At 64.5% G+C, this 54,542-nt stretch carries 57 protein-coding genes, 1 tRNA gene, 1 other RNA gene, 1 pseudogene and 1 riboswitch (1 of these 61 only partly in view); of the genes and pseudogenes, 39 read left to right on the top strand and 21 right to left on the bottom strand.

The annotated features are described in order from the left end of the window. The 9 genes from B0G57_RS09090 to B0G57_RS09050 all read left to right on the top strand — a co-directional run. Positions 1–1,355, top strand: the 3' portion of a protein-coding gene (locus B0G57_RS09090; protein WP_051090114.1) for an enolase C-terminal domain-like protein. Its footprint begins 34 nt before the window's first position; 1,355 of the gene's 1,389 nt are visible here — the last part of the coding sequence; the start codon falls outside the window, past its left edge; the stop codon is at positions 1,353–1,355. A gap of 75 nt (positions 1,356–1,430) precedes the next feature. After that, positions 1,431–2,774: a glucarate dehydratase gene (gene gudD, locus B0G57_RS09085; RefSeq protein ID WP_020566485.1), complete on the top strand. Its 1,344-nt coding sequence runs from the start codon at positions 1,431–1,433 to the stop codon at positions 2,772–2,774. A gap of 19 nt (positions 2,775–2,793) precedes the next feature. Continuing rightward, positions 2,794–4,392, top strand: a complete 1,599-nt coding sequence (gene garD / locus B0G57_RS09080; protein ID WP_018443162.1) for a galactarate dehydratase — start codon at positions 2,794–2,796, stop codon at positions 4,390–4,392. A 1-nt stretch (position 4,393) separates the two neighbouring features. Beyond that, on the top strand, positions 4,394–5,257 hold the full coding sequence (locus tag B0G57_RS09075; protein WP_018443161.1) for an NAD-dependent epimerase/dehydratase family protein: 864 nt from the start codon (positions 4,394–4,396) through the stop codon (positions 5,255–5,257). 6 nt (positions 5,258–5,263) lie between these two features. Beyond that, the gene (locus tag B0G57_RS09070) at positions 5,264–6,160 is read left to right on the top strand and encodes an SMP-30/gluconolactonase/LRE family protein (protein ID WP_018443160.1); all 897 of its coding nucleotides are present in this window, start codon (positions 5,264–5,266) and stop codon (positions 6,158–6,160) included. A 92-nt stretch (positions 6,161–6,252) separates the two neighbouring features. Further along, a complete protein-coding gene (locus tag B0G57_RS09065; RefSeq protein ID WP_018443159.1) occupies positions 6,253–7,416 on the top strand; it encodes an ABC transporter substrate-binding protein in 1,164 nt (387 codons plus the stop codon). 78 nt (positions 7,417–7,494) lie between these two features. Continuing rightward, positions 7,495–8,577 carry an ABC transporter ATP-binding protein gene (locus B0G57_RS09060; RefSeq protein ID WP_018443158.1) on the top strand — a complete coding sequence of 361 codons (1,083 nt, stop codon included), beginning with the start codon at positions 7,495–7,497 and terminating at the stop codon, positions 8,575–8,577. After that, the gene (locus B0G57_RS09055) at positions 8,574–9,443 is read left to right on the top strand and encodes an ABC transporter permease (RefSeq protein ID WP_018443157.1); all 870 of its coding nucleotides are present in this window, start codon (positions 8,574–8,576) and stop codon (positions 9,441–9,443) included. The genes B0G57_RS09060 and B0G57_RS09055 overlap by 4 nt, the downstream gene beginning before the upstream one ends. After that, the gene (locus B0G57_RS09050; RefSeq protein WP_018443156.1) at positions 9,443–10,360 is read left to right on the top strand and encodes an ABC transporter permease; all 918 of its coding nucleotides are present in this window, start codon (positions 9,443–9,445) and stop codon (positions 10,358–10,360) included. The genes B0G57_RS09055 and B0G57_RS09050 overlap by 1 nt, the downstream gene beginning before the upstream one ends. Positions 10,361–10,427: 67 nt before the next feature. Here the strand turns inward: B0G57_RS09050 and B0G57_RS09045 are convergent, their stop codons facing one another. Then, positions 10,428–10,850, bottom strand: coding sequence for a tautomerase family protein (locus B0G57_RS09045; protein WP_018443155.1), 423 nt, complete (start codon positions 10,848–10,850; stop codon positions 10,428–10,430). Between the two features lie 130 nt (positions 10,851–10,980). Between B0G57_RS09045 and B0G57_RS09040 the strand changes: the two genes are divergently transcribed. From B0G57_RS09040 to B0G57_RS09030, 3 genes are all read left to right on the top strand, one after another. Then, entirely contained in the window at positions 10,981–11,571 is a 591-nt protein-coding gene (locus tag B0G57_RS09040; RefSeq protein ID WP_018443154.1) for a TetR/AcrR family transcriptional regulator, read from the top strand. A 142-nt stretch (positions 11,572–11,713) separates the two neighbouring features. Beyond that, a complete protein-coding gene (locus tag B0G57_RS09035) occupies positions 11,714–12,913 on the top strand; it encodes an AAA family ATPase (RefSeq protein WP_026230127.1) in 1,200 nt (399 codons plus the stop codon). Further along, on the top strand, positions 12,910–13,500 hold the full coding sequence (locus tag B0G57_RS09030) for a DUF4276 family protein (protein WP_018443152.1): 591 nt from the start codon (positions 12,910–12,912) through the stop codon (positions 13,498–13,500). Before B0G57_RS09035 ends, B0G57_RS09030 begins: the two co-directional genes overlap by 4 nt. Positions 13,501–13,523: 23 nt before the next feature. Here B0G57_RS09030 and B0G57_RS09025 read toward each other — a convergent pair whose 3' ends face one another. Continuing rightward, positions 13,524–14,414 carry a PTS sugar transporter subunit IIA gene (locus B0G57_RS09025; protein WP_233215971.1) on the bottom strand — a complete coding sequence of 297 codons (891 nt, stop codon included), beginning with the start codon at positions 14,412–14,414 and terminating at the stop codon, positions 13,524–13,526. Positions 14,415–14,619: 205 nt separating this feature from the next. Here B0G57_RS09025 and B0G57_RS09020 point away from each other — a divergent pair, with 205 nt between their 5' ends. Both B0G57_RS09020 and B0G57_RS09015 read left to right on the top strand, forming a co-directional pair. Next, positions 14,620–14,901 (top strand): DUF3303 domain-containing protein, encoded by a 282-nt coding sequence (locus B0G57_RS09020; RefSeq protein ID WP_026230126.1) that lies wholly within the window; start codon positions 14,620–14,622, stop codon positions 14,899–14,901. Between the two features lie 38 nt (positions 14,902–14,939). Next, entirely contained in the window at positions 14,940–15,668 is a 729-nt protein-coding gene (locus B0G57_RS09015) for a hypothetical protein (protein WP_018443149.1), read from the top strand. Between the two features lie 44 nt (positions 15,669–15,712). On the opposite strand, the gene B0G57_RS09010 is transcribed toward B0G57_RS09015, so the two are convergent. Further along, positions 15,713–16,525, bottom strand: a complete 813-nt coding sequence (locus B0G57_RS09010; RefSeq protein WP_223258666.1) for an AraC family transcriptional regulator — start codon at positions 16,523–16,525, stop codon at positions 15,713–15,715. A gap of 109 nt (positions 16,526–16,634) precedes the next feature. Here B0G57_RS09010 and B0G57_RS09005 point away from each other — a divergent pair, with 109 nt between their 5' ends. The 6 genes from B0G57_RS09005 to B0G57_RS08980 all read left to right on the top strand — a co-directional run bounded on the left by B0G57_RS09005 (position 16,635) and on the right by B0G57_RS08980 (position 21,150). Beyond that, positions 16,635–17,600: a DMT family transporter gene (locus tag B0G57_RS09005; RefSeq protein ID WP_018443147.1), complete on the top strand. Its 966-nt coding sequence runs from the start codon at positions 16,635–16,637 to the stop codon at positions 17,598–17,600. Positions 17,601–17,791: 191 nt separating this feature from the next. Further along, a complete protein-coding gene (locus tag B0G57_RS09000) occupies positions 17,792–18,187 on the top strand; it encodes a BPSL0067 family protein (RefSeq protein WP_020566482.1) in 396 nt (131 codons plus the stop codon). Beyond that, a complete protein-coding gene (locus B0G57_RS32250) occupies positions 18,141–18,488 on the top strand; it encodes an STY0301 family protein (protein ID WP_317615677.1) in 348 nt (115 codons plus the stop codon). Before B0G57_RS09000 ends, B0G57_RS32250 begins: the two co-directional genes overlap by 47 nt. A 236-nt stretch (positions 18,489–18,724) precedes the next feature. After that, complete coding sequence (locus tag B0G57_RS08990; protein WP_018443144.1) at positions 18,725–20,005, top strand: NYN domain-containing protein; 1,281 nt, start codon at positions 18,725–18,727, stop codon at positions 20,003–20,005. A gap of 501 nt (positions 20,006–20,506) precedes the next feature. Then, positions 20,507–20,836, top strand: a complete 330-nt coding sequence (locus tag B0G57_RS08985; protein ID WP_189595335.1) for a type II toxin-antitoxin system RelE/ParE family toxin — start codon at positions 20,507–20,509, stop codon at positions 20,834–20,836. Next, a complete protein-coding gene (locus B0G57_RS08980; protein WP_026230125.1) occupies positions 20,833–21,150 on the top strand; it encodes a helix-turn-helix domain-containing transcriptional regulator in 318 nt (105 codons plus the stop codon). The genes B0G57_RS08985 and B0G57_RS08980 overlap by 4 nt, the downstream gene beginning before the upstream one ends. A 164-nt stretch (positions 21,151–21,314) precedes the next feature. On the opposite strand, the gene B0G57_RS08975 is transcribed toward B0G57_RS08980, so the two are convergent. From B0G57_RS08975 to B0G57_RS08965, 3 genes are all read right to left on the bottom strand, one after another. Beyond that, positions 21,315–21,399 (bottom strand) — tRNA-Leu (locus tag B0G57_RS08975). A 153-nt stretch (positions 21,400–21,552) separates the two neighbouring features. Beyond that, positions 21,553–22,710: an ABC transporter substrate-binding protein gene (locus B0G57_RS08970; protein WP_018443141.1), complete on the bottom strand. Its 1,158-nt coding sequence runs from the start codon at positions 22,708–22,710 to the stop codon at positions 21,553–21,555. A gap of 67 nt (positions 22,711–22,777) precedes the next feature. After that, positions 22,778–23,719 carry a CysB family HTH-type transcriptional regulator gene (locus B0G57_RS08965; protein WP_018443140.1) on the bottom strand — a complete coding sequence of 314 codons (942 nt, stop codon included), beginning with the start codon at positions 23,717–23,719 and terminating at the stop codon, positions 22,778–22,780. A gap of 210 nt (positions 23,720–23,929) precedes the next feature. On the opposite strand from B0G57_RS08965, the gene B0G57_RS08960 reads away from it, so the two are divergent. The 6 genes from B0G57_RS08960 (at position 23,930) to cobA (ending at position 30,331) form a co-directional block, all read left to right on the top strand. Continuing rightward, a complete protein-coding gene (locus tag B0G57_RS08960) occupies positions 23,930–25,609 on the top strand; it encodes a nitrite/sulfite reductase (RefSeq protein ID WP_018443139.1) in 1,680 nt (559 codons plus the stop codon). 32 nt (positions 25,610–25,641) lie between these two features. Continuing rightward, positions 25,642–26,199: a DUF934 domain-containing protein gene (locus B0G57_RS08955; RefSeq protein ID WP_018443138.1), complete on the top strand. Its 558-nt coding sequence runs from the start codon at positions 25,642–25,644 to the stop codon at positions 26,197–26,199. Further along, a complete protein-coding gene (locus B0G57_RS08950; protein WP_018443137.1) occupies positions 26,196–26,969 on the top strand; it encodes a phosphoadenylyl-sulfate reductase in 774 nt (257 codons plus the stop codon). The genes B0G57_RS08955 and B0G57_RS08950 overlap by 4 nt, the downstream gene beginning before the upstream one ends. A gap of 128 nt (positions 26,970–27,097) precedes the next feature. Further along, entirely contained in the window at positions 27,098–28,060 is a 963-nt protein-coding gene (cysD, locus tag B0G57_RS08945) for a sulfate adenylyltransferase subunit CysD (RefSeq protein ID WP_018443136.1), read from the top strand. A gap of 65 nt (positions 28,061–28,125) precedes the next feature. Further along, entirely contained in the window at positions 28,126–29,451 is a 1,326-nt protein-coding gene (locus B0G57_RS08940; RefSeq protein ID WP_018443135.1) for a sulfate adenylyltransferase subunit 1, read from the top strand. 82 nt (positions 29,452–29,533) lie between these two features. Beyond that, positions 29,534–30,331, top strand: coding sequence for a uroporphyrinogen-III C-methyltransferase (gene cobA / locus B0G57_RS08935; protein WP_018443134.1), 798 nt, complete (start codon positions 29,534–29,536; stop codon positions 30,329–30,331). Here the strand turns inward: cobA and B0G57_RS08930 are convergent. The 3 genes from B0G57_RS08930 to lptF are packed head-to-tail and all read right to left on the bottom strand — an operon-like array spanning position 30,318 to position 32,986. Continuing rightward, on the bottom strand, positions 30,318–30,710 hold the full coding sequence (locus B0G57_RS08930) for a sirohydrochlorin chelatase (RefSeq protein ID WP_018443133.1): 393 nt from the start codon (positions 30,708–30,710) through the stop codon (positions 30,318–30,320). The genes cobA and B0G57_RS08930 overlap by 14 nt on opposite strands. Before the next feature lie 28 nt (positions 30,711–30,738). Continuing rightward, on the bottom strand, positions 30,739–31,887 hold the full coding sequence (gene lptG / locus B0G57_RS08925) for an LPS export ABC transporter permease LptG (RefSeq protein WP_018443132.1): 1,149 nt from the start codon (positions 31,885–31,887) through the stop codon (positions 30,739–30,741). Between the two features lie 4 nt (positions 31,888–31,891). Beyond that, entirely contained in the window at positions 31,892–32,986 is a 1,095-nt protein-coding gene (gene lptF, locus B0G57_RS08920; RefSeq protein WP_018443131.1) for an LPS export ABC transporter permease LptF, read from the bottom strand. 124 nt (positions 32,987–33,110) lie between these two features. Here lptF and B0G57_RS08915 point away from each other — a divergent pair, with 124 nt between their 5' ends. The 3 genes from B0G57_RS08915 to B0G57_RS08905 all read left to right on the top strand — a co-directional run bounded on the left by B0G57_RS08915 (position 33,111) and on the right by B0G57_RS08905 (position 35,897). Next, positions 33,111–34,625: a leucyl aminopeptidase gene (locus B0G57_RS08915; RefSeq protein WP_026230122.1), complete on the top strand. Its 1,515-nt coding sequence runs from the start codon at positions 33,111–33,113 to the stop codon at positions 34,623–34,625. A 22-nt stretch (positions 34,626–34,647) separates the two neighbouring features. Beyond that, positions 34,648–35,064, top strand: coding sequence for a DNA polymerase III subunit chi (locus B0G57_RS08910; RefSeq protein ID WP_018443129.1), 417 nt, complete (start codon positions 34,648–34,650; stop codon positions 35,062–35,064). Between the two features lie 119 nt (positions 35,065–35,183). Then, on the top strand, positions 35,184–35,897 hold the full coding sequence (locus B0G57_RS08905) for a DUF2486 family protein (RefSeq protein ID WP_018443128.1): 714 nt from the start codon (positions 35,184–35,186) through the stop codon (positions 35,895–35,897). A 50-nt stretch (positions 35,898–35,947) separates the two neighbouring features. Here the strand turns inward: B0G57_RS08905 and ilvD are convergent, their stop codons facing one another. Further along, a complete protein-coding gene (gene ilvD, locus B0G57_RS08900) occupies positions 35,948–37,621 on the bottom strand; it encodes a dihydroxy-acid dehydratase (RefSeq protein WP_018443127.1) in 1,674 nt (557 codons plus the stop codon). A 214-nt stretch (positions 37,622–37,835) separates the two neighbouring features. On the opposite strand from ilvD, the gene B0G57_RS08895 reads away from it, so the two are divergent. Both B0G57_RS08895 and lgt read left to right on the top strand, forming a co-directional pair. Then, positions 37,836–38,825: a LysR substrate-binding domain-containing protein gene (locus B0G57_RS08895; protein ID WP_018443126.1), complete on the top strand. Its 990-nt coding sequence runs from the start codon at positions 37,836–37,838 to the stop codon at positions 38,823–38,825. Continuing rightward, positions 38,819–39,724: a prolipoprotein diacylglyceryl transferase gene (gene lgt, locus B0G57_RS08890; protein ID WP_018443125.1), complete on the top strand. Its 906-nt coding sequence runs from the start codon at positions 38,819–38,821 to the stop codon at positions 39,722–39,724. The genes B0G57_RS08895 and lgt overlap by 7 nt, the downstream gene beginning before the upstream one ends. A gap of 17 nt (positions 39,725–39,741) precedes the next feature. Here the strand turns inward: lgt and B0G57_RS08885 are convergent, their stop codons facing one another. From B0G57_RS08885 to B0G57_RS08865, 5 genes are all read right to left on the bottom strand, one after another. Further along, positions 39,742–40,479: an SIMPL domain-containing protein gene (locus B0G57_RS08885; protein ID WP_018443124.1), complete on the bottom strand. Its 738-nt coding sequence runs from the start codon at positions 40,477–40,479 to the stop codon at positions 39,742–39,744. Between the two features lie 82 nt (positions 40,480–40,561). Continuing rightward, the gene (locus tag B0G57_RS08880; protein ID WP_018443123.1) at positions 40,562–41,020 is read right to left on the bottom strand and encodes an EVE domain-containing protein; all 459 of its coding nucleotides are present in this window, start codon (positions 41,018–41,020) and stop codon (positions 40,562–40,564) included. Positions 41,021–41,180: 160 nt separating this feature from the next. Then, positions 41,181–41,362, bottom strand: a non-coding RNA gene (gene ssrS, locus B0G57_RS08875) — 6S RNA. A 67-nt stretch (positions 41,363–41,429) separates the two neighbouring features. Next, positions 41,430–41,744, bottom strand: coding sequence for a cell division protein ZapA (locus B0G57_RS08870; protein ID WP_018443122.1), 315 nt, complete (start codon positions 41,742–41,744; stop codon positions 41,430–41,432). Beyond that, positions 41,741–42,094: a hypothetical protein gene (locus B0G57_RS08865; RefSeq protein WP_018443121.1), complete on the bottom strand. Its 354-nt coding sequence runs from the start codon at positions 42,092–42,094 to the stop codon at positions 41,741–41,743. Before B0G57_RS08865 ends, B0G57_RS08870 begins: the two co-directional genes overlap by 4 nt. A 176-nt stretch (positions 42,095–42,270) precedes the next feature. Continuing rightward, a riboswitch (cobalamin riboswitch) is annotated at positions 42,271–42,509 on the top strand. 107 nt (positions 42,510–42,616) lie between these two features. Here B0G57_RS08865 and B0G57_RS08860 point away from each other — a divergent pair. The 7 genes and pseudogenes from B0G57_RS08860 to B0G57_RS31655 all read left to right on the top strand — a co-directional run bounded on the left by B0G57_RS08860 (position 42,617) and on the right by B0G57_RS31655 (position 49,201). Next, on the top strand, positions 42,617–44,614 hold the full coding sequence (locus B0G57_RS08860) for a TonB-dependent receptor plug domain-containing protein (RefSeq protein WP_026230121.1): 1,998 nt from the start codon (positions 42,617–42,619) through the stop codon (positions 44,612–44,614). Positions 44,615–44,656: 42 nt separating this feature from the next. Further along, on the top strand, positions 44,657–45,658 hold the full coding sequence (locus B0G57_RS08855) for a FecCD family ABC transporter permease (protein WP_018443118.1): 1,002 nt from the start codon (positions 44,657–44,659) through the stop codon (positions 45,656–45,658). Next, a complete protein-coding gene (locus B0G57_RS08850) occupies positions 45,655–46,455 on the top strand; it encodes an ABC transporter ATP-binding protein (RefSeq protein WP_102607134.1) in 801 nt (266 codons plus the stop codon). Before B0G57_RS08855 ends, B0G57_RS08850 begins: the two co-directional genes overlap by 4 nt. 15 nt (positions 46,456–46,470) lie before the next feature. Continuing rightward, complete coding sequence (gene cobT / locus B0G57_RS08845; RefSeq protein ID WP_018443116.1) at positions 46,471–47,607, top strand: nicotinate-nucleotide--dimethylbenzimidazole phosphoribosyltransferase; 1,137 nt, start codon at positions 46,471–46,473, stop codon at positions 47,605–47,607. Next, the gene (locus B0G57_RS08840) at positions 47,604–48,407 is read left to right on the top strand and encodes an adenosylcobinamide-GDP ribazoletransferase (protein ID WP_018443115.1); all 804 of its coding nucleotides are present in this window, start codon (positions 47,604–47,606) and stop codon (positions 48,405–48,407) included. The genes cobT and B0G57_RS08840 overlap by 4 nt, the downstream gene beginning before the upstream one ends. Continuing rightward, positions 48,392–48,775 (top strand): annotated as a pseudogene (locus B0G57_RS31660) (histidine phosphatase family protein); the annotation flags it as partial. The gene B0G57_RS08840 and the pseudogene B0G57_RS31660, both read left to right, overlap by 16 nt. Next, positions 48,770–49,201 carry a histidine phosphatase family protein gene (locus tag B0G57_RS31655; protein WP_223258671.1) on the top strand — a complete coding sequence of 144 codons (432 nt, stop codon included), beginning with the start codon at positions 48,770–48,772 and terminating at the stop codon, positions 49,199–49,201. The pseudogene B0G57_RS31660 and the gene B0G57_RS31655, both read left to right, overlap by 6 nt. 49 nt (positions 49,202–49,250) lie before the next feature. Here B0G57_RS31655 and B0G57_RS08830 read toward each other — a convergent pair whose 3' ends face one another. Both B0G57_RS08830 and cobU read right to left on the bottom strand, forming a co-directional pair. Next, positions 49,251–50,282, bottom strand: a complete 1,032-nt coding sequence (locus B0G57_RS08830) for a cobalamin-binding protein (RefSeq protein WP_018443113.1) — start codon at positions 50,280–50,282, stop codon at positions 49,251–49,253. Next, positions 50,279–50,875, bottom strand: a complete 597-nt coding sequence (gene cobU, locus B0G57_RS08825) for a bifunctional adenosylcobinamide kinase/adenosylcobinamide-phosphate guanylyltransferase (protein ID WP_018443112.1) — start codon at positions 50,873–50,875, stop codon at positions 50,279–50,281. The genes B0G57_RS08830 and cobU overlap by 4 nt, the downstream gene beginning before the upstream one ends. A gap of 404 nt (positions 50,876–51,279) precedes the next feature. Here cobU and B0G57_RS08820 point away from each other — a divergent pair, with 404 nt between their 5' ends. Beyond that, positions 51,280–51,909 (top strand): ParA family protein, encoded by a 630-nt coding sequence (locus tag B0G57_RS08820; protein ID WP_020566479.1) that lies wholly within the window; start codon positions 51,280–51,282, stop codon positions 51,907–51,909. Between the two features lie 32 nt (positions 51,910–51,941). Here B0G57_RS08820 and panD read toward each other — a convergent pair whose 3' ends face one another. From panD to B0G57_RS08800, 4 genes are all read right to left on the bottom strand, one after another. Beyond that, positions 51,942–52,328, bottom strand: coding sequence for an aspartate 1-decarboxylase (gene panD, locus B0G57_RS08815; protein WP_018443110.1), 387 nt, complete (start codon positions 52,326–52,328; stop codon positions 51,942–51,944). Positions 52,329–52,338: 10 nt separating this feature from the next. Beyond that, entirely contained in the window at positions 52,339–53,172 is an 834-nt protein-coding gene (gene panC, locus B0G57_RS08810; protein WP_018443109.1) for a pantoate--beta-alanine ligase, read from the bottom strand. A 143-nt stretch (positions 53,173–53,315) separates the two neighbouring features. Then, positions 53,316–54,185, bottom strand: coding sequence for a segregation and condensation protein A (locus B0G57_RS08805; protein ID WP_018443108.1), 870 nt, complete (start codon positions 54,183–54,185; stop codon positions 53,316–53,318). A 2-nt stretch (positions 54,186–54,187) separates the two neighbouring features. Further along, positions 54,188–54,373, bottom strand: coding sequence for a DUF3460 family protein (locus B0G57_RS08800; RefSeq protein WP_018443107.1), 186 nt, complete (start codon positions 54,371–54,373; stop codon positions 54,188–54,190). Positions 54,374–54,542 lie beyond the last annotated feature (169 nt).

Here is a 54,542-nt window from a genome sequence, read left to right as displayed (position 1 = left end):
TGCTCATGAATCTGTGCGGCGCGCACGGTCCGTTCTTCACGCGCAATCTCGTGCTGCTGACCGATTCGGCCGGACGCACCGGAGTCGGCGAGGTGCCGGGCGGCGAAGGCATTCGCGGCGCGCTCGAGCGCGTGACGCCGCTCGTCCTCGATACGGAAATCGGCCGCGCCAACGCAACGCTCAATGCGATTCGCCGCGCGCTGAGCGGCGGGGCCGATGCGGCTCATCGCGGCACTGTCCATGAGGTGACGAACGAAGCCGAGTCCGCCGTCTTGCGTCAGCCGCACGAGATCAATCTGCGCATGGACAACGTCCTTACGGCCGTCGAGGCGGCGCTGCTCGACCTGCTGGGCCAGCATCTCGGCGTGCCCGTTGCCGAGTTGCTCGCCAACGGCCGGCAGCGCGATCGCGTGCCGATGCTCGCTTATCTCTTCTATGTCGGCGATCGTCGCAAGACCGATCTGCCCTATCTCGACGGCTCCGGCGCGCGCGACGAATGGTTCCGTCTGCGTTGCGAGAGCGCGCTCACGCCGCGCGAAGTCGCGCGCCTCGCGCAAGCGGCCGCCGCGCGCTACGGCTTCACCGACTTCAAGCTCAAGGGCGGCGTGATGGACGGCGACGACGAGCTCGATGCCGTCGCGGCGATCAAGGCGCATTTTCCTCAGGCACGCGTCACGCTCGATCCGAATGGCGCATGGTCGCTCGACGAGGCGATCCGGCTCTGCCGCGGCCAGGGGCATCTGCTCGCCTATGCCGAAGACCCGTGCGGGCCCGAGAACGGCTATTCGGGCCGCGAGACGATGGCGGAGTTCAAGCGTGCAACGGGTATTCCGACGGCGACGAACATGATCGCCACCGATTGGCGTCAGCTCGGCCATGCGGTCGTGCTCGGTGCCGTCGACATTCCGCTCGCCGATCCGCATTTCTGGACGATGCAAGGCTCGGCGCGCGTCGCGCAGCTTTGCGCCGAGTGGGGGCTCACCTGGGGCTCGCATTCGAACAATCATTTCGATGTGTCGCTCGCGATGTTCACCCACGTGGCCGCGGCGGCGCCGGGCCGGATCACCGCGATCGACACGCACTGGATCTGGCAGGAAGGCGAGGAGCGCTTGACGCGCGAGCCGCTCGTCATCGAAGGCGGGACGGTCGCGGTGCCCGAACGCCCGGGCCTCGGCATCGAGATCGACCTGGAACGCGTGATGAAGGCACACGAGCTTTACAAGTCGCTCGGGAACGGCGCGCGCGACGATGCGGTCGCGATGCGATACCTCATGCCGGGCTGGACGTACGATCCGAAGCGGCCGAGCTATGGCCGCGCCGCGCGTGAAGGACGGGCCGTCGCGGCTCGGACTTAGCGAGCGGAGCGCCGCATCGCGGCAATCGCCAGAGACAAGCACGCGAAACACACGAAACACAGGAAACACGAACCGATGAAAGTCGATGCAGCCTCGAAGACCCCTGTCGTCACACGCATGCGCGTCGTCCCCGTTGCCGGGCGCGACAGCATGCTGCTCAACCTGAGCGGCGCCCACGGGCCGTATTTCACGCGCAACATCGTCATCCTCGAGGACAGCAGCGGACACGCGGGCCTTGGCGAAGTGCCGGGCGGCGAGGGGATTCGCCGCACGCTCGAGGACGCGAGCGCGCTCGTCGTCGGCCAGCCGCTCGGTCGCTGGCAGGACGTGCTCAACGCGGTGCGGCAGCGCTTCGGCGACCGCGATGCGGGCGGCCGCGGCACGCAGACGTTCGATCTGCGCATCACCGTTCACGCCGTGACGGCGATCGAAGCGGCGCTGCTCGATCTGCTCGGCCAACATCTCGAAGTGCCCGTGGCAGCGCTCTTGGGCGAAGGCCAACAGCGCACGCACGTGCCGATGCTGGGCTATCTTTTCTATGTCGGCGAACGCGAGCGCACGGCGCTCGACTATCGGAGCGAGCGCGACGCGGACGACGCGTGGTTCCGTCTGCGCAACGAGCCCGCGCTCACGCCCGAAGCGGTCGTCGAGCTTGCCGTTGCCGCGCATGCGCGCTACGGCTTTCACGACTTCAAGCTGAAGGGGGGCGTGCTCGCGGGCGATGAGGAAATCGCCGCGGTGACTGCGCTCGCCGAGCGTTTTCCCGATGCGCGGATCACGCTCGATCCGAACGGCGCCTGGTCGCTCGCGGAAGCGATTCGCCTTTGCCGCGACCAGCACGACGTGCTCGCCTATGCCGAGGACCCGTGCGGCGCCGAAGGCGGATATTCGGGCCGCGAGGTGATGGCCGAATTCCGTCGCGCGACGGGCCTGCCGACGGCGACCAACATGATCGCCACCGATTGGCGTCAGCTCGGCCACGCGGTGACGCTGCAGTCCGTCGACATTCCGCTCGCCGATCCGCACTTCTGGACGATGCGCGGCTCGGTTCGCGTCGCCCAGCTTTGCGCCGAATGGGGGCTCACCTGGGGCTCGCATTCGAACAACCATTTCGATATTTCGCTCGCGATGTTCACGCATGTCGCGGCGGCGGCGCCCGGCCAGATCACGGCGATCGATACGCACTGGATCTGGCAGGACGGCCAGCATCTCACGCGCGAGCCGTTCAAGATCGTCGACGGTCAAGTGGCCGTGCCGGCGCGCGGCGGGCTCGGCATCGAGCTCGACGAGGAAGCGCTCGCGGCCGCGCATGCGCTCTACCTCGAGAAAGGGCTCGGCAGCCGCGACGATGCCGCCGCGATGCAGTACCTGATTCCGGGCTGGACGTTCGACAACAAGCGTCCGTGCCTCGTTCGCTGAAACATTGGAGTCTTCCGCCATGTCTGTCTCTACCACCGAGCTCGAACCGGCCGCCACGGAGCGCGCGCTGACGATTCGCGTCGACGAGCGCGACAACGTCGCGATCGTCGTGAACGCGCGCGGCCTGCCCGCCGGCACCAAGCTCGACGACGGCACCGTGCTCGTGCAAGGTGTGCCGCAAGGGCACAAGGTCGCGCTGGCCGATCTCGCCGAAGGCGATGCGGTCATTCGTTACGGCGAAGTCATCGGCTACGCCGCGAAGCCGCTTGCGCGCGGCAGCTGGATCGACGAGCACGCCGTGCGTCTGCCGCAGCCGCCCGCGCTCGATTCGCTGCCGCTCGCCACGCGCAAGACCTCGGCACAACCGAAACTCGAGGGCTACACGTTCGAGGGCTATCGCAACGCGGACGGCACCGTCGGCACGAAGAACGTGCTCGGCATCATGACGAGCGTGCAGTGCGTGGCCGGAGTGACCGAGTACGTCGTGAACCGGATCAAGCGCGAGTTGCTGCCGCGCTACCCGAACGTCGATGACGTCGTGGCGCTCACGCACACTTACGGCTGTGGCGTGGCGATCAATGCGCCCGCCGCGATCGTGCCGATTCGCACGCTGCAGAACCTCGCCGTGAACCCGAACTTCGGGGGAGAGGTGATGGTGATCGGTCTGGGATGCGAGAAGCTCGTGCCCGAGCGGCTCGTGCCGTCCGAGCGCGTGCCGGGCGGACGCATTCCGATCGAAGTGGCCGGCAAGCCCGAGTCGCCGGTGCTTTCGCTGCAGGACGAGGCGTATCACGGCTTCGGCGAGATGGTGGACGCGATCCTCGCCATGGCGGACGACCGGCTCGCCAAGCTGAATCAGCGGCGGCGCGAGACATGCCCGGCATCGGATCTCGTCATCGGCGTGCAGTGCGGCGGCAGCGACGCGTTCTCGGGCGTGACGGCGAATCCGGCCGTCGGCTTCGCCACCGACCTGATCGTGCGCGCGGGCGGCACGGTGATGTTCTCCGAGGTGACCGAAGTGCGCGACGCGATCCATCTGCTCACGCCGCGCGCGATCGACGAGGAAGTCGGCCGTGCGCTCTTGCGCGAGATGTCCTGGTACGACGACTACTTAAGCGGCGGCCGCGCCGATCGCAGCGCCAATCCGTCGCCGGGCAACAAGCGCGGCGGCTTGTCGAACGTCGTCGAAAAGGCGCTCGGCTCGATCGTCAAGTCGGGCACGAGCCCGATCGTCGACGTGCTCGGCCCCGGCGAGAAAATGCGCCGCAAGGGGCTCATCTTTGCGGCAACGCCGGCGAGCGATTTCGTCTGCGGCACGCTGCAGCTGGCCTCGGGCATCAATTTGCAGGTGTTCACGACGGGGCGCGGCACGCCTTACGGCCTCGCGATGGCGCCCGTCATCAAAGTTTCGACGCGCAAGGCGCTCTCGGAGCGCTGGCACGATCTCATCGATCTCGACGCCGGGCGCATCGCGACAGGAGAAGCAACGATCGCCGATATCGGCTGGGAGCTTTTTCATATGATTCTCGATGTGGCGAGCGGCCGTAAGCAGGTCTGCGCCGACAAGCTTGGCCTGCATAATGACCTCGTTCTCTTCAACCCAGCACCCGTGACCTGAAATGACGAATATCAATCCGGCCGCCGACCTGCCGGGCGGCGATCCGCTCGAAGGCGTGTCCACGCGTTGCGCCCGCATCCTGCTGACGGGCGCGGCCGGCAACCTGGGCCGCGTGCTGCGCGAGCGCTTGAAGCGCTATGCCGATGTCATCCGCGTTTCCGACATCGCCGCGCTCGACCCTGCGCGCGAGGGCGAAGAACTCGCGCCGTGCGACCTATCGGATGCAAAGGCCGTCGATGCGCTCGTGCGTGGCGTCGATGTGATCGTCCATCTCGGCGGCGTGTCGGTGGAGCGTCCGTTCGAAGAAATCCTGCCGGCGAACATTGCAGGTACGTACCACATTTACGAGGCCGCGCGCCGGCACGGCGTGCGGCGCATCGTATTCGCCAGCTCGAACCATGTAACGGGCTTCTATCGGCAGGACGAGGTCATCGATCCGCTCGCGCCGCCGCGCCCCGACGGTTATTACGGCGTCAGTAAGGCATTCGGCGAGCAGCTCGCGCGCTTTTACTTCGACCGCTACGGCGTCGAGACCGTGAGCATTCGGATCGGCTCGTCGTTTCCGCAGCCGAAGGATCGGCGCATGCTCACGACCTGGCTCGGCTATGACGATCTCGAGCAACTCGTGCGCCGTGCGATGTTCGTGCCAGGCGTCGGCTGCCATGTCGTCTATGGCGTGTCGGCCAATCGCGATAGCTGGTGGGACAACGCGGCCGCCGCGCGACGGCTCGGCTATGTGCCCGTCGAATCGAGCGAACGTTGGCGCGAGGCGATCGAGCGCGAGCAAGCGCCGCTTCCGGAAGACGATCCCGTGCGCCGCTATCAAGGCGGCGGGTTCGTGACGGCGGGGCCTTTCGGAGACTGAGCGGCGATGATCGAGACGGTTGCCGTCGATCGGATCGGCGAAATGCGGTGCGAGGTCGGGGAAAGCCCGGTCTGGCACGCGGACGAAAACGCGCTCTACTGGACGGATATCCCGGGCCGCGCGCTCTGGCGCTGGCATGCCTCGACGGGGCGTGCCGAGGCGTGGGCGTTGCCGCAAATGACGGGCTCGATCGCGATCCTCGACGATGGCGATGGCGGCGTCGCGCTCGCGATGGAAACGGGGATTTACCGCGTGCCGCGGCCCGAGGGCGGCGTCGCGTTGCCCGAGCCGACGCTGATAGCGAGCGTCGAGCATCCGCGTTCGGACATGCGCTTCAACGACGGGCGCTGCGACCGGCAAGGGCGTTTTCTCGCCGGCACGATGGTGCTCGACATGTCGCTGGCCGCGCCGCTCGGGCAGCTCTATCGGCTCGATTTCGAGCAGAGCCGCGTCGAGCGTCTTTGCGACTCGCTCATCGTTTCGAACGGCCTCGCGTTCAGCCCCGACGGCCGGACGATGTATCTTTCGGATTCGCATCCGAGCCGGCGCATGATCTGGGCGTTCGACTACGACATCGACGAGGGGGTGCCGCACGGACGCCGCCTCTTCGTCGATATGAACGAACATCCGGGTCGGCCCGACGGCGCGGCCGTCGATGCGGAAGGTTGCTACTGGATCTGCGGCAACGACGCCGGCCTCGTTCATCGCTTTACGCCGGCGGGCCGGCTCGTGAGAAGCATTGAAGTGCCGGTCTCGAAGCCGGCAATGTGCGCATTCGGCGGGGCGAGGCTCGAGACGCTTTTCGTCACGTCGATCCGCAAGGAACGGGAGCCGCTCTCGGGCGCGGTGTTCGCGCTGAACCCGGGCGTGGCGGGATTGCCGGAGCCGCGATTGCGGCGCTGAGCGTAGCGTTTGGGTCAGGAGACGCAAAAAGACCGGGCGCGAGCGACGCATACGGCGGATAGCGACAAGAAGCGTTTTCACCAGGAGGAGACATGAAAGTGAAGGGGATCGTGCATTGCATCGGCGGCGTCGCCGCGGCGCTTTGCTTCTCGTTGACCGCGACATCGGGCTTTGCGGAGTCGGTGTCGCTCAACGTCGTCGACGTCGCGGGCAATCTCGCGTTGACGAAAGCCGGGTTGGAGGCCTTCAAGGCCAAGTATCCGGACCTCGTTTCGAACATCACCTATACGAACTCACCGGCGCCGCAGCTGCCGGGCAAGCTCAAGGCGATGCAGAACGCGGGCCGTTCGGACATCGACCTCGTTCTGACAGGCACTGACGCGCTCGCGGCAGGTATCGAGCAAAACCTTTGGATGAAGCTGCCCGATAGTCAGCTCCAGGCCGCGGACGCCAAGTACGCGCCGGGGCCGGCTGCGATGCAGAAGCTCGCGCAGGGCTACGGTCTCGAAGTCACATTCATGCCGGCCGGTCCGCTCATCGAATACAACCCGGATAAGGTTCCGCCGGCCGAAGTACCGAAGACGCCCGAGCAACTGCTTTCGTGGTGCAAGGCGCATCCGAACAAGCTCATCTACGCACGCCCGGCCAACTCGGGCCCGGGCCGCACGTTCCTGATGGGCCTGCCCTACATCCTGGGCGACAAGGATCCGACGGATCCGATCAACGGTTGGGACAAGACCTGGGCTTTCCTCAAGCAGCTGAACGAGTGCGTTCCTTACTACCCGGGCGGCACCTCGGCCGTGATGAAGGAGCTCGGTGAAGGCACGCGTGACATGACTGTCACGGTGACTGGTTGGGATATCAACCCGCGCGCGCTCGGCATCGTCCCGGCCAACTTCAAGGTGCAGCCGTTCGACAACATGAAGTGGGTCAACGACGCGCACTACATGGTCATTCCGAAGGGCGTGCCGAAGGCGAAGGTCGACGTTCTCCTGAAGCTGATGGACTTCATGCTGGAGCCGGCACAGCAGGCGATGACGTACGACGATGGCTATTTCTACCCGGGACCAGCGGTCAAGGACATCACGATCTCGCAGGCCCCGCAAAAGAGCCAGATAACCATCGAGAAATACGGTCGCGTCGAGTACGGTGGGTGGCTCAAGAAGTACCCCAACGTCCAACCGCTGCCTGCCGCCAAGATGGTCGAGGCGTTCAAGAAGTGGGACAGCGACGTGGGTGCGCAAAAGACGAAGTGAGCGCGTGAAGCGTTGTTAGCGAAGTCGATGCGGCCGGGTCAGCCGGCCGCATCCCCAGATGTCAGCAAGGGAAAGACCATGAAGCACACGTTCGATCAACTGCGCCTCGCCTCGGTGTCGCGCAGCTTTGCCAACGCCGAAGGCGCCCATATCTCCGCGCTGAACGGTCTCGATCTCGAGATCGAGCGCGGCGAATTCATCGCGTTGCTCGGGCCTTCGGGCTGCGGCAAGTCCACCGCGCTCAACTGCATCGCCGGCCTGCAGCCGCTTACGGGCGGAGAAATCTGGCTCGACGACGTGCGCATCGATGTCCTCGCGCCCGAAAAGCGCGGGTTCGGCATGGTCTTTCAGAACTACGCGCTGTTTCCGCATATGACGGTGCTCGAGAACGTCGGCTTCGGCTTGAAGATGCGCGGCGTGGCGAAGGCCGAGGCGGAAAAGCGTGCGCGCGCGGCGCTGCAGCTCGTGCAGCTCGTCGGCCACGAAGGCAAGCTGCCGGGACAGCTCTCGGGCGGCCAGCAGCAGCGCGTCGCGATTGCGCGCGCGATCGTCATCGAGCCGCCCGTCGTGCTGATGGACGAGCCGCTTTCGAACCTCGACACCAAACTGCGTATCGAAATGCGGGCGGAAATCCGCCGTATTCACGGCCAACTCGAGCGCGCGACGATTTACGTGACGCACGATCAGGACGAGGCCCTTTCGATGGCCGACCGCATCGTCGTCATGAAAGAGGGCGTGGTGCAGCAGGTGGCAGCGCCCAAGGAAGTCTATTGCCGTCCGAAGAACCTGCATGTCGCGCGCTTCATGGGTTATCGGAACGTGCTCGCCTGCACGCTCGACGGCACCGCCGGCAACGGCGTGGAGGTGACGGCGAGCGGCGTGCGTTTCGTCGCCACGGCGATGGAGGCCTTCGAGGCGAAGGCGGTCCTGCTCGCCATACGCCCCGACGATCTCGTCCGCGCGCAGCCCGGTACGCCGAACGCGTTCGAGGTCGAAGTGGACGTGGTGGAGTACGGCGGCCGTGACTCGCTGCTTTTCGTGCGCGCGCCTTTCGGCAAGCTCTGGGCGCGCGTAGAGGGCGAGTTTGCGCAAGGCGAACGCGTGACGCTCTCCGTCGCGCCGGAACGCGCGCTGGTCTACAACGAGGAAAAGGCATCATGAGCACGCTCTCGCTCACGGGCCCGCGCGACGCGAAAGGCTGGCTCGTCACGCCGGCGCTCGGGTTCATCGTCGCACTCTTCGTCTATCCGTTTGCCTACGGTCTCGTATTGTCGTTTCAGCCGATGAACGGCGGGAGCGCGCTCGCGAACTATGCGACGTTCTTTTCCGATAGCTCGATGTGGCCGACGGTCATCGTCACATTGAAGCTTGCCGTGCCCGCGACGCTGATCAACGTCGGCCTCTCCGTGCCCGTCGCTTTCGCGCTGCGCCGGAAGTCGCCCTATCAGAAGCTCGTGACGACGTTGCTCGTGATACCGGTGACGCTCGGCACAGTGCTAATCGCCGACGGCATGCTGACTTATTTCTCGCCGCTCGGCTGGTTCACGCAGGCCGTGAATGCGCTGCATCTTTACGGTGGAGAAGTGAGACTGACGCACAATTACTGGGGCGTTCTGATTTCTCTGGTCGTGTCGGGTTTCCCGTTCGCGTTCCTGCTGACGCTCTCGTACGTCACCGGAATCGATCCGACGCTCGCTCGCGCGGCCGCGACGCTCGGTGCAAGCCCCTGGCAGCAATTCAGGCAGATCTATCTGCCGCTCCTCGTGCCGGGACTGACGATGGCGGCATGTCTTTCGTTCGTTCAGGCGTTCTCGGTGTTTCCATCGGCGGTGCTGCTCGGCGCGCCGGCTGGGCCGACGCGCGTCATTTCGATCGCCGCCGCCGAGGCTGCCTTCGAAAGCTACGACTACTCGCTCGCTTCGACGATCGCGATCATCATGGGCTTCGTGCAGTTGATCGTGGTGGCGGCGATGCTCGGCGCGCGCCGGATGTTCTACACCGGTCCGGTGACGGGAGGGAAAGGGTAATGGCCATCGAAAATCAAACCGCGCGCACGCTGCCGATGCGGGGCGACGCGTCGCCGGTCGACGGCGGTGCGCGTTCGAAGGCGCGGCGTACCGAGAGTATCGGCGGGCGCCTTTGGAAGGTGCTCGTGCGCTGCGTCATGGCGTTCTTCCTGCTCAACGTACTGTTGCTGATCGCGACGGTCGCCGTCAATTCGATCGGTACGCGTTGGTTCGGCACGTTGCTGCCGCAAGGCTTCACGCTGCATTGGTATGCGCAGGCGTGGAGCGACTTCCAGCTTTCGAGCGTGCTCACTGTGACGGTCGAAGTGGTGGGCGCCGTCGTGCTGCTGTCGATCGGACTCGGTGTGCCCGCGGCTTATGCGTTCGCGCGGGCGACGTTTCCCGGCAAGCGGCTCGCGATGCTGATCTTCTTGCTGCCGCTGATGGTGCCGCCGGTGACGTACGGCATTCCGATGGCAACCGTCATGTACAAGGTGGGCCTCGCGGGCACGTTGGCGGGCGTGATCCTCGCGAATCTCGTGCCTGCGTTGCCGTTCGTCATTTTGGTCATGACGCCGTTCATCGAGCAGATCGACCCCAACCTCGAAGCAGCCGCGAGGATCTTCGGCGCGAATACGTTCCGCTACTTCCGCTACGTGCTGCTGCCGTTGCTCGTGCCGGGCATGCTGGCGGCCGGGCTGCTCGTGCTCGTCCGCACGATCGGCATGTTTGAGCTGACGTACTTCACGGCCGGGCCGGACACGCAAACGCTCGTCGTGGCCCTTTACTACGCGGTGTTTTCTACAGGCGTCCGCGCGCCGCAATCGATCGACGCGATGGCGATGATCTACATGGGCATTACGCTCGTCTGGGTGTTGATCGCGCTGCAGTTCGTGAGCCCGACACAGCTCGTGTCGCGCGTGAAGGAAGAACGGTAGTGAGGCCGGCGCCGAACCGCCGCTTGGCATGGCGGCGGTCCGGCGCACCCCTCGACTCGATTCTCCTTCAGCCGGCCGCCGCCTGAATCGCGGTGACCAGTGCCGCGTTGCTGTACGCCTTTCCTCCAATGCCCCACGACTCGTCCGCGGCATAGACGATATTGGTCCAGATCTGCTCGCGCCGAATGCGACCTTGCGCGGCCCGTTCCACGGCGTTCGTCGCCGCTTCGATGAACGCCTGTTTCGATTCGGATGTCGCGAGCGCAACCCCCGGCAGCTTCAATTCGATGAATGCGGCGGCGGCGGGCTCTCCGCCCGCGAACACATGACGTCTCGGCAGCACGTTGACCGTACCGACTACATTGGCGGTCATAAAGCTATTGCCATCTAGCCCGGCGACCTTCAGCAGGGCGTGGGTCAGCTCGGCAAACACTTGCGTTTCGACTTCGGGGGGCAGTAGGCCTTCCGGCACCGTAAGCGTAATCGGCATGGCGATTCCTCCAGTCAATGGATGAGTGGTAGTGGTATAAATACAGACTGCTCTCTAAGCATACATACTGATCTCTCTCTATGCAATAGAGAGTGATCTCTCTTTTTAATTTGCAGCACAGGTCACATCTATGCGTTACTCAGCGGAACACAAACAGGAAACGCGCGCGCGCATCCTCGACGCCGCAGGTCGAATTTTTCGCCGTGAGGGTTACGGCGGATCCGGTATCGAAGGCGTGACGAAGGAAGCGGGCGTCACCAACGGTGCGTTCTATGGGCACTTCAAGTCGAAGAGCGAAGCGTTCCGGACGGTCGTGTTGACCGGCCTGGAGCAGCTGCGGCTCGCGATTGCCGACATGAAGGCTGCACGCGGCAAACGCTGGCTCAAGCCGTTTATTGATTTCTACATGGGTGCGAAGCGCACTTGCGACATTGGCGAGAGTTGCGCGTTGCCGAGCTTTTCGCCCGAGGTGGTTCGCGCCGACTTCGAGACGCGCGCGGCGTATGAAGCCGAATTGCGGCGCCTGATTGATGAAGTATCGACGGGACTGGCCGGAGGCTCGGGGAAGGAGCGCGACGATGCGGCGATCGCGCTGCTTGCGATGCTCTCGGGCGGCGTCACGCTGGCGCGTGCGGTGGCGGATCCGGTTTTGTCCGAACGCATCGCGCGGGCTGTCACCAAGTATGCTCAGGGCGTAGCGGCCGATCTCGCTGAGGAGTGACGGCATGTTGGCTTTTATGACCGCTGATGGCTTCCGCCTCTTCGTTGCGAGGAGAGACCGAAGCGCTATTGGCTAGAGACCGCTCCGAGGCACTCGCTAACTGTTACCATCAGCTTTTTGTTCAACCAGTCGGGTCAGGAAAGTGCGGCCATTTATTTCTCGTGTGGTGCTACGCAACTACCGCAGCATAGGCCGATGCGACGTGGCGCTTGGTCCTTTGACATACCTTGTCGGTGCAAACGGCGCAGGCAAAAGTAATTTCGTCGATGCGCTGCATCTGGTGGTCGATGCCCTGACAAGCTCGCTCGATCAGGCGCTCAACGTCCGAGGTGGTTTGGCGGAAGTGCGGCGGCGATCCGCTGGCCATCCGACCCATTTCGGTATCCGACTGGATTTCACGCTAGGTGATCGGACTGGACACTATGCTTTTAGCATCGGATCTCTCAAGAATCGAGGCTTCGAGGTCCAGGCCGAGGAGTGCAGCTTGGGAGGACAGCGCAAAGGACCGTACTATCGGATCGAGCGGGGCCAGATCGTAGCAAGTAGCGCGGCAACGCTGCCGGCGCTAACTGGCGATCGTCTGGCACTCGTTGCGCTGTCGGGCCTGAGCGAATTTCGCCCCGTCTTCGACGCGCTGACAAGCATGGGTTTCTACAACCTCAATCCGAAACTGATGCGTGAGTTGCAGAAGGCCCAGGAGGGCCGCTTGTTGAAACCCGAAGGCGAGAACATCGCTAGTGTCATCGGTCATCTCGAGCGAGTAAACGCACCTGCGCTTCGGACTATTCAAGAATATCTGCAGACCGTCGTGCCGACCGTACATGGTTTCAAGCGCGTTCAAGTGGGACCGATGGAGACGCTGGAATTCATGCAAGACGTGTCCGGCGTCAAAGATCCTTGGCGATTCGCAGCGCAAAACATGTCGGATGGCACGCTGAGGGCAGTCGGTGTGCTTACGGCACTGTTCCAGCACAACGTCGATTTCGCTCCAACGTTGATCGGCATCGAAGAACCGGAGACTGCCTTGCACCCTGCGGCGAGTGCTGCGCTTCGCGAGGCTTTGGAGCGCGCGTCGAACAATACACAAGTCATTGTGACGAGCCACAGCCCGGAGTTGCTCGATGACGTCTCTGTCCGCGATGACCAGATTCTTGCGGTAATTTCGGAGGCTGGCGATACCAAGCTCGGGCAAATCGACCCGGCGTCCCGCGAGGCGATCCGCAAACATCTATTTTCCGCCGGCGAGCTCTTGAAGCTGGGTCAATTGCAGCCGGACCCGGAAGCTATAAAAGACCAGGTGATACATCAAGCCTCACTATTTGACGGGGGGCTCGGTTCGTGAGGGTCGCTTGTATCGTGGAGGGGCATGGTGAGGTCTCGGCACTACCCGTATTACTGCGGAGAATGGCGGAGTGGAGATATGCACAAGGATATATCGATGTTCAAACACCTATACGGGTTCACCGCGATCGCTTTCTTAATCGGGAAGAGGAGTTCGTTCGCCACTTGGAGTTTGCGGGCAATAAGGCTGGCACTGACGGATGGGTTCTAATCCTTCTCGACGCGGACGACCACTGCCCGGCTACGCTTGGTCCGGAGGTCGTGGCCAGGGCGCAGCGGGTGCTGCCGCATCGCGAAGTTTCTGTTGTGCTCGCAAACCGCGAGTTTGAGGCGTGGTTTATCGGCGCGGCAGAGTCGTTGAACGGGTACCGCGGTCTGTCAATTGCTGCGGCCGACCTTGCCATCGACGCGGAGGTACCCAGAGATGCGAAGGGTTGGCTCCGCGAGCGTATGGAAAAGCGCGCTTACGGAGAAACAACGGACCAGCCCGCACTCACGGCGCGGATGGACCTTCAGCAGGCTTACGACCGTTGCCGATCGTTCCGTAAGCTCTGTAACGAGTGGGATAAGCGGTTTCCGCGCGCATGAGTCTGCTCGTCGGCTCTAGATTGCTAACGCCCGAGCACAGGACGATCGTAATCCTGAAAGATGCGGCAGACGGCACGCGCATCGTCACACGCTTGGAGACGCTCGCGAAAGCGGTGATCGCAAAAGCGCTCGGCCACGTCGGCAAGCAAGTGCAGATGCGTCGTGTTCGCCCATTCCGGGACGAACAGCGCGACGACGTCGGTCACCGGTGCGTCGTCGGGAGCCTCGAAAGGGATGGGTTCGCGCGGGCGGACATAGAGCACGATGGGCTCGCGCAGGCCTTCCGCCTGAGCGTGCGGGACGGCGATGCCACGGCCGAGACCCGTCGAGCCGAGCGCTTCTCGCGCATTGAGGCCCGCGGCGACCGTCGCCGCCGGTAAGCCGCCGTATCGTTCAACGAAATGGCCGAGCACCGTGAAGAGCGCGTCTCGGTCGGCTACGTCGAGGCCGAGCAACACGCGTTCATCGGAGATCAATCGCGCGATCGTATCGGTGCCGCTTGCTGCCGCTGCACTTTGAGCATGCGAGTCGTCACGGAGCGACTGCTCGGGGTGCAAAAGATCACGCCAGACGCCTGTCGGCGTTTCCGGGACGTCGAGCAATTGCCCGAGTTCGGCGGTCGGCGCCAGATCGGCCACGCGCCGCATCGCGCCGTTGATCGCCGTCCTCGGGAGATAAAGCGACAACCGTACCCGAGTGGTGCCTGCGAGCGGCGTGACGCGGATAGTCCATGGCTGTCCAAGACAATCGCGAATCAATGCCTTGCGTACGGGGGTGGCATGCTGAGCGTCGAGCGTGACGCGCATCATGACGTTGCGGCTCGTTTCCCCCCGCGCGAGAGGGCGAGGGTGCTCGCGCGGCAGCTTGCCGCCTATGCCGAGCAGGGCGGCCAAGCCAGCCCATCGGTGACGCATTTCATTCTCCGGTCGATTGGTGATTACCGGAAGGATATCCGGATCGACGCAAAGGTGAATAAATGCAACGGCGTGCGATCGGTTGCCTAGAATTGATTCAGGCAGTCGCTCCGCTGGCCATGGGCTATCGATAGGACGATGCATCCGTCGCTCGCGCCCGATGCCGGCATCGTCTCAGATGACGAGCGGAGACATGGAGGCCACCATGAAATTCATGCTGACATTCACCTGGGCCCCCGATACACGGTCCAGGGCGGAAGCCATCGAGCGATTCGAGAAGACGGGCGGGCTTCCGCCAGAAGGCGTCAAGCTGCTGGGCAGATGGACACGAGCCGATCTGGGCGGCGGCTTCGACTTGCTCGAGACAGACGATGTGAAGAAACTGACTGAATTCGCCTACTCGTGGAACGACCTGATGCATCTGGAGATCGCGCCTGTGATCGAAGATGCGGAGTTCGGAGAGGTGCTCGGGCGCGTGCTGAAATAAACTTTCCATCGCGCGTTCGATATCGACGCGATTCCAAAATGAAGCCGTCCGGGCACATCGGCAGTGTTGAGTTACTGCGCCACCCAGCTTCCAAAGCGCGGCCGGCGTATTGGCGACGCACGGTGCTCGCGCTGATTGCGGCGCTGGCATCTTACATCGCCGTCGATCTCTTCTGGCCGCTCGATCGCGACCTCAGCCGCTTCGACCCGATCGCGACAGCGACGCTCGAAGCAAAAATGTGGCGCTCCTATTATGACCGCGAGCACGGCGTGCTTTTTCTGGAGCTGGCGAAGAGCCTGCGCACGCAGTATCACTTTCCTTTGCTGAGGTCGTATGTCGGCGCCTATTACGGCGCATCGGCGGCCTTCACGTTCAAGGAAGGCAAAGAGCGCAGTGACTACCTGAAAGCCTTGCCGGCATTGCAGTCTTACTTCTCAATCGTCCGTCGTACCGGCAACCGCGCTTTCGGGGTCGATCCGGCAGCCTCGCTGGAACTGGAATGGTGGATCGTGCACCGGCAACGCGACCGTTATCCGCCGGGCGCGTTGGCTGATGCATGCGCGGCGGCAGCGGCAGCGCTGTATATGGTGCCCGTCAGCGCGACGTCGGAGTTTGGCCGGCTACGTGCGGAGGCGATGCTCTTTCGCGATGCCCGCGAGGAAGCGGGCAGTGTATCGGAAAGCGATTGGGCGACGATCGAAGCGCTCTTGCGGCGGGGTTATGTGTCGCTCGGACACGCGGTCTCAATGAAGAAGAGCTTGCAGTAGTAGCGGCCCGTGCTAGAGGCCGTGCCGTATAAGAGAGCTGTCAATTATTGGTCTGCGTTTGCCGCTCCCGTCAACTCCGCGGCAAAAAAACGTCTCGGGCTCGATCCCATCAGCCGGCGGAACATAGCGATGAACGCCGACGAAGATGCATACCCCAGATCCAACGCCACAGCTTCCACGCTGCGCCCGCTCCTGAGCATCGGCAGTGCAGTGACGATCCGCACCCGTTGCCGCCATTCAGTCAGCGACATACCCAGCTCGGTCTGACAGCGCCGAATCAGCGTACGTTCGCTCAGGTTGAACGCGGCCGCCAATTCCGCGATGGTTCGATTGTCGGCCGGATCGTCGCGCAGAGGCTGCAATACGGCGTTGAGCTGTGCGTCGTCCGTGTGTGGTATGAAACTGCCCGTCGTGCGGCATGTGGACAACTGATCGACGAGAACACGCAAAAGCCGCTCGCGGGCCGGCTCGGGTTCAGGGGTATTTCCGAGGTCGCGCAAGTGCTCGAGGATGGCACGCACCAGCGGCGTCACCATTACCGCGCAGGAGTAATCGGGCATGCCATTGCACAAGTCCCGGCGAATGTACATCGAGCAATGCACGGCCGCTTGATGGTTGAAGCCAGTGTGCTCCGTCTCCGGTGCGATCCACAGTCCTAGATGCGGTGGTGCAAGGAAGTACTGGTCGCCGGCCGTCACTTCCGTCACGCCGCTGAACGAATAGACGAATTCTCCCCACGCGTGTCGCAGGATCGGGTAGCTCGCATGCGCAGGCATGCGCTCCGTCCGGAAGAACACCGGCACGGGCAATACGTCGGTGAACGGCGGTAGGCGGATGTGCGCGGTGGTCGCTGGCACCTTTGGTTTCATCGGCTGGCGGTCTCGCGGGATCGAATGTCAGTTTCTAACTATATAGTGCGAAACCCTGCGATCGATACTGTCGTCGGGATTCTTTTGGATGCGAGCAATGAGAAAAGCGGTCGATGGCCGAGCCACGCTGATGATGGTCGCACTTTGCCTGACCTGGAGCCTGCAGCAAGTAGCGGTCAAGGCTTCCATGGCGGACGCATCACCGATTCTGCAGCTCGCGTTGCGTTCGGGCGTAGCGGCGCTTTTGGTCTGGTTCTACGCGCGCTTTGTCGCAAGGGACCAGTGGCTGAGGAGGCCGATCCGGCGCGCAGCAGTCACGACCGGCAGCCTCTTCGCACTCGAATTTCTGCTCGTGGCGGAGGGCCTGAACTGGACGAGCGCCTCGCACATGGTGGTGTTCCTCTATACCGCGCCGATGTTTGCTGCCCTCGGCCTGCATCTGTGGCTGCCCGACGAACGACTATCGCGTTTGCAATGGAGTGGGCTCGGTCTTGCCTTCATCGGCATCTCAATCGCCTTTCTTGTGCCGACTTTGGGCACGGGCGGCCTCGCGCGAACGCCGGCATGGATGCTGGGCGACCTCTTGGGTTTGTGCGGCGGCGCGGCTTGGGGCCTGACGACCGTCGCGGTGCGGACGAGTCGGCTCAGCGAGGCGCCGGCCACCCAAACGCTGTTCTATCAGTTGGCCGCCGCATTCGTCATTCTGCTGCCAGCCGCGGCCGTCTTTGGCGAGATGCGTTTCCACAGCACGCCGATGGTCTGGATCAGTCTCGGGTTCCAAACATTTATCGTTTGTTTCGCCAGCTTTCTGATCTGGTTCGCGATGTTGCGACGCTATCTTGCCGCACGCCTCGGCGTGCTGGCGTTCATGACTCCGGTCTTCGGCGTGGGGTGGGGCGTGGTGCTGCTGCATGAGCAACTGACGCCTGCGTTCGTGGTCGGTGCGGTATTCGTATTCGCGGGGCTGATCGTCGTCAACGGTCATTCGTGGCTTCGGACGCTTTTGCCGCATCGGAAGGCGAAGGAGGAGCGCCCGTCGGAGCCTGCATCGTCGGCACCTTGAGCAGCCCGAGGCCGGCGTCAATCAACAAGCCTTGCTGGCGAAGGCCCACCCGCGGCTAGGACGTACGGGTAGGTCCATTCACTTCACGCGTCTCCGATCTCCGTAGCGCTGCCGCTAACATCTGAACATTGGTACGATATCGCCGCGTCTTGAAGCAGCTATAGAGTGCCGCGAATGTTCAGGGAGGACCGATGCCATACGTCGCCAACATGAGCAAGGCCAATGATCTAGTCAAGGGGAATCAACTCGTAGGTAACGGCCAATGCGTCACGTTCGTTCATGCCGTCGTCACAGTCCCGCCTACGTCGCTGTGGCGTAAGGTATCGCTCGTTCAAGGAGACAACGACATTCGGCGCGGTACCGTCATCGCCACCTTTGACGACAACGGACGCTACGGTAATCACACGAACGGTACCAGCCACGCCGCCATCTACCTGTACCAAACGCCAGCCGGCATCGTCGTGCTGGATCAATGGAAAGGGCCGACGGCGCTCCGGGATCATCCCCCGCAGCAGCGGACCATTCAATTTCGGAACGGTCATGGCAAAAAGGTCGACGACGGGACTCAATACTATGTCGTTCAATAAGCGCCTTTTGATGGCGGTCGCGCTCTGCGCATGTACAGCGTGCCATGCCACGGAACGACACCGCTATGCATGCCCGTCGCCTCTGACAGAGGGCAGCGTGAATCACGCGCTCAAGCATGTGGAGCTCTATGACGGCCCACCCAAGAACCTGGTATCGCTTCAAGCGTGGGATTCACTCAAAGACGTCGATCCCTATCTGGTGTGCAGTTACGAGGGCACGGATAAAGTTGTCACAATCCACGCGGCCGGAAGCAAAGCTTGCGACGCGACTGCCAAGCCAAAGGCCGCTTTTTGTGACTGATCGCGGCTGATTGCATGACCGCCGATGAACGGGAACGGCGCTCGTGCAGAGCATTCGATGGAGGCCGTCGCGTAGTGGTGAGTAGCCCACCTTCAACCGGCCGGATGGCCGCGTGCAGTCGCTCCACGTGGCCTCCATGGCCTGGTATCCGCATCGGATTCCGGGCTTGCCTTGCAACGCGGCTATCATGTGCGTCTATCGAATTAACCGCTGCGCCGCATCGGCTGGAGAAACTCATGGCTTTACCTCAAGAGGGCGTCAACATGGCGCTTTTCTGCGACTTCGAAAACGTCGCGCTGGGCGTTCGCGATGCGAAGTACGAGAAATTCGACATAAAGCCGGTTCTCGAGCGGCTGCTGCTCAAAGGAAGCATCGTCGTCAAGAAGGCCTATTGCGATTGGGATCGTTACAAGGGATTCAAGTCGGCGATGCACGAGGCAAGCTTCGAACTCATCGAAATACCGCATGTGCGGCAGTCGGGTAAAAATTCGGCCGACATCCGGCTCGTCGTCGATGCGCTCGATCTTTGCTATACGAAATCGCATGTCGACACCTTCGTCATCATCAGCGGGGATTCCGATTTCTCGCCGCTCGTTTCGAAATTGCGAGAGAACGCGAAGAAGGTGATCGGCATCGGCGTGAAGAATTCGACGTCGGAGTTGCTCGTCGCCAACTGCGACGAGTTCATTTTCTACGACGATCTCGTGCGCGAACAGCAGCGAGCGCTCGCGAAGCGAGAGATGCGCGATTCGGGCTCGCCACCGGCGAAACGCGCGGCCGACGAAGAGAAGCATCCACTCCAGGAGATGGAGGCACGCAAGGCGAAGGCGATTGCGATCGCCGTCGAGACTTTCGAGGCGCTTGCATCCGAGCGCGGCGAGAGCGGCAAGATCTGGGCGTCGGTGCTCAAAAGCGCGATCAAGCGGCGCAAGCCGGACTTCAGCGAGTCCTACTACGGGTTTCGAGCCTTCGGCAATTTGCTCGATGAGGCGCAAGCGCGCGGTTTGCTGGAGGTCGGGCGCGACGATAAATCCGGCGCCTTTGTCTATCGGGCCACACGGACGGGAGTCGTCGACACGCAAAAGCAAGTCGCAGCAGGGCCGGTTCTCCCGGATAGTGGTGCTGAGGTTGAAGCGACGGGCTCCAAAGGGAGGAAAAAGAGCAAAGGTGGCCGCAAGCACGCCCACGAGCCGTTGCCCGCGCCGGCGGCAGCCGAATTGCTGGTAGAGCCTTTGGTGGCAGCGGACCGACCGTCACCGGAGCACGCCATTGAGGCGATGGTCGATTTAGAGGCACAGGAGGCAGAGGCGCAGGAGGCCCCGAAGCCCCGCCGCACAAGGGCACGCAAAGCTTCCGTGAAGAACGCGGATACCGTTGCGGCCGAATCGGCGCACGAGGAGCTTTCCGCGGCACAGCCGCCAGCGGAGCCAGCGGCCAAAGCCAAAGCCCCAAAGGGAGCGCGTAAATCCACGTCGCGATCCAGCCGCTCGCGCAAGACGCCTGCGTCAGGCACCTAGACTATCGAGGCAGCCAATCTTCTAGTTCGCAATCGAAGCGACGTTTGCGTTTATTGGCGGTCGGAGGGCGGCCTCGTCCGGCGAGGCCGCCCCGCGTTAGCCTGCTGTATAAAGCTTGCCCCGTGTGCGATGGGCGGATTTCGTCCCACGTTGACTAGCGCTCACTCGGCCGCGCTGCGGCCGAGGCTCCAATCCGTGCCTCCACGTTGCCAAGTACCGAGAGCATGGCGAGATGCGGTACATCACACACAGGGCTGGCGCGTCCCTATGCCTATCTGGACCGACCTCATGCCGAGAGTTTGGAGCACCCGACTCTGACGCTAGCGATCCGTCTGCAAACGGGTAAATCGGTCTTAATTCAGTAGCGGTTAATTTTTGAAGGCTGCGATCATCGGCATGCTGTGATGCCGCCCCGAATTGTCGTGTCAGTGTCGCGGCAATTCGGGAGTTGGTCGTCGTGCCTTCGTCTTGACTTTAATTCGTCTATAAACGAAAATGACCATGTATCAAATCGAGCACTACCTGACGGCTGATGGGCAGAAGGATCTCTACATTGACTGGCTGAGCCACCTGCGGGATGGCAAGGCCAAGGTGGCGATCATCCGGCGCGTGGCTCGCATCGAGCAAGGGAACTTCGGCGATCACAGGTTCTGTCGTGATGGGGTGTGGGAGCTACGCGTCGACGTGGGGCCAGGCTACCGGGTCTATTACGCCCAGTCAGGGCGGCGGCTGGTGCTGCTGCTCTGCGGCGGCGACAAGCGTGCGCAGGACGCGGACATCGAGCGCGCGGTGGACTACTGGCAGGACTGGCAACGGAGAACCGACGAATGAGAAGCAGAACCCATGATGAGGCGATGGCCGAGCTGTACAGCAGCGACCCGGCGCTCGCGCTCGATGTCATCAATGGCATCCTCGAAGATGGCGACCAGGCCGAGCTGCTGACCGTACTGCGCCAGCTCGCACAGGCGTTCGGCGGCGTGCAGGCGGTGGCCGAGCAGGCGCACCTGAATCCGACGCAGCTCTACCGCACGCTCTCGCCGAAGGGCAACCCTGCCTTGAACAGCCTGACGGCCATTCTCAAGGCGATGGGCCTGCGTCTGGCGGTGCAGCCGCTCGCCTCGACGCCGCAGACGCACGCGGCTTGAGACGTTGATCGATTGGAGACGCCACGATGCGCCAAGACTATCCCCGGCACTGAGGGGCAAGCGATTATCACCACTCTTGAGTGGGCCTAGAAGGCAAAAAACCCCGTAAGACCTTGATCGCACGGGGTTTCTCGGGATTCAGCGGCATTCGCCGGAACAACTTCTGGTGCCCAGGGCCGGACTCGAACCGGCACGCCTTGCGGCGGGGGATTTTGAGTCCCCTGCGTCTACCTGTTTCACCACCTGGGCAGTCTTTGCCGACGCCTGATGCGCCGACGGAAGAGCGCGATTATGGCGCAAAACCGGTGCGCCGGCAAGCTGGTGGCGCCTTTGGCGTAGCGCCGGAGCCGGTCCCGATCGCACCGGACTGCCGAGGACCCCGCACGAGCGCGGGCACCGCGCTCACTGACTCAAATACACGAACTTCCCACCCTTGATGACCCCCATCACACTCGCGCGTCGATCGAGCCCCACGTGATCTTTCGCGCTGGTATTCACGACGCCATTCGGCACAACCACCTCATGCGCTTGCTCCAAAGCCTCGCGCAGCGCGACCCTGAACTGCACCGTCCCCGGCTGCGCCGCCTTCAACGCGCGACCCACCGCATCTTGAAGCCGCGGATAAACGCCGGCCGCGTCGCCGGCAAACTGCGTGACCGTCCCCGCACCGTATTTCGCTTCGTAGGCGTCCACAAACGCCATTGCCGCCTTCTTCGCCGGGTGATCCGCCGGTAGCGTCCGCGCGACGACGACCGGTTGCGTCGGAAAGAGCGTCCCTTCCACGTCCTTCCCGCCGAGCTTGATGAACTCGGGCGTCGCAATCCCGTGCGTCTGATAGATCGGCCCCTTGAATCCGCGCTCGACGAGCGTTCGTTGCGGCAGCACGGCCGGTGTACCGGCGCCGGCAATCAGGACAGCATCGGGCTTCGCGGCCATCAGCCTGAGCACTTGCCCCGTCACGCTAGCGTCGTTGCGATTGAACCGCTCCGTCGCCACCAGGCTGATATGCCGCAGTTCGGCGAACTTCGTGAACTCCTTGAGCCAGCTTTCGCCGTAGCTATCGGCGAACCCGATGAATCCGACCGTCTTCACACCGTGATTCGACATGTATCGCGTCATCACATCGGCCATGGCGGCATCGGTCTGCGCCATCTTGAACGCCCAGATGCGATTCCCCTCTTGCGGTTCGACCACGCTGCCCGAGCCGACGAGCGTGATCATCGGCGTTTGCGCGCGCGCAACGGGATCGAGCGCGGCCAGCGCGGCTGGTGTGATATTCGGCCCGACGATCACGTCGACGTGGTCCTCATCGATGAGCTTGCGGATGTTTGCAACGGCGGCCCCGGGGTCCGTTCCGTCGTTGAGCACAATGTATTGCGCCTTCTGTCCGGCGATCGTCGCCGGCCACATCAGAATGGCGTTCTTGCTCGTGATGCCGATCGCGGCGGCAGGGCCGGTCGAGGAAAGATCGATCCCGACCTTGATATCGGCATGTGCGAGACCCGCGAGCGCGAAGGCGGCGAGCGCGAGCGCGCGGCGCAGTTGGCACGACAACCGCATTCAGTTTCTCCCTTGGCGTGAAAAGCTCGTTACGTTGAAGAGCCCTCGACTCGGAACTCAGTATGAGTCAAAGCTCGTAGTTCTCATGCTCGCCCTTCAACGCTTGCTCGATGAGCTTGCGAGTGAGCGTGGGTGACAGCAGTTCGACGAGCGTATAGACATAGCTACGCAGGTAAGCCCCCTGTTTCAGCGCGATCCGAGTGAGATTCGTGCCGAACAGATGCCCGACCGGCATTCCTCGCAGGTGCTTGTCGCGATCGCCGTTGAACGCGATGTCGGCGAGGATCCCGACGCCGAGCCCGAGCTCGACGTAGGTCTTGATGACGTCGGCATCGATCGCCTCGAGGATGACATCGGGCGTGAGGTTGCGCCGATGGAAAGCCTCGTTGATCTTCGTCCTGCCCGCAAATGCGGCCTCATAAGTAATCAGAGGATATTGCGCAAGGTCCTCGAGCGAGAGCGTCTTGCGTTCGAGCAGCGGGTGGCCTTCGGGCATCACCGCTACGTGATGCCACTGGAAACACGGCAGCGAGACGAGCTCCTTATAGCTACCGATGGCCTCCGTCGCAATACCGATATCGGCCTGATCGTGCATGACCATTTCGGCCACCTGCGTCGGGCTACCTTGCAGAATCGAAAGGTGCACCTTCGGAAAGCGCTTCTTGAACTCGGCGATGGCGCCCGGCAGCGAGTAGCGCGCCTGAGTATGCGTCGCGGCGATGACGAGATTGCCTTGGTCCTGAGCGGCGAAATCCTTGCCGACGCGCTTCAGACTCTCGACTTCCTGCAGGATCCGCTCAACGGACGCGAGGATGATGCGCCCCGGCTCGGTGAGCGATCGCACGCGCTTCCCGTGTCGCGTGAAGATTTCGACGCCCAGTTCGTCCTCGAGCTCAATGATCGCCTTGGACACGCCCGGCTGCGACGTGTAGAGCGCCTTGGCAGCCTCGGTCAGGTTGAAGTTCTGCCGCACGGCTTCGCGCACGAACCGAAATTGGTGCAGGTTCATAATAACCCCATGGCATAAGGACAGAATTTTTTAGTCGTTTGAAATATAAGACGAGTTTATTACGATCTGCGCAGGTTTTTCAATATGCATAGCAGTTTCGGTCATTAGCAAATGAGCGGAGGGTCTTAGGTCCTGCCGCTCTTTGCGCGTCGATAGCGATTCGGGCGTCGCGTAACCAGGGCGCGGCGCAGAACAACCTGGGGTCCCCGAATGTACCAATACGATCAGTACGATCAGACAATCGTCGACGAGCGCGTCGCGCAGTACCGCGACCAAGTCCGCCGCCGCCTGTCGGGCGAATTGAGCGAGGAGGAGTTTCGTCCGCTGCGCTTGCAGAACGGTCTCTACATGCAGCGTCACGCGTACATGCACCGTATCGCGGTTCCGTACGGCAATCTGCGCAGCGATCAGCTGCGCATGCTGGCGCGGATCGCCCGCGAGCACGATCGCGGCTACGGCCACTTCTCGACGCGCACGAACATGCAGTTCAACTGGATCAAGCTCGAGGAGACGCCCGAAATTCTGGCGAAGCTCGCTTCGGTGCAGATGCATGCGATCCAGACGTCGGGCAACTGCATTCGCAACATCACGGCCGATCAGTTCGCGGGCATCGCGCCCGACGAAGTGGTCGATCCGCGCCCGTGGGCGGAGATCCTGCGCCAATGGTCGACGTTCCACCCCGAGTTCGCCTGGCTGCCGCGTAAGTTCAAGATCGCCGTCTCGGCCTCCAAGGAAGATCGCATCGCCGTTCAGATCCACGATCTCGGCGTCTATCTTTCGAAGAACGAGGCGGGCGAAGTCGTCTGCGCGATTCTCGCCGGTGGCGGGCTCGGGCGCACGCCGATCGTCGGTCCGGTCATCCGCGAAAATCTACCCTGGCAGCATCTGCTCACGTACTGCGAAGCGGTCCTGCGGGTCTACAACCGGTTCGGCCGGCGCGACAATCTGTTCAAGGCGCGCATCAAGATTCTCGTGAAAGCGCTCGGCGCGAAAAAGTTCGCCGAGCAGGTCGAGGAGGAGTGGCAGCATCTGAAGGACGGTCCTTCGACGCTCACTCAGGAGGAGTTCGACCGCGTCGCCCAATATTTCCAGCCGCCTGCATACGAGAAGCTTTCGGACACGGATGCTTCATACGAGAAGCATCTGCTCGAGAACCGCGCGTTCGCGCGCTGGGTCGAGCGCAGCGTGCGGCCGCACAAGGTGCCGGGCTACGCCGCCGTGACGCTCTCATTGAAGCCGACGGTCACCGCCCCCGGCGACGTGACGGACGCGCAGATGGAAGCGGCGGCCGATATGGCCGACGAATACTCGTTCGGTGAGCTGCGCGTCTCGCATGAGCAGAACCTCATTCTCGCGAACGTGAAGAAGCGCGATCTGTTCGCCGTCTGGGAGCGCGCGAAGCAGCATGGCTTCGCGACGCCCAACATCGGACTGCTCACCGATATCATCGCCTGCCCCGGCGGCGACTTCTGCTCGCTCGCGAATGCGAAGTCGATTCCGATCGCGCAGGCGATCCAGCATCGTTTCGACGATCTCGACTACGTCTACGATCTCGGCGAGCTCTCGCTCAACATCTCGGGCTGCATGAATTCGTGCGGACACCATCACGTCGGCAACATCGGCGTGCTCGGCGTCGACAAGGACGGTGCGGAGTGGTACCAGGTGTCGCTCGGCGGCGAGCAGGGCACGGGCCAGAACGGCGCGCGGCTCGGCCGCGTCATCGGTCCTTCGTTCTCGGCCGAGGAAATGCCCGATGTGGTGTCGAAGGTCATCGACACCTTCGTGGACAACCGCATCGACGGCGAGCGTTTCATCGACACGTTCAATCGGATCGGCATCGCGCCGTTCAAGGAACGGGTCTACGCGTCCCGCCAGCCGGCGCACGCCTGACCGAAGCGAACGAGAGCAAGGAACATTTGCAGATGACTTCGATTATCAGAAACCGTGAAGTCGTGGCGGACGACTGGCAGATCGTGCGCGCGGCCGAAGACGGCGGGCTGCCCGCCGTCGATGCGCTGCCCGCGGGCCGCATCCTCGTGCCGTTCGCGCTCTGGAAGGAAGCGCGCGAAGCGCTCGTGGCGGCGCGCGGCGTCGAATCGCTCGGCGTCTGGGTTGCACCCGCCGACGAACCGGCCGATCTGGTCGGCGATTTCGACAAGATCTCGCTGATCGGCGTCGATTTCCCGGTGTTTCGCGACGGCCGCGGCTACAGCACCGCGCGACTTTTGCGCGAACGCTACGGCTGGCGCGGCGAGTTGCGCGCGATCGGCGACGTTCTGCGCGATCAGCTCAATTACATGGCCCGCTGCGGCTTCGACGCGTTCGCCGTGCGTGCGGACAAGGACATCCACGATGCGCTGAAGGCATTCAGCGAGCTTTCAGTGCAGTACCAGGCCGCCGTCGACATTCCGCAGCCGCTGTTCCGCCGCCGCGCGGCGGCAGCGTCGAGCGGCGCCGAGGCGCAAGGAACGCGCGTATGAGCAGCGTCGTCGACTTCACGAAGCAGGGCGCCGACGTGCCCGAGGCCGTCCTGGCTGCGAAGGTCGAGCGGCTGAACGCGCTCATCGACGCGATCGCCGCGCGCCACGAAAACGTCAAGTTCGCGAGCAGCCTCGCCGCCGAGGACATGCTGCTCACGCATGCCATCCTCTCGCGCGGCGCGCCGATCGGCATTTTTTCGCTGAATACGGGGCGCCTTCACGCGGAAACGGTCGGCATGATCGATCGCGTGCGCGAACGCTACGGTTACGAAATCGAGCAGTTTCATCCGCGGCCGCAGGCGGTGGAGGCCTACGCCGCCGAGCATGGGCTCAACGCGTTCTACGAGAGCGTCGAGTTGCGCAAGCGCTGCTGCGAAATTCGCAAGGTCGAGCCGCTCAATCGCGCGCTCGCCGGCGTCGACGCCTGGATGACGGGGCAACGCCGCGAGCAATCGGTGACGCGTGCGGAACTCGCCGAAGAGGAGCAAGACGCGGCACGCGGCATCGCCAAGTACAACCCGCTCGCGGACTGGAGGGAAGCGGAGGTCTGGGCCTATCTGACGAAGTACGAGGTGCCGGTCAATCCGCTGCACGCGCGCGGCTACCCGAGCATCGGCTGCGAGCCCTGTACGCGCGCGATCCGTCCCGGCGAGGACAGCCGCGCCGGCCGCTGGTGGTGGGAATCGCGCGACTCGAAGGAGTGTGGTCTGCACGTCGCGCCCGCCACGCCGATCAGGATCGTATCCGACGCAGGCAAGGCGACGGCGTAACGCGCAGCCAAGGCGTAAGCTAACGGCTCCAATAGGCAAACCGAGCCCAAACAATGCAGGACCCGAATATTGCGGGTCGTCGCGGAAACGATGCATCGACCGCGGCAACCGATAGGAAAAGACTGAACATGAGCACGATTCTCGAACCCTCCGCGACGACCCCGCTCACGGTCGCATCGAACCGCATGGATCATCTCGATTGGCTCGAAGCCGAATCGATCCATATCCTGCGCGAGCTCGTTGCCGAATGCAGCAAGCCGGCTCTGCTTTTTTCGGGCGGCAAGGATTCGGTCGTCGTGCTGCACCTCGCCCTGAAGGCATTCGGCCTCGGCGCGAACCGCAAGACGTCGCTGCCGTTTCCGCTCGTCCACATCGACACGGGCCACAACTATCCCGAGGTCATCGATTTCCGCGACCGGCGCGCGGCCGAGATCGGCGCCGAGCTCGTCGTGGGCCATGTCGAGGATTCGATCAAGCGCGGGACCGTGCGGCTGCGCCGCGAGACCGATTCGCGCAATGCGGCACAGGCCGTTACGCTGCTCGAGACGATCGCGGCGCACGGCTTCACGGCGATGATCGGCGGCGCGCGACGCGATGAAGAAAAGGCGCGGGCCAAGGAGCGTATCTTTTCGTTCCGCGACGAGTTCGGCCAATGGGATCCGAAGGCGCAGCGCCCCGAGCTCTGGAGTCTCTACAACGCGCGCTTGCATGCGGGTGAGCACCTGCGCGTGTTTCCGATCTCGAACTGGACGGAGCTCGACGTCTGGCAATACATCGGACGCGAAGGGCTCGAGCTGCCTTCGATCTACTACGCCCACCAGCGCGAAATCGTGCGCCGCAACGGACTGCTCGTGCCCGTCACGCCGCTCACGCCGATGCGCGAGGGCGAAACGAGCGAGACCGCGCTCGTGCGCTTCCGCACAGTTGGCGATATCAGCTGCACGTGCCCCGTCGAAAGCGATGCGGACGATGTCGAGAAGATCATCGCCGAGACGGCCGTGACCGACATCACGGAGCGCGGCGCGACGCGTATGGACGATCAAACGTCCGAGGCGGCGATGGAGCAGCGCAAGAAGCAAGGGTATTTCTAAGCCAGCCCAAGAGGTCCGCGCCGAAAGCGCGCGCGGCCTCCGAACGAATTCCGAGCGAGTATCGAATGCAGGACATCATCACCACTCATCAACCGGCGGACCTCGGCGTGCTGCGCTTCATCACGGCGGGCAGCGTCGACGACGGCAAGAGCACGCTGATCGGGCGGCTTCTCTATGACAGCAAGGCCGTGCTCTCCGATCAGCTTTCGGCGCTTTCGCGCGCGAAGAACAAGCGCACGGTCGGCGACGAAATCGATCTGTCGCTGCTGACGGACGGCCTCGAAGCCGAGCGCGAGCAGGGCATTACGATCGACGTGGCCTATCGCTACTTCGCCACCGCCAAGCGTAAGTTCATCATCGCCGATACGCCAGGCCACGAGCAGTACACGCGCAACATGGTGACGGGCGCGTCGACCGCGCATGCGGCGATCATCCTCATCGACGCGACGCGAGTGACGTTCGACGACGGTCGCGCCGTGCTGCTGCCCCAGACGAAACGCCATAGCGCGATCGTGAAGCTGCTCGGGCTGCAGCATGTGATCGTCGCGATCAACAAGATGGACCTCGTCGAGTTCAGCGAAGCGCGCTTCAACGAGATTCGCGATGCCTACGTGCAGCTTGCCCAGCAGCTCGGGCTGGCGAACGTTCGCTTCGTCCCTGTCTCGGCCTTGAAGGGCGACAACATCGTGCTGGCGAGCGAGCGCATGCCCTGGTATGCGGGCGAGCCGCTGCTCGATGTGCTCGAGGCGCTGCCGGTCGGGCAGCCGACGGGCCAGGCACTGCGTTTCCCGGTCCAATGGGTGGCGCGCCAGGACGGCGCGAGCGCCGACGATTTTCGCGGCTACATGGGTCGCGTCGAATCGGGTGAAGTCCGCGTCGGCGATGCGATCGTCGTGCTGCCGGCGGGACGCGACGCGACCGTGGCGGAAATCATCGCGCCGGTGCCGGGTGGCACGGCCCAGGTCGAGCACGCGTTCGCGGGGCAGACGGTGACGATTCGTCTCACGGAAGACGTCGACGTTTCGCGCGGCGACACGTTCGTGTCGGCGGGGCAGGCCCCGCAACCGGCGAAGAAGCTCGAGGCGGACGTCTGCTGGTTCGACGATGAGCCGCTTTCGCCGCAGCGCAAATATCTGCTGAAGCAAACGACGAGCACCGTCTTCGCGCGCGTGGGCGCCGTCAAGGAAGTGCTCGACGTCCATACGCTCGAGCATACGAGCGAACGGCACAACCTGACGATGAACGACATCGGCCGCGTGACGCTGACGCTGCAAAAGCCGCTCGTCTGCGATACTTACGACACGCATCCGGCCACGGGCGCGTTCGTGCTCATCGACGAAGCGACGCATCATACGGTTGCCGCCGGCATGATTCGTGCATACTCGAGCTGACGCGACCGACTCCGCTATTGCGGGCCGCTCGGACGCGAACGAATGAGTCGGTAAGGAACGGAACCGGAAGGACGAACGGCGAATGGGCAAGGTGTACTTGATCGGGGCAGGCCCCGGAGCGGCGGATCTCATTACGGTGCGCGGCGCACAATTGTTGGGCATGGCCGACGTGGTGCTGCACGATGCGCTCGTCGAGCCGGACATGCTCGGATACGCGCCGCACGCTCGCAAGATCGCCGTCGGCAAGCGCTGCGGCCGTCGCTCGACGGCCCAGCAGTTCATCAACAAGCAGATCGTCGATGCGGCGCTGGCGCATGAGGTCGTCGTCCGGCTGAAGGGCGGCGACCCGATGCTGTTCGGCCGCGCTGACGAGGAGATGCGCGCGCTCGAAGAGGCAGGCATCGAATACGAGGTCGTGCCCGGCATCACGGCGGCCCTCGCCGCCGCATCGAGCCTCAAGCGCTCGCTGACGCTGCGCGGCGTCGCCCGCAGCGTCGCCTTCGCCACCAAGAGCCGCGCGGCCGATACCGACGAAATCCGCGAGCACGTCAATGCGGATTCGCTCGTCTTCTACATGGGCCGCGATAGCGCGCCGGAAATCGCTCAGCAGCTCATCGACGCCGGCAGGCCGGCCGAGACGCCCGTGGCGATCGTCGAAGCTTGCACCACCGCGCGCGAGCGAACATTGACGCTGACGCTCGAAGCACTCGCGATGGGGGAAGCCCAGCAGTGGCTCGATGCGGCGCAGCCGAGCCTGCTCATGATCGGCGACGCGTTCGCCGAGCGCGAAGCGTCGAAGCGGCTGATCGAAAGCGAGCCGGCCGACGCCAACGCGGACGGCGCCGCACCGCGTGCCGCCGGTTTTCTCAACGCGGCGTGACGTCTCCCATCTGACGCAGGCAGTACTGCGCGAGCGCATCGAGCACTGCGTCGTCCTCGCCGACAGGCTTCACGCATCGGATTTCGATGCCCGGATGAGCGGCCCGGCATCGATCGACGAGCGCCGGCAGGTCGCGCCGGATATGCCCCCCGATCCCCACGAATACCGGCACGATCGTGATCGTCGCGCAGCCGCCGGCCGCCTGCTCCGCGATCGCGGTAGGCAGGTCGGGCGACATCAGCTCTAAAAATGCCAGGCTGACCGCCGTCGATGGGCCGCATTGCGCGCGCAGCAGCTTCGCGAGCCGCTCGAAGGGCTCGGCCCAGCGTGCATCGCGCGCGCCGTGACCAAACAGGACGATGCCGTAGCGTGCCGACATGGCCGTGTCCTCTCGATGTCGATAGCGATCAATGCCGATCGACCCACCTCAGTCCGACGAAGCCCAGCACGAGGTAGATCAAGGCCGGCGTGGCGGCGGTCATCGGCGCCGGCCATGTGTTCAGCATGCCGATATGCGAAAACAGCGTATTGAAGAGCTGGAAGCTCATGCCGAGCATGATGCCGCCGAAGACCTTTACGCCAACGACGCCGGCCCGCGTGTGCAGATAGGCGAACGGAAGCGAGAGCACGAGCATCACCAGCACGGCGAACGGATAGAGCAGCTTTTTCCAGAACGCGAGCTCGTAGCGCTGCGTGTCCTGGTGATTTTCCGTCAGATGCTGAATGTAGCGGAAGAGGTTGAACATCGACATCCGATCGGGCGAAATCAGCAGCACCGAAAGGATCTGCGGCGTGAGCTCCGAGCGCAGCGAGTACTCGGGCTGCGTGATCTGGGTCGCGCGATAGACAGGATTCAGTGCATCGGCAGGCTGCGCGGACGGCGGCGGGATGGCCGTCAGCTTCGTATCGGTCACGCCCTTCAGCAGCCAGTGCCCTTTGCCTTGATAGCTTCCGCTTTGGGCGATCCGCACGTTCGTCAGCCGAAATTGCGAATCGAACTCGTAGATGCGCACCTTCGTAATCGATGCATCGGGCCTTAGCTCGCCGACGTTGACGAAGCGCGTGACCTGCTCGCCGTCTTCGCGCGCGGAAAGCGTGTCCTTGACCCAGACGCCGGACTGGAAGTTCGTCGAGACGGCCGATCCGAGCGCCTCGAGCCGCACGCGCTCCGAGAGCTGATCCGAGTAGGGACCGACGACTTCACCGATGAAATATGTGACGATGACGAGCGGAATGCCGATCTTGATGAGCGAGCGCAACGCCCGGCCCGTCGCGAGTCCCGAGACGCGAAAGATCGTGTATTCGGAGTTCGCGGCCATCTGCGAGAAGACGTAGATCGCGCTGATCAGCGCCGCGACGGGGATGATTTCGTAAAACCGCGACGGCGTTTGCAGCGCGACCCGCAGCACGGCATAGCCGAACTTGTAGTTGCCGTGCCCGACCGTGTTCAGCTCGTTGATGAGGTCGAAAAAGAAGAACAGACCTGAAAACGCGAATAGAACGAAGATGAACGCGAGGTAGACCTGCCGTGCAAAGTACTTCTCGTAGATGCGCATCGCGTTATGCTCCCTGACGTGCGAACAACGCGCGCGAAATGAGCGGCCGGTTGCGCACGCGCAGCCAGAAAACGACGACGACGATACAGGCGACGAGCGCATGCAACCCGATCAGCCCGGCGGCGAACGACATGCGTCCCTGTTCCATCCACGACTGCACCACGTTGAGCAGATTCGAATAGGTGAGGAAGATCAGCACGGCCATGACGAGATTGATCGTGCGCCCGCGCCGCGGATTTTGATAGGCTAGCGGAATGCCTAGCAGCATCAGGTTCGCCGCCATCAAAACGAGGCCCGTGCGCCAGACGAATTCGGCGAGGTTCGCGTTCGTCGGATGGCGCAGCAGCGCAAGCGTCGACATGCCCGTCGGCGTCGGCCGGTTGACGACCGGCTGCTGAGTGATTTTCACGCCATAGCGCTGAAACTCCATGATCCGGAAATCCGGCTTGCCGGGCTCGCCGTCGTAGCGCCGCCCGTTTTCGAGGACGACGAAGCGCGAGCCGTCCTTGTCCGTTTCCGTGTGACCGTTGTGCGAGACGACGACGCTGACCTTGCCGCTTTCGGTGCTCGTCACGAATACATTCTCGACATGACTTTGGTCGGGCGACATCTTCTCGACGAAAAAGACGCGGTGGCTGACGGGCGATTCGCGGAATTGCCCGGGCGCGAGCAACGAGACTTCGTCGCGCTGCTGAAAGCGCGCGCGGATCAGCTTGCTTTGCGCGTTCGACCAGGGCCAGCCGACATAGGCGAAAAAGGCGACGAGCAGCAAGACCGGCACGGCAAACTTGACGACGGGCTTGATGAAGCGCGCGAGGCTCACGCCCGACGAAAGCCAGACGACCATCTCCGAATCGCGGTACCAGCGCGTGAGCACGAAGAGGATCGACACGAAGAGCGTGACGACGAGCATCACCGCGAAGTAACCGATGACGGTCAAGCCGATCAGCACGACGACGTCCTTCGGATCGACCTCGCCGGACGCGGCGAAGCCGACGATGCGGATCATCATCGTAGTGAGGAAGATGGTCAAGAGCACCATGAATACGGCGCCGGCCGTATATGCGAGCTCGCGCTGCAGGGAGCGTTCGAAAATCATCGTCTATGAGAAAGGGCGAATGGGGCCGCGCTTGCATTGCGCATGGCGGACCGACGCCGCGAAAAAATAGCGGATAATTGCGACTTTCGTGTGAGTGATGCCGATTTTATCCGAGGACGAGCCGATGGACTTTAGCATAAAAGCCTGTGACTGGACGAAGGGCACGACGAACGTATTTCTGACCGGGAAGTCCGATTGCATCGTGATCGGCGTGTTCGAATCGCAAACGCTGTCGGGCGCGGGGCTCGAGATCGACGAGGCCACGAAAGGGCTGATCACGCGCGTCGTGAAAGCCGGCGACATGCAAGGCAAGAGCGGGACGACGGTCTTTCTGCACGAGGTCTCCGGCATCGGCGCATCGCGCGTGCTGCTCGTCGGCTGCGGCAAGCAGGACGCCTTCGGCCAGAAAGCCTACAACGATGCTGCGCGGGCGGCCTGGCGCGCCATTCTCGGCACGAAGATCGGGCAGGTCACGTTTACGCTCGCCCAACTGCCGATCAAAGAGCGGACGGCGGAGTGGGGCGTGCGCGCGGCTATCCTCGCGCTACGCACCGAGACATATCAGTTCACGCAGATGAAGAGCAAGCCCGATCCGGCCAAGCGGGCGTTGAAGCGCGTCGTCTTCAGCGTCGATACGGTCGACGAAAAGGCGGCCAAGATCGCCGCGAAGGAAGGGGAAGCGCTCGCGAATGGCCTCGATCTCGCGCGCGATCTCGGCAATCTGCCCGGCAACGTCTGCACGCCGACCTATCTGGCCGACACCGCCAAAACGCTGGCGAAAGACTGGAAGCTGAAAGTCGAGGTGCTCGGCCAGAAGCAGCTCGAAGCGCTCAAGATGGGCGCTTTCCTCTCGGTGACGCGCGGCTCCGCGCAACCGCCGCAGTTCATCGTCCTGCAGCATCAAGGCGCCGGTCAGAAGGCCGCGCCTGTCGTGCTGGTCGGCAAGGGGATCACGTTCGATAGCGGGGGCATCTCGCTGAAACCGGGCGACAGCATGGACGAAATGAAGTACGACATGTGCGGCGCCGCCTCCGTGTTCGGCACGCTTCGGGCCGTGGCCGAGCTGGGCTTGAAGATCAACGTCGTCGGCATCGTGCCGACTTGCGAGAACATGCCGAGCGGCACGGCGACGAAGCCGGGCGACATCGTCACGAGCATGTCGGGCCAGACCATCGAAGTGCTGAACACCGACGCCGAAGGGCGCCTCATTCTGTGCGACGCGCTCACCTACGCGGAGCGCTTCAAGCCTGCGGCCGTCATCGACATCGCCACGCTGACGGGCGCCTGCGTGATCGCCCTCGGCCATCACAACAGCGGCCTCTTCGCGAAGGACGACGCGCTCGCCGGCGAGTTGCTCGACGCTTCGCGCGAAGCGGTCGACCCGGCTTGGCGCCTGCCGCTCGACGACGAATACCAGGAGCAGCTGAAGTCGAACTTCGCCGACATGGCGAACATCGGCGGCCGGCCGGCCGGCAGCGTGACGGCGGCCTGCTTCCTGTCGCGCTTCACCGAGGCCTATCCGTGGGCGCACCTCGATATCGCCGGCACGGCGTGGAAGAGCGGCGCCGCGAAGGGCGCGACGGGGCGCCCGGTGCCGCTGCTGACGCAGTTCCTGATCGATCGCGCGCAGCTTTCGTAGTGGCTTGGCTGGATCATTGCCGATGACACGGATCGATTTTCATACGAACGTCGGCGACTCGCTGCTCTATGCATGCCGACTGGTCCGCAAGGCTTATCTCGCGGACCAGCCCGTCATCGTGCTCGCCGACCGGGCGAGGCTTGCGGCGTTCGACGAGCGGCTCTGGACCTTCTCGCCGCTCGACTTTGTCCCGCATTGCATGGCCGACAGTGGGCTTGCGGCGCGCACGCCTGTCGTGCTGATGGCCGACCTCGATGAGGCGCCGCATCATCAGGTGCTCTTGAACCTCGGCGCAGCGGTGCCGCCGCAATTCGCGCGCTTTGAAAGGCTCCTCGAGGTTGTCGGCGATGGGGAGGACGAGCTCGCCGCGGGGCGTGCACGCTATCGCTTCTATCGCGACCGCGGTTATGCGCTCAACAACTACAAGCAAGGCACCTGAACGGGTGCTCTATCGTTTGTCCGATGAGTGCGCAGCCGGCGTGTCATCGTGGTATGGGTCCGTTGGTTTCGTCAGCATCCACGGAAGGTGGGCCGACTAGTGGAAGAGGGGGACTAGAAGTGACCGATCCCAAACATCCCGAACGCGAACAGTTCGACGATCCGGATTCGATTCCGGTGCTGACCGATGTGATCGTGCCGGGCCGGCCATCCATGCCGCGCCGCGGCGAATCTCACGAGACGGCTCCCGAGCCAAAGGCTCAGGCGCCCACCGCGCCGCCGCAAAAGGCCGAGGCGCCGGCGGCGCCGCAAAGCTCCGGTGCGCCAGCGCAGCCGGCCGAAGGCGCGGCGCCGCGCGAGCGAAAGCCGACTGAGGATTCGATCGAGGCGACCCGCGCGGCACAGCTGAACGAATTTGCCGAAGCGGACAAGGCGGGCCCCACCGAGCCCCGCGCGACGCGCCGCCCGCACGAGCCGCTCCAGCACGGCGGCGCGCCGGAGGCTGTAGCGCCCGCCGAGGCGGCATCCACGCCTGCGGCTCCGGTTGCACGCGAACCGGGCGAGCCACGTGGACAACGCGAGCACGAAGAGCTGAGCGAGCGCGACGTCGACCATATCGCCGAGCGCCTGCGCACACGCTTCGCCGGCTATCTGCGGGACGAAGGGCGGCGCGTGATCGAAGCCCGATGCCGCGAGGCGCTCGAGGAGCACACGAGCTGGCTCGTGCGGCAGGTCACGCGCGAGGTGGCGCTGGTGCTGGAAGGAGAGGTGGTGGGCTGGGTGCGCGACGCGGTTCGTGAGGAACTTGCCGCGCACCGGGCGGCTCGCCGTTAGCTTCCACAACGAACGGGGCCGTTGGCCCCGCTTGCTGCCGCACGCCGGCCTCAACCCGTCACGGCGCCCTGGTTGGCGGGCCGCGCGAGCGCCGCATACTTGGCGAGCACGCCGCGCGTGTAACGCGGCGCCGGCTGCTTCCACGCGGCGCGGCGGCGCTGGAGTTCGTCGTCGTCGATGTTGAGCTGCAACAGCAGCCTGTGCGCATCGATCGTGATCGAATCGCCTTCCTGCACGAGCGCGATCGTGCCGCCGACGAAGGCTTCGGGCGCCACGTGCCCGACGACCATCCCCCAAGTGCCGCCCGAGAACCGGCCGTCCGTGATGAGGCCGACCGATTCGCCGAGCCCCTTGCCGATCAGCGCCGATGTCGGCGCGAGCATTTCCGGCATCCCGGGCCCGCCTTGCGGGCCGAGGTAGCGGAGGACGAGCACGTCGCCCGGCTGGATCTTATCGTTCAGGATCGCGTCGAGCGCGCTCTGCTCGTCGTCGAAGACACGGGCAGGCCCGGTGATCGCCGGGTTCTTCAGGCCCGTGATCTTAGCGACGGCGCCATCGACTGCAAGATTGCCCTTCAGTATCGCGAGATGCCCTTCCTTGTAGAGCGCCTTCTCGATCGGGAAGATCACGCTCTGATCGGCGCGCGGCGCGCTTGGCACGTCCTTCAGCTCCTCGGCGAGCGTCTTGCCCGTGATCGTCACGCAATCGCCATGCAGGAGGCAGGCGTCGAGCAGGATCTTCATCACTTGCGGAATGCCGCCCGCGCGGTGCAGATCGGTTGCCACATATTGACCCGACGGCTTCAAATCGCAGATGACGGGTACGCGCCGGCGGATCCGCTCGAAGTCGTCGATGGTCCAGTCGACTTCGGCCGCATGCGCGATGGCGAGGTAGTGCAGCACCGCGTTCGTCGAGCCGCCCGTCGCCATGATGACGGACACGGCATTCTCGATCGACTTCTTCGTGATGATGTCGCGCGGCTTCAGATCGCGCTTCACGGCCTCGACGAGCACACGTGCCGATTCGGCGGCGGAGTGGACCTTCTCGTCATCGGGATTGGCCATGGTCGACGAGTAGAGCAACGACATGCCGAGCGCCTCGAACGATGAGCTCATCGTATTGGCCGTGTACATGCCGCCGCACGAGCCCGTGCTCGGACAGGCGTTCTGCTCGACGCCCTCGAAATCCTCCTGCGACATGCGGCCGGCGGTGAACTCGCCGACAGCCTCGAACGACGAGACGATCGTCAGGTCCTTGCCCTTCCATCGACCGGGCCGAATGGTGCCGCCGTAGACGTAGATGCCGGGGACGTTGATGCGTGCGAGCGCAATCATGCCGCCCGGCATGTTCTTGTCGCAGCCGCCGATCACGACGACGCCGTCCATCCATTGGCCCTGAACGCAGGTCTCGATGCAATCGGCGATGACCTCGCGCGAGACCAGCGAGTACTTCATGCCTTCGGTGCCCATCGACATGCCGTCCGAAATCGTCGGCGTGCCGAATATCTGCGGATTCGCGCCGGCGCCTTTGACCGCCTCCACGGCTGCGTCGGCGAGGCGCTGCAAGCCGGCGTTGCAGGGCGTGATCGTCGAATGCCCGTTCGCGATGCCGATCATCGGATTGTCGAAATCGTCCTTCTTGTAGCCGATCGCGTAGAACATCGAGCGGTTCGGCGCGCGCGCGACGCCCTGGGTGATGTTTTTCGAACGACGGTTGTAAGCCATGATGGGGGACTCCGTTGTCTCCGTCTTGACGGTCACGCAGGCTTTATTCGTTGCGACCCGCCGTTATCGTGAACGTGATTTTGCCTTCCCGATTGAGGCCGACCGGCACTCGCGCGCCGGGGCGTCGTGCCAGAATGACGTTTCCCTTTGCCTGTGTCCAATATATTATTCAACATCGATTAAGTCGAAAAAAATATCGAATGGAGCCTCTTTCGTGACGCCCGATTTGCGCCAGTTGCGCTACTTTGTCGCCGTTGCCGAGGAGCGGCATTTCGGGCGGGCCGCCGAGCGGCTCTCGATGACGCAGCCGCCGCTCTCGCAAGCGATTCGTGCGCTCGAGGAGGCGCTCGGCGTGGCCCTTTTCGCGCGGACGAAGCGCACGGTCGAGTTGACGCCCGTGGGCGCCGATCTTCTGCCCGAAGTGCGCAAATTGCTGGCCGCGGCCGACGGCTTGCGCCCGCTCGCGCAAAGCCTTGCGCGCGGCGAGGCCGGCGCGCTTTCGCTCGCCTTCGTTTCGACGGCCGATTACGGCCTCTTGCCGGAACTGCTGCGCGAATTCGCCGCACGCTATCCGCACGTCAGGTTGCAGCTCGCCGAGGCGACGAGCGACGTGCAGATCGACGAGCTCGTGGCGGGGCGCATCGACGCAGGGCTCGTCATTCCGCCACTTCCCCCGCGCCATGCGGCGGCGCTGACGTACGTGCCGGTCATGCGCGAGCCGCTCGTGGCGGCGCTGCCGAGCACCATCGCGCGCAATCTCGAGACGCGGGGCAGGGGCGCCGCGCCGCCGGACTGGGACGACCGACCGGTCACGCTCGCGCAGCTCGCCGATTTTCCGCTCGTCATCTTTCCGCGCCATCTCGCCCCCGGCTTTTATGACATCATTACGGGCTGCTACGGCGCGGCCGGCCTGAGCCCGCGCATCGGACAGGAGGCGATCCAGATGCAGACGATCGTGAGCCTCGTGTCGGCGGGCATGGGCGTCGCGCTCGTGCCGCGATCGCTGCGCAACCTTCGCCGCACCGGCGTGGTCTACCGACCGCTCGCTGAGCGCGCGCCGATCGTCGAGACCGGTCTCGCCTGGCGCACGGGCGACGTGAGTCCCGTGCTCGGCGGGTTCATCGAGATCGTACGCGCGCACGCCGCGGCCATGCCCGGCCCCTCAACCCCTCAACGCCCGAAATCGAAGCCCATACGATGCTGATTCATCCCAACTTTGATCCCGTTGCGATTCATCTCGGCCCGCTTGCCGTGCGCTGGTATGGCCTCATGTACCTCGTCGGATTCGTGATGGCGATCGTCGTCGGGCGGCTGCGGTTGCGTCTGCCGCACGTCGCCGCTCAAGGCTGGACCGCGCGCGATATCGACGACATGCTGTTTTACGGCGTACTCGGCACGATCATCGGCGGCCGGCTCGGCTACGTGCTTTTCTACAAGGCGGACTACTACTTCGCGCACCCGCTCGACGTCTTCAAGGTCTGGCAAGGCGGCATGTCGTTTCACGGCGGCTTTCTCGGCGTGACGCTCGCGATGGCGCTCTTTGCCTGGCAGCGCAATCGCACCTGGATGCAGGTGACGGACTTCGTCGCGCCGATGGTGCCGACGGGGCTCGCCGCGGGCCGCCTCGGCAACTTCATCAATGGCGAGCTCTGGGGGCGCGTAACCGATCCGCAAGCGCCATGGGCGATGCTGTTTCAGAGCGCCGCGCCCGACGATGCCCTCTGGCTCGCCTCGCATCCGCAACTCGCGGCCAAGTGGCATCTCAACGAAGTTTTCGCGCAATACCACATGCTGCCGCGCCATCCGTCCGAGCTCTACGAGGTTGCGCTCGAGGGCATCGTGCTCTTTTTCGTGCTCTGGTTCTTCACGCGCAAGCCGCGCCCCGTGGGCGCCGCATCCGCGGTCTTCCTGATCGGGTACGGCCTTGCGCGCTTCATCGTCGAGTTCGCGCGTGAGCCCGACGATTTCCTCGGCTTGCTCACGTTCGGGCTCTCGATGGGGCAGTGGCTCTCGTTGCCGATGATTCTCGTCGGCGTCGGGCTATTTGCCTGGTCGTATCGGCGTGCGGCGAAAGCGAAAGAGCCCGCCGCCGTGGCGCGTTGAACGCGGACTGAGGGCAATCAACGCGTCATCTGCACGGAACCCGACACGTTGACGGTCACGCGTGACGTGCCGCCTTCGATCGGCAGCGGCGCGTTGCCGCCGGGCGCTGCCGCCGCCATGGCGCGCATCGCGATCATCGGGCGCGGCGGCCCTTCGCGGCCTACGTTGACCTCGCGCACGGTGTAGCCCGTGTAGCCGAATGCGTGGGCTGCTTCCTGCGCCTGCTCGCGAAACGAGGCGATGGCGTCGCCCGACAGTTTTTGCGCGGCGGATCGCTGCGCTTCCGGCGACAGCGAGAATGCGACATTGCCTATTTGCATCGTCGCGTTCATCTCGCCGGCGAGCTTCGATGCGGCGGCGAAGTCGCGCGATTCGAGCACGACCTCTGTCCGGCCGCGCCATGCCGAGATGCGGCCGTCGCGATCCGTCGACGGATAGACCGAATATGTGCCGGTGTGCGCGGTGACGCCGGTCACGCCCTTCGCCTGCCGCAACGCCGCGGCGGTTCGCTCGTTCAGCGCGTTCGTCAGCGACGCGGGATCTTTGGCCTCCTGCTCGTAAAAGAGCGTGATGTCGACGACGTCCTCGGGAACGTCGGCGCTCGCCTGAGCCGACAGCGAGAGTACGCCGGAAGGCACGGCCGCGCGATCGATGACGACCGGATCGGCATAGGCAGCCGAGGGTGTCACCGCCAGCGCGAAAGGCCATAAAGAGGCGGCGACGGTCGCGACAGCGAGAACGGTTGTTCTTTTCATGTGTGCGGTCCTTCTTCGGTGTTGAACGATATCCCTTGTTAGGACGGAGCAACGAACCCGGTACGCGTGGGAACGTTCGACGTCAGGTGAGCCGCTCGGTAATGAAGCGCCACTCGGCTTCGGTGACCGGCGTGATCGAAAGACGATTCCCTTTCGCGAGCACGCGCATGTCGGCGAGCTCGGCATGCTTCCTCAACTCGGCGAGCGAAATGAGCGGAGTCTTCTTGACGAACTTGACATCGACGAGCATCCAGCGCGGCTCCTCAGGCTTCGATTTCGGATCGTAGTAAGGGCTTTTCGGATCGAACTGCGTCGGATCGGGGTAGGGGGTCGAGACGACTTTTGTGAGCCCCGCGATGCCGGGCTCGGGGCAGCTCGAGTGATAGAAGAGCACGCCGTCGCCAACGCGCATCGTGTCGCGCATGAAATTGCGCGCCTGATAGTTGCGCACACCTGTCCACGGAAGCGTGCGCTCGGGGGCATTCGAGAGATCGTCGATGCTTGCTTCGTCCGGTTCGGACTTCATGAGCCAATAGCGCATAAGGCACTCGGATTCGTTGGGTGATCGTCGAACGAAAGATGCGCGAGCCTCAAAGAACCTATAGTGGGTGCGGACGTGCCGTTCGCTCGGGGGGAGCCGCCGAGGCCAATGATCGAGCCCAAATAAAAACGGCATCGGATGAACCGATGCCGTCGTCGAATAAGTCCCCGCCTTAGCCGCTAGGCCGGCATCCTGAACCTGAGGTTCAGAATTGGTCGCAGTTAGCAGCACTTCGGGTACATCAGACAGAGTGACGCGCACGCCCGTGCTACAAATTTCCGCAACCGTGCACATGGCATTGGTTCAAGGAATCTATGACCTTGGCGAACCAGGCAGGGAAGCCGTAAAAACTGGGTACAACTTGTATCGCCGCCTGCCGCTACCGCGGACGGGCAGTGTGCCGCTCTTGCTATCGTGCCTCGTGTTGCGCGAGCACGGTGCCGAGCTGCTCATTCATTTGACGCATTGTACGACGGATTTCGTCCGCGGGGAACGCCTCACCGTGGCGAATACTTTCTTGCAGCCTCAGCAATTCCGACGCGAGCGAAATGGCGGCCATCACGGCGATGCGGTCCGTGCCGCGCACGTTGCTGGCCGTGCGGACTTTCGACATTTCCGCATCGACGCGCGCGACGGCGTCCACGAGCGCGGACTCCGTTTCCGGTGAACAGGCCAGCCTGTATGTCTGGCCGAGAATCGAGGCTTCGATCTGTTTCGTCGTCATGCGTTCTCTCCGTGGGCTGCGCCGTTGCGAGCCGGCTCGCCATCACCTGCCGGCGAAAGCAGGTCGAGCTGGTTGTCGGCGTCGTATGGGCCCTTCGTACGAGGCAGTTTCTCGAGAATCGCGTTCAGGCGTACTTGCGCATCGTCGATCTTGGCAAGCAACGTATCGCGTTCGGCCTGCAGCGCGTTACGCTCGTCGCGCACCAGCGCGAGTTCGGCGTGCGCGGCGTCGTTATCCGCGCGAAGCTGGGCGAGTTGCTCTTCGAGTGCGTGACGTGCCTGCTGATGGCGTTCGTTGATCGCAATCAGCCGGCCGATGTTCTGTGACAGGATTTCGAGTTCGTTGAGCATCTGCTGCGTCCTCTAAAGACTTGCGCATTTTAGCGCGGAAAAGAGCGGTATCCGACCTCCGACTCGTATCGAGACGTAACGAAGCACCGTACATCGCCGTATTTCAGGCGGTTTTTGCCGATGGCTGATGCAACGAGGCCCGATCGGCAATTGTTGACGCACCCCGGTTGCACTCCTACACTTGCGGCACTTTGGTGCCCGCGCGCTCGCTCCGATGCGCGCGGTTAAACGGGAAACAGGGAGCATGGTCCGCCCCGGGCCAGCCAACCTGTGCTGCCCCCGCAACGGTAAGCGACATGCATCGTCAAGATCGCGATGCAAGATCGGTCCGAATGCCACTGCGCGTGTCGAGCGCGCGGGAAGGCGGACGCGATTCGTCGCCAGCCCGGATACCGGCCAAAGCGGGAGTGCGGCCGTTTCGCCTGTCGCGCGGATCACGCGCGGCAAGCGTCGCTCGGCCCGCTCATGACAAAGCGGCCTGCGGGGAGCGGGCCGCATGCCGATCCCTAGGAAAACCATACGATGCCCACGCCCCTGCTACGCGCGACGCTCGTCGCGTTGGCCGGCCTGCCGCTTGCCGCACTTGCGCAGTCCGCGCCGGACGATTCCACGTCGCCCACTTCGTCTCATCCGTCCGCTTCTTCGGCTTCTTCCGCTTCGCCATCATCCGCTTCCTTGCCTTCATCGTCGAGTGCGCCGCAGGCGAAGATCGCCGCCCCGTCCACAAGCGCCACCCAAGCGACCGAATCCGACGGCGTGCCGCTCGCGCCGATCGTCGTCACCGCGCAGCGAGGCGCGCAGCCGCTCGCCGATGCCATCCCGCAGACGACGCGGTTCGATCGGCAGGACATCGATGATTCGACCGCCACCGATCTACCCGGCTTGCTCGCGCTCGCGCCGGGCGCGCAGATCGTTCGCAACGGCGGACCCGGATCCAACGCGACGCTGATGCTGCGTGGCGGATCCGCGGCGCAGTCGCTCGTGCTGATCGATGGCGTGCGGGTCGACTCGGTGAGCCTCGGACAAGCGCAGATCGGGCAAATTCCGCTCTCGCAGATCGATCACGTCGAAGTCGTGAACGGCGACGTGTCCGCGCTTTACGGCTCCGGAGCGATGGGCGGCGTCGTGCAAGTTTTCACGAAGGACGGCGGCGACCATCCGCCGCGCTTCCATTTCTCGCTCGGCTACGGCAGTTATCACACGCAGACGCAGGCGCTCGGCGTCGACGGCGCATTGGACAAGGACGGCAAGACCACGTTCAGCGTCGACTTGTCGCGCTACAAGACCGACGGCTTCTCGTCGATCGATCCCGCGCTCGCACCCGCCGCGAATCCGAATGCGAACGGATATTTGAACGAGAGCCTCTCGGTGGCGCTGCGCCATAAGTTCAGCGAGAACTGGGACGCGGGCGTGCGCTTTTTCCAATCGGACGGTAACGACAGTTACGACAATGCATTCGGCGTGCCGACCGATGTCAACAACCTCTACAGCAAGGTACGCCAGGCATCGGTGTTCGCGAACGGCAAGCTGACCGACTGGTGGACGACGCACTTTACCGTGGCCGAAGGCGACGATCGTTCCGTCGTGAAGACGAACGACGTCTACAACAACCGCTTCGACACGAACAACCGCCAATACACGTGGCAGAACGATTTCAAGTTCGCTCCCGGCGAGAAGGTCCAGATCGGCTATGAGCGGCTCGACCAGAGTCTCGACTCCGATATCTTCGCCGCACCCGGTCGCCACGTGAACTCGTTCTTCGCAGGCTATGCCGGCCGCTTCGGCGCAAGCCAGATTCAGGCCAACGTGCGGCGCGATCAGTACTCCGATTTCGGCGCCGCGAATACCTACTATCTCGGCTACGGGTTCGACTTCACCGAGCACTGGAAAGTGACGGCAAGCTACTCGAGCGCGTTTCGCGCGCCGAGCTTCGACGATCTTTATTTCCCGGGCAGCGGCAATCCGTCGATCCGGCCCGAGCGCAGCCATTCCGTCGAGGCGGCGCTGCAGTACGCTTCGGACTCGCTCGGGGTGCTGCGGCTCACCGCGTTCGAAACGCGTTATACGGACTTGATCAACTACGTGTCGACGCAAGGCGGGCTCTTCTTCGTCGCTGAGAACGTCGGCCGCGCGAAGGTTCAGGGGCTCGAAGGCTCGTGGAGCGGCCATGTCGGCAAGACCGATGTGCGCGCCGCGCTGACGGTGCAAAATCCGGTCGACGAGGACGCGGACACCGATCTCGTGAGGCGTGCGCGGCGCTTCGCGTCGCTTTCGGCGAATCGTTCGATCGGCGCCTGGCGCGTCGGCGGGGAATGGATCGTCAGCAGCGAGCGCAACGACAACGGCGTCAAGCTCGGCGGCTATGGCCTCGTCAACCTCTCGGCGCGCTATAACATCACGAAGGCGTGGTATGTCAGTGCGCAAGTCGAGAACCTCTTGGATAAGAACTATGAGCTCGCTTATCCCTACAACACGCCAAGGCGCAGTGCGTTCATCACCGTCGGCTGGCAGCAGCAGTAGCGTATGCACGTAAGCCGCTCGGCCTCTCTCGCGCGCCCGGCCATGAGCGGCAAGCGCGCGGTCGCGATCTGGCTCGCGCTCGCCCTCGGCGCGAGTGCGATCTTCGTGGCGGCGCTGACGCTCGGCAGCGTCGAGATGACGCCGTGGCGCGCGCTCGCGGCGCTCGTCCATGCGGGCGGCGCCGGTCTCGATTCGAGCGCGGAGATCGTGCGCACGCTGCGGCTGCCTCGCGCGCTCGCCGGGTTCGCCTGCGGCGGATTGCTCGCGCTTGCCGGCGCGCTGCTGCAGGTGTTGCTGCGCAATCCGCTCGCCGACCCGTACGTGCTCGGCGTGTCGGGCGGCGCGGCCGCTTCCGCGGTGTTCGCGCTGCTCGCGGGCGCGGCATGGTGGGCGGTCGATGCGGCGTCGTTCGCCGGCGCGTTGATCTCGATCGCGCTCGTGCTCGGCCTCGCCAGGCGCGACCTTTGGCGCGGCGAGGCGCAAGAAGCTTCGCCACGGCTGCTCCTGACGGGCGTCGTGCTCGCGACGGGTTGGGGCGCGGTCGTCACCCTTCTCCTGACGCTCGCGCCCGACGAGCGCCTGCGCGGCATTCTGTTCTGGCTGACGGGCGATCTGAACGGTGCCGGCGCGCCGTGGCCGGCCGTGGCCGCGCTCGTGGTAGCCGTAGGCGTCAGCGTGCCAGTGGCACCGCAGCTCAACGTGCTGGTGCGCGGCGAAGCGCTCGCGGCGGCGCTCGGCGTGCCGGCGGCGCGGTTGCGGCTGCGCATCTATCTCGTCGCATCGCTCGCGGCCGCCGTGGCCGTGACGACGGCGGGCACGATCGGCTTCGTGGGCCTCGTCGTGCCGCACGCGCTGCGGCTTGCGTTCGGCAACGATCAACGCATGCTCGTGCCCGCGTCGGCGCTGGCGGGCGGTATCGTCGTGATGGGCGCCGATCTCGTCGCACGCACCGTCATCGCTCCTGCGCAGCTACCCGTCGGCGTAGTGACGGCGATAGTCGGCGTGCCGACCTTTCTCTGGATGCTCATGAGGAGACGCGCATGAGCGAGGGAGGGATGAACGGCGCGTTGTCGACGGAAGCGCTGGTATTGCGCGCGGGCGAGAGGCTGTTGCTCGACGGTCTCACCCAGAGGTTCGGGACGGGCGAAATCTGGTGCGTCGCCGGGCCCAATGGCGCCGGCAAGACGACGCTGATCTCGACGCTCGCGGGATTCCTGCGGCCGGCCGCGGGGCATGTCGTACTCGACGGCGAGCGCCTCGACAAATGGCCGTCGGCGCGGCTCGCGCGGCGTCGCGCGCTGATGCCGCAAAGCACGCACGACGCGTTCAGCGCAAGCGTGCTCGACGTGGTTCTCCTGAATCGCTATCCGTATTTGAGCGGTTGGGGTTGGGAGGCCGAAAGCGATCGCGCGGCTGTCCTCGCCGCGCTCGAAGCCCTCTCGCTCGGCGCGCTCGCGGCACGCGACGTGCGCTCGCTCTCGGGCGGCGAGCGCCAGCGCGTTTCGCTGGCCGCGGCACTGAGCCAGGACGCACCGCTTCTGCTGCTCGACGAGCCGCTCGCCCATCTCGATTTACATCATCAAATCGAATGCCTGACGACATTGGTCAGCTGGATGAAAGGTGCGCCGCGCACGATCGTGTTTTCATGTCACGATCTCAATCTCGCACGCCGCTTCGCCACGCATGCGCTGCTGATGGACGGCGCCGGCGCCGCCTACGCGGGGCCGGTGACGGACGTATTGACTCCCGGGCTCGCGAGTCGCGTGTTCGGCTACCCGCTCGTCCTGATCCGACAGGACGGCTATGAAGCGCTCGTGCCGGCGCTTGCTCACGTTTTGTGACCTACCGTACTGCTCATGAATACTCCACTCCCGCTGCCCGTCGTCGAACCACTCGATCGCTCGTTGGAAGGCACGCTTTCACGGATCATCGATACGAAGACGAAACCGCCGGGCAGTCTCGGCATGCTCGAACCGCTCGCGCGCCGGATCGGCATGATTCAGCAGACTGTGCGGCCGTCGATCCGGCGGCCCACGATGATCGTCTTCGCCGGCGACCACGGGATCGCGCAGGAGGGCGTGAGCCCCTATCCGCAAGCCGTCACGGCGCAGATGGTCGCCAATTTTCTTGCGGGCGGGGCAGCCATCAACGCCATCAGCGGCGTAACGGGATGCACGCTCGAAGTCGTCAACGCGGGCGTGGCGACGCCGCTCGGGGCGCTGCCGGGACTCGTCGACGTTCCGATCGGCCCCGGCACGCGCAACTTCGCTCGCGAGGACGCGATGACGCGCGAGGAGGCCCTCGCCGCGCTGCTGGCGGGCGCGGCGCGCGTCGATCATCATGCGTCGCTCGGCACCAACGTGGTCGGCTTTGGGGAGATGGGAATCGCCAATACGTCGTCGGCGGCTTGTCTCATGAGCCGGCTCGTCGGCGTGCCGATCGACGAGTGCGTCGGTCGCGGCACGGGCCTCGACGACGCGGGGCTCGCGCGCAAGCGCCATGTGCTCGCCGGGGCGCTCGCGCGTCGCCGCGATGCGATCGAACCGCTCGACGTGCTCGCCGCGTTCGGCGGATTCGAGATCGCGATGATGACGGGCGCTTATCTGGCGGCCGCGCGCGCGAAGATGACGATACTCGTCGACGGCTTCATCGCGTCCGCCGCGCTCGTCGTCGCGCACGCGCTCGCGCCCGCCGTCATCGACTATTGCGTGTTCGCTCATTTGTCGGACGAAGCCGGGCACCGGCGCATGCTCGACTATTTCGACGCGAAGCCGCTGCTTTCTCTCGGCATGCGGCTCGGCGAAGGCACCGGCGCCGCGCTTGCGCTGCCGATCCTGCGCGCGGCCGTCGCGTTTCTCACCGAGATGGCGAGCTTTGAATCGGCCGGGGTCGCGACGCGCGGCGAACTCAGCGGGGACGCCGGTGCGCGCGCCGGCCCGTCCGACGCGTTGAATCCATCCGGCGCATCGGGCACCGGGAGCCTCGGGCGATGAAAGGCGTGGGCGAACCGCCAGGGCGCGCGGACGCGCGCTTTGCCGATCCCCGCGTGGAGTTTCGCTATCTATGCGCGGCGCTCGGCTACTTCACTCGCATACCCGTGCCGCGCGGGTTCGGCGGCGACGCGTCGGATCTTGCCGGGGCGATCCGGTATTTCCCGCTCGTCGGCGCACTGGTCGGCGCCATCGGCGCCGTGACGTATCTCGTCGCGCTGCATGTCTTCCCTCCATCGATCGCCGTGCTGCTTTCGATGGTCGCGACGCTCGCGGCAACCGGCGCTTTCCACGAGGACGGGCTCGCCGATTGCTGCGACGCGTTCGGCGGAGGCGCGACGCGCGAAGACGTCCTGCGGATCATGCGCGATTCGCGGATCGGCGCGTTCGGTGCCGTTGGCCTCGTCGTCGCATTCGCGCTCAAGTGGCAAGCGCTCGTCGCGTTGCCGCCGCTCGTCGCGGCGTGGCTCATGATCGCGGCGCACGCCGCGAGCCGGGCGATGGCGGCGAGCTTTCTCGTGACGCTCGACTATGCGCGCCCCGAAGGCAAGGCCCAGCCCGTCGCCCAGCGGATGTCGCCGCGCGCCTACGGACTCGCCGCGGCGCTCGGGCTGCCTTGGCTCCTCTGGCCGGATTGGCGCGCCGGGTTGTTGGCGCTCGGCGTCGCGTTCGTGCTGCGTGTCGCGATCGCCCGGTACTTCAACAAGCGCTTGGCGGGATACACCGGCGATTGCCTCGGCTTCGCGCAGCAAATCTTCGAGCTGTCGATTTATCTCAGCGTGCTCGCATGGATCTCCTCCTGATTCGTCATCCCGCGACGGCCATCGACGCGGGCATCTGCTATGGCCGCAGCGACGTGCCGCTCGCCGGCGACGCGCGCGCGGCGTCGGATGCGCTTTTCGAGCGCTTGACCGGACTCGGCGCACCGCCGCCCCAGACGCTCTGGACGAGCCCGCTGCGACGCTGCGCAAGCGTCGCGGCGTGGCTCGCACGCGATTGCGGTTGCGTCGCGCGGGCCGATCCGCGATTGCAGGAAATCGACTTCGGCGCATGGGAGCGCATGCGCTGGGACACGATCGATCGCGCGGCCCTCGACGCGTGGGCGGCCGATTTCGTCCATGCGCGTGTGCATGGGGGCGAGAGCGTCGCGCAGTTTGCGGCGCGCGTGGCCGCCTGGTTCGAGACAAGAGTGGCGCCGCCCGGCGCTTCGGGCGCTTCCGGCGCTCGGCGTGGCTCCGGCGTAGCGGCTGCGCAAGCGCTTCCACGGTCGTCGGCCGCGCGCGTTCTGCCAGGGGCGCCCGGCTCCGCAGCCACTGGATCATCGGTTTCGCCCGGTTCGTCGGCTTCGGAGAGCCGGCTGCCTGTCGAGGCCCCCACTTCGCAAGGGGCTGCGTCTTCGATATCGCCGGCGAGCGGCGTCGAAGCGCCGACGGCCTACGTGGTCACCCATGCGGGCGTCATTCGGGTGCTCGCCTCGCTTACGCTCGACATCTCCCTCAGGGAACTGCAGGAGTGGCCTCTCGATCTCGCCGCCATTGTCTGGCTGCGCCAGGAAGGCGACGACGGCGGTTGGCGCCTCGTTCGATGGAACGCCTGAGCGCGCCGCGCCCGTAGGGGCTACCGTTCGGGATTCTGGCCGCGTTGGTTTACTTTGGACGGCGTGAACGGGCGATGTCGAGATCGCGGCACAGAGCCGCGGCACCGAGCGCGAAGCGCGGTCCGGGCCGGTCGATGAGGTCGGCGTCGAGGACGAAGAGGTTGCCGCGGGCGACGGCCTCCAACCGGGGCCAGGCGCGCCACATCGCGAACTCGGGTGCGCTCGCTTCGAGGCGGTCTTCTCGGGGGGCGCCCGAAGCGGCCGGGCTCGTCGAGGCGCCAGCGGCGAACCCCTCGGAGGCGCCCGTTTGCGTCGTTGCCGCGACCGGATCGGCCGTGACGATCGCCTCGGGGTTCGCGGCGATCACGGCCTCCGTCGAGACGGTCGGCACGAGCGGGGCGAGGTCGGCAAAGACGTTGCGGCCGCCGCAGAGGGCGATCGCATCGCTGACGATATGCGTGCCGTTCAGCGTCATGAGCGGCCGGCTCCAGACCTGGTAGAACACGTTGACCGGGGGCCGGTCCGCATACTGCACGCGCAGCTTTGCGGTCTTTTCCCGGTATTCGCGCGCGGCGGTGTCGGCTGTCGGCTCGCTGCCGAGCAGCACGCCGAGTTTTTCGAGGTCCGTGGCGACGTCGTCGACCTTCTGTGGCTCGCTGCGAAAGATCGCGATGCCGAGCGCGCGCAGCTTCGCCAGCTGCCGTTCGTCGTTGCCATGCCGCCAGACGACGATGAGGTCCGGCTTCAACGCGACGATGCGCTCGAGATCGAGTGCGGTGTTGCTGCCGACGCGCGGCAGCGCTTTCGCGGCGGGCGGATAGTCGCTGTACGAGACGGCGCCGACGAGCTTCGGGCCGCCGCCGGCCGCGTAGACGAGCTCGACCGTATGCGGCGCGAGCGCGATGACGCGCTGTGCTGGCGCTGCGAGCGTCACTGTGCCGCCCGTGTCGTCGGTCACCGTCAGCGCGGCGTGCGCGGCGAGTGAGGCGCCGAGCGCGAGCGTAGCGGTAAGGCGGGTGGAGATCGTCCGAACGCTGGCGCGGGCGGGCAACGCCGTCCGTCGGCGAAGAGACGGCTTCATCGCGCGCCTGCCCCTTTGACTGCGAGGGGCAGCCCCGCCACCATCAATGTCGCGTGTTTCGCAAGGCTCGCAACGCGTTGGTTCAGCCGGCCGAGCTCGTCCACGTAACGGCGCGTGACCGAGCCGAGCGGCACGACTCCCAAGCCGATTTCGTTGCTGACGACGATGATCTTGCCTTGTGCGGCGGTGAGGGCGGCCTCGAAGGCGTCGAGGTGAGCCGTCAGTGTCTCGGCCGCAAGCGCCACCGGCTCGTGAAGCGGAGAGTCGGCAGGCGCGTTCGAGTCCGCTGTGTCGATCGGGCAGAGCAGGTTCGCGAGCCAGAGCGTCAGGCAATCGATGAGTACACAATGACCGCCGCGGTCGGCGCCGCGCAACGCACCGGCCAGATCCGCGCCGGCTTCGACGAGTCCCCAATGCGCGGGCCGCCGCGCGCGGTGATGGGCGATGCGGGCGGCGAATTCGTCGTCGGCGCCGCAGGCCGTGGCGATGTAGGTAACGGGGCGTGCGCTCGCCACCGCAAGCTGCTCGGCGTACATGCTTTTGCCCGAGCGCGCGCCGCCGAGCACGAAGGTGATGTCCGGAATGGTGTTCATCGGCGCGATTGTATCGTTCGGCGCCCCGCATGGTCGTGCCGACCGGGACTTCCTCCGGGAGCTCCCGACGGTGCTCCCTCCGGTCATCCCCAAGGGGATTTCCTCCGGGAGCCCCCCAAAGGGTGCTCCCTCCGGTCATCCCACGGGGATTTCCTCCGGGAGCCCCCCAAAGGGTGCTCCCTCCGGTCACCCCCACGGGGACTTCCTCCGGGAGCCCCCAGAGGGTGCTCCCTCCGGTCATCCCCACGGGGATTTCCTCCGGGAGCCCCCCAAAGGGTGCTCCCTCCGGTCACTGTTTGGGGGGCGGGCGATTTGCCGATATTATCGTCAGCGCGATGCCTCTGATAAGTTGTGAGCGAAATGGCAAACCGGCCGCGCGACGCGGCCTTCTACCGGGAGACTGCATGACGGTAATCGTGGTGGCCAACCCCAAGGGCGGGGTCGGCAAGAGCACGCTATCGACCAATCTGGCGGGTTATTTCGCCGCGAACGGCGAATGGGTCGCGCTCGCCGATCTCGATCGGCAGCAGTCCGCGCACGATTGGCTAGCCCTGCGGCCACAGGGTTTGCCGCCGATCGAAGCATGGGAGGTCGATCCGGACCAGCCAGCGAGGCCGCCCAAGGGGCTCGAGCACGCCGTCGTCGATACGCCGGCCGGCCTGCGCGGAAACCGTCTCACCGCGGCGCTCGGGCTTGCCGACAAGGTCATCGTGCCGCTGCAGCCGTCGCTGTTCGATATTCTTGCAACGCAGCATTTTCTCGAGCGCCTCGCCGAGGAGAAAGCGGTGCGCAAAGGCGCGATCGAGATCGGCGTAGTGGGAATGCGTGTGGACGCCCGCACGCGCTCGGCCGATCAGCTCCACCGCTTCGTGGAAGGCTTGAAGCTTCCGGTGCTCGGCTATTTACGCGATACGCAGAACTACGTGCAACTCGCCGCGCACGGCCTCACGCTGTGGGACGTCGCGAAAAGCCGCGTCGAGCGGGATCTCGAGCAGTGGGAGCCGATTGCCACCTGGGCCGCCAAGTCCAAATAGGCGAAGGCGTCATCGGCCCGTCGGAACAACCGTCAGGTCCAGTTTTGCACCGGCACATGGCCGCGGCTGCCCTTCGCTTTGTTGTGCTCGTCGACGAAGACGAGCTTGGGCTCCCAGCCCGCTTTGAGCTCCGCTTCATCGATCATCGCGAAGGCCGCGATGATGACGAGGTCGCCGAGCTGCGCGCGCCGCGCGGCCGAGCCGTTCAGCGAGATCATGCCGCTGCCGCGCTCGCCGCGGATCGCATAGGTGGAGAACCGCTCGCCGTTGTTGATGTTCCAGACGTCGATGCGCTCGTTCTCGACGATATTCGCCGCTTCGAGCAGATCCTCGTCGATCGCGCACGAGCCCTCGTAGTGCAGCTCGCAATGGGTGACGACGGCGCGGTGGATCTTCGATTTGAGCATATGGCGCTGCATGATCGTTTCCTCAGATCTCGAGATTGTCGATGAGGCGCGTCGCGCCCAGCTTGGCGGCGCTGAGCACGACGAGCGGTGCGTCCGTTTCGTGCGCGGCCGGCGCCACGAGGTTCGAGCGTTTGCGCACGGCGATGTAGTCGGGTTTCCAGCCGCGCGCGGCCAGGCTTGCCATCGCCTCACGCTCGAGCTTGCCGAAATCGCGCTCGCCCGCGAGCACGGCCTCGCGCAAACGCGCGAGCGTGACCGCCAACATCGGCGCTTCGGCGCGCTCGGTTTCGCTGAGATAGCGGTTGCGCGAGCTCAGCGCGAGACCGTCCGCGTCGCGCACGGTCTCGGCCGCAATGATGTCCGTCTGCAGCGCGAACTGGTGACACATCCGCCGCACGATCATCAACTGTTGGTAGTCCTTTTTGCCGAAGACCGCCACGCGCGGCTGCACGCAGGCCATCAGCTTCATGACGACCGTGCAGACGCCCGTGAAGAAGCCGGGACGGAACTCGCCCTCGAGGATATCGCCGAGGTCATGCGGCGGGTGCACGCGGTACTCCTGGGGCTCGGGATACATATCGCGCTCGGTCGGCGCGAAGAGAACGTAGACGTTCTCCTTCTCGAGCTTCTCGACGTCGGCCTCGAGTGTGCGCGGATACTTGTCGAAGTCCTCGTTCGGGCCAAACTGCAGACGATTGACGAAGATGCTCGCGACAACCGGGTCGCCGTGCTGGCGCGCCAGCCGCATCAGCGACAGGTGCCCCTCGTGCAAATTGCCCATCGTCGGCACGAACGCCGTACGGTTCTGGCCGCGCAACTGGTCGCGCAATTCCTGGATCGAGCTGATGACTTTCATGATGGCCGGGTTTTCGCGCTGGCGCGAGCGGTTTCAAGGCGCGCCGATTGTAGTGGATTTACTCGTGGGTGGCACTCGAACGCAATGGAACGCTTGAACGCTGGAACGTGCCGCCGGCCGAAACCGCCCCGATGCGCACCGCGTCAAGCAGGAAAGTAAGCGAGCCGCACGTAGATCGGAGCGAATGCCTCCGCCTGCGTAATCTCGATCAGCGATTCACGCGAGAGCTCGAGCATGGCGATGAAATTGACGACGACGACGGGCACGCCGCGCGACACGTCGAAGAGCTCCGAGAACTCCATGAAGCGTGCGTTTTGCAGCCGCCGCAGGATAAGGCTCATGTGCTCGCGCACCGAGAGCTCCTCGCGCGAGATCTTATGGTGCTGCACGAGCTTTGCGCGCTTCAGCACGTCCGCCCAGGCGGCGCGTAGATCGTCCGTCGACACGTCGGGGAAGCGCGGCGCGATGCTTTGCTCGATGTAGACCTGAGCGCGCAGAAAATCGCGCCCGAGCTGCGGCAGGCGATCGAGCTGCTGCGCCGCAAGCTTCATCCGCTCGTATTCGAGCAGGCGTCGCACCAGTTCGGCGCGCGGATCCTCGGCTTCGTCGCCCGTATCGGCTTTCTTGACCGGCAGCAGCATGCGCGACTTGATCTCGATCAGCATCGCCGCCATGAGCAGGTACTCCGACGCGAGCTCGAGGTTCGACTTGCGCAGCTGCTCGACGTAGCCGAGGTATTGCGCCGTCACGTCGGCCATCGGAATGTCGAGAACGTTGAAGTTCTGCTTGCGGATCAGGTAGAGCAAAAGGTCGAGCGGACCTTCGAACGTCTCGAGGAAGATTTCGAGCGCGTCCGGCGGAATGTAGAGGTCCTGCGGCAGCTTGAAGAGCGGCTCGCCGTAAAGGCGCGCAAAAGCGACGCCGTCGACCGTGTCCGGCGTCGTATCGGTGGCTGGCGCGGTCAGCGCCGCTTGCGGCTCACGCGAGCGCTCGACCTCGTCCGCGGCGCTCACGCTCAGAAGTTCTGGTAGTAGACGTACGGCGTCTGATTTACGCGGGAAGCTTGCTGATTGGCGCGCTCTTCGAGATCGACAGGCTGCTTGTCCCAAAGCAGCGCACGGCCGCGCCGCTGTTCCTCTTCGAGCGTGGGCCGCTGCTGCTTCAGTTCATTGAGAAACTTGGTGATATCCGATTGATACATGGCTCGACGATCGCGGAAAATGGGGAAGAGTCGAGATCGGGCGTACCCTCTCGATGAATTGAGATTTTAGCGCATGCGCGGCCAGCCGGAACAACGCGCGGCGAGCGCCGTCCAATCCCGGCGCGCGCCCGGCGCGCCGACAACGAAGGGAGGGCCCGTTTGCGGGACG

The organism is Trinickia symbiotica (assembly GCF_002934455.1).
Lineage (GTDB): Bacteria > Pseudomonadota > Gammaproteobacteria > Burkholderiales > Burkholderiaceae > Trinickia > Trinickia symbiotica.
Note: the sequence above shows the minus strand (reverse complement) of the source record. Positions and strands in the feature narration are given on the sequence as shown.

Coding starts and splice junctions, on each gene's coding strand:
- B0G57_RS08820 (WP_020566479.1), top strand. CDS start 51,280: ATGACGGTAATCGTGGTGGCCAACCCCAAGGGCGGGGTCGGCAAGAGC.
- panC (WP_018443109.1), bottom strand. CDS start 53,172: ATGAAAGTCATCAGCTCGATCCAGGAATTGCGCGACCAGTTGCGCGGC.
- B0G57_RS09005 (WP_018443147.1), top strand. CDS start 16,635: ATGAGAAAAGCGGTCGATGGCCGAGCCACGCTGATGATGGTCGCACTT.
- B0G57_RS32250 (WP_317615677.1), top strand. CDS start 18,141: ATGGCAAAAAGGTCGACGACGGGACTCAATACTATGTCGTTCAATAAG.
- B0G57_RS09025 (WP_233215971.1), bottom strand. CDS start 14,414: ATGCGTCACCGATGGGCTGGCTTGGCCGCCCTGCTCGGCATAGGCGGC.
- B0G57_RS08990 (WP_018443144.1), top strand. CDS start 18,725: ATGGCTTTACCTCAAGAGGGCGTCAACATGGCGCTTTTCTGCGACTTC.
- B0G57_RS09050 (WP_018443156.1), top strand. CDS start 9,443: ATGGCCATCGAAAATCAAACCGCGCGCACGCTGCCGATGCGGGGCGAC.
- B0G57_RS08840 (WP_018443115.1), top strand. CDS start 47,604: ATGAAAGGCGTGGGCGAACCGCCAGGGCGCGCGGACGCGCGCTTTGCC.
- B0G57_RS09040 (WP_018443154.1), top strand. CDS start 10,981: ATGCGTTACTCAGCGGAACACAAACAGGAAACGCGCGCGCGCATCCTC.
- cysD (WP_018443136.1), top strand. CDS start 27,098: ATGAGCACGATTCTCGAACCCTCCGCGACGACCCCGCTCACGGTCGCA.
- B0G57_RS08950 (WP_018443137.1), top strand. CDS start 26,196: ATGAGCAGCGTCGTCGACTTCACGAAGCAGGGCGCCGACGTGCCCGAG.
- ilvD (WP_018443127.1), bottom strand. CDS start 37,621: ATGGCTTACAACCGTCGTTCGAAAAACATCACCCAGGGCGTCGCGCGC.
- B0G57_RS08965 (WP_018443140.1), bottom strand. CDS start 23,719: ATGAACCTGCACCAATTTCGGTTCGTGCGCGAAGCCGTGCGGCAGAAC.
- B0G57_RS08850 (WP_102607134.1), top strand. CDS start 45,655: ATGAGCGAGGGAGGGATGAACGGCGCGTTGTCGACGGAAGCGCTGGTA.
- B0G57_RS09055 (WP_018443157.1), top strand. CDS start 8,574: ATGAGCACGCTCTCGCTCACGGGCCCGCGCGACGCGAAAGGCTGGCTC.
- B0G57_RS08970 (WP_018443141.1), bottom strand. CDS start 22,710: ATGCGGTTGTCGTGCCAACTGCGCCGCGCGCTCGCGCTCGCCGCCTTC.
- B0G57_RS08980 (WP_026230125.1), top strand. CDS start 20,833: ATGAGAAGCAGAACCCATGATGAGGCGATGGCCGAGCTGTACAGCAGC.
- B0G57_RS08885 (WP_018443124.1), bottom strand. CDS start 40,479: ATGAAAAGAACAACCGTTCTCGCTGTCGCGACCGTCGCCGCCTCTTTA.
- panD (WP_018443110.1), bottom strand. CDS start 52,328: ATGCAGCGCCATATGCTCAAATCGAAGATCCACCGCGCCGTCGTCACC.
- cobA (WP_018443134.1), top strand. CDS start 29,534: ATGGGCAAGGTGTACTTGATCGGGGCAGGCCCCGGAGCGGCGGATCTC.
- B0G57_RS08865 (WP_018443121.1), bottom strand. CDS start 42,094: ATGCTCAACGAACTCGAAATCCTGTCACAGAACATCGGCCGGCTGATT.
- B0G57_RS09070 (WP_018443160.1), top strand. CDS start 5,264: ATGATCGAGACGGTTGCCGTCGATCGGATCGGCGAAATGCGGTGCGAG.
- B0G57_RS09060 (WP_018443158.1), top strand. CDS start 7,495: ATGAAGCACACGTTCGATCAACTGCGCCTCGCCTCGGTGTCGCGCAGC.
- B0G57_RS08830 (WP_018443113.1), bottom strand. CDS start 50,282: ATGAAGCCGTCTCTTCGCCGACGGACGGCGTTGCCCGCCCGCGCCAGC.
- B0G57_RS09000 (WP_020566482.1), top strand. CDS start 17,792: ATGCCATACGTCGCCAACATGAGCAAGGCCAATGATCTAGTCAAGGGG.
- B0G57_RS08910 (WP_018443129.1), top strand. CDS start 34,648: ATGACACGGATCGATTTTCATACGAACGTCGGCGACTCGCTGCTCTAT.
- B0G57_RS09045 (WP_018443155.1), bottom strand. CDS start 10,850: ATGCCGATTACGCTTACGGTGCCGGAAGGCCTACTGCCCCCCGAAGTC.
- cobU (WP_018443112.1), bottom strand. CDS start 50,875: ATGAACACCATTCCGGACATCACCTTCGTGCTCGGCGGCGCGCGCTCG.
- B0G57_RS09075 (WP_018443161.1), top strand. CDS start 4,394: ATGACGAATATCAATCCGGCCGCCGACCTGCCGGGCGGCGATCCGCTC.
- B0G57_RS08985 (WP_189595335.1), top strand. CDS start 20,507: ATGTATCAAATCGAGCACTACCTGACGGCTGATGGGCAGAAGGATCTC.
- gudD (WP_020566485.1), top strand. CDS start 1,431: ATGAAAGTCGATGCAGCCTCGAAGACCCCTGTCGTCACACGCATGCGC.
- B0G57_RS09020 (WP_026230126.1), top strand. CDS start 14,620: ATGAAATTCATGCTGACATTCACCTGGGCCCCCGATACACGGTCCAGG.
- B0G57_RS08940 (WP_018443135.1), top strand. CDS start 28,126: ATGCAGGACATCATCACCACTCATCAACCGGCGGACCTCGGCGTGCTG.
- B0G57_RS08955 (WP_018443138.1), top strand. CDS start 25,642: ATGACTTCGATTATCAGAAACCGTGAAGTCGTGGCGGACGACTGGCAG.
- B0G57_RS08860 (WP_026230121.1), top strand. CDS start 42,617: ATGCCCACGCCCCTGCTACGCGCGACGCTCGTCGCGTTGGCCGGCCTG.
- B0G57_RS08930 (WP_018443133.1), bottom strand. CDS start 30,710: ATGTCGGCACGCTACGGCATCGTCCTGTTTGGTCACGGCGCGCGCGAT.
- B0G57_RS08880 (WP_018443123.1), bottom strand. CDS start 41,020: ATGCGCTATTGGCTCATGAAGTCCGAACCGGACGAAGCAAGCATCGAC.
- B0G57_RS08915 (WP_026230122.1), top strand. CDS start 33,111: ATGGACTTTAGCATAAAAGCCTGTGACTGGACGAAGGGCACGACGAAC.
- lptF (WP_018443131.1), bottom strand. CDS start 32,986: ATGATTTTCGAACGCTCCCTGCAGCGCGAGCTCGCATATACGGCCGGC.
- B0G57_RS08800 (WP_018443107.1), bottom strand. CDS start 54,373: ATGTATCAATCGGATATCACCAAGTTTCTCAATGAACTGAAGCAGCAG.
- B0G57_RS08855 (WP_018443118.1), top strand. CDS start 44,657: ATGAGCGGCAAGCGCGCGGTCGCGATCTGGCTCGCGCTCGCCCTCGGC.
- B0G57_RS09065 (WP_018443159.1), top strand. CDS start 6,253: ATGAAAGTGAAGGGGATCGTGCATTGCATCGGCGGCGTCGCCGCGGCG.
- lgt (WP_018443125.1), top strand. CDS start 38,819: ATGCTGATTCATCCCAACTTTGATCCCGTTGCGATTCATCTCGGCCCG.
- B0G57_RS09015 (WP_018443149.1), top strand. CDS start 14,940: ATGAAGCCGTCCGGGCACATCGGCAGTGTTGAGTTACTGCGCCACCCA.
- garD (WP_018443162.1), top strand. CDS start 2,794: ATGTCTGTCTCTACCACCGAGCTCGAACCGGCCGCCACGGAGCGCGCG.
- cobT (WP_018443116.1), top strand. CDS start 46,471: ATGAATACTCCACTCCCGCTGCCCGTCGTCGAACCACTCGATCGCTCG.
- B0G57_RS08870 (WP_018443122.1), bottom strand. CDS start 41,744: ATGACGACGAAACAGATCGAAGCCTCGATTCTCGGCCAGACATACAGG.
- B0G57_RS08960 (WP_018443139.1), top strand. CDS start 23,930: ATGTACCAATACGATCAGTACGATCAGACAATCGTCGACGAGCGCGTC.
- lptG (WP_018443132.1), bottom strand. CDS start 31,887: ATGCGCATCTACGAGAAGTACTTTGCACGGCAGGTCTACCTCGCGTTC.